This is a genomic window from Streptomyces sp. NPDC001832 (assembly GCF_040297265.1).
GTDB lineage: Bacteria > Actinomycetota > Actinomycetes > Streptomycetales > Streptomycetaceae > Streptomyces.
Genome location: NZ_JBEOYU010000004.1, coordinates 156,580 through 210,176, shown reverse-complemented (window position 1 = coordinate 210,176; position 53,597 = coordinate 156,580). Strand labels below are relative to the sequence as shown.

Here is a 53,597-nt window from a genome sequence, read left to right as displayed (position 1 = left end):
AGGCATGCATTTTCGGGCAGCCGTTCGCCGCTGCTGGTCACCCAGCCGTGTCTGATATCGACGGCCCCTTTGGGGAACCGGTAGTCGTTCCCCAAAGCCTTGAACGTGTCCGTCAGCGTGGGCCACAGATCGTTGCGCACGGCGTTCAGGGCCATCACCAACGCGCCGTATCCGATCACGGTCACGACCATCGCGGTGACGGTGCGCCGCAGCAGCAGCCCGGCGAGTGCGCCGAGGGCCAGCATGCACAGGGCGTAGCCGACGGGGACGGTGCCGATCGAGCCGTAGACCAGACGGTCGTACCACTCGCGCGGGTAGTGCGTCGTGTTTCCCCGGGCCCGTGCCCAGGCGCAGGCGGCCGAAAGCACGGAGACGGAGACCAGCGTCACGACGGCAGGCACGGCGAGCTTGGCGGCGAGCCAGCGGGCGGGTGTCACGGACTGGGACCACGCCACCTGGTAGGTGCCGCTCTCCAGCTCACGGGCGATCACCGGGCCTGCCACGAAGATCCCGGTGAACGCGGGGAGGAGCAGCATCAGCAGGCCGGACCAGCTGAGGACCTTCCCCATCCACAGCTCGCGGTCGAGGAAATCGCGCACCGTGTCGCCGCAGCCGGCCACGGTGTGCTCGACCGAGCAGCCCGTCGCGGCGAAGGCGTCCGCGACATGGTCGGTCCACAGCCAGGCACCGACCAGGACGGCGATGACCAGGACGGGGAGTGCGGCCATGACCTGCAGGGCCCGCCGGTGCTGGGTTACGACGACGCGGGCCGGTCCGCGCAGAGCGATCGTGCTCATACGGCAGCCACCTCCCGGCCGGCCTCGGCGCTCGGTGTCAGCAGAGCAGGCGCCTGTGGGGACCGCAGATGCGCCAGCAGCAGTTCCTCCAGCGAGAGCTCCGAGGCCTCCCATACGGTGGCGTCCACGGGGCCCTCCCTCCGCACCAGCGTCGTCTGCAGACGCCCTGTCGTGCGGGACTCGACGACGGTGTGCGGCGCGGTGTCCCGTACCGGACCGGTGAGCAGGGCGTGTGCGGTGAGCAGGTCGTCAGTCTCGCCGCCGAGGCGGACCCGGCCGCCGTCGACGAGCAGGAGGTAGTCGCAGGCGCCCTCCAGCTCGGTGAGGATGTGCGAGGACATCACAATGGTGGTGGAGTGCTCGGCGGCCTCGGCCATCAGCGCGCCCATCAGCTGGTGGCGGGCAAGCGGGTCGAGGTCGGCCATCGGCTCGTCCAGCAGGAGCAGCTCGGGCCGCTTGCCGAGGGCGAGAGCCAGCGCGAGCCGGGTGCGCTGGCCGCCGGAGAGGGCCCGGACCGCAGCGTCGCGCGGGAGCTCCCCGGCGATGCGCTCGGCGGTGTCCTGGTCCCAGGTGGCGGGGTTCAGCTCGCTGCCCACCCAGAGGGTCTCGGCGACGGTCAATTGCGGGTACAGCGGCTTGTCCTGGCCCACGAAGGCCATCCGGGCCCGTGTCTTTCCGGGCGTCCCGCCCAGCACCCGTATCGTGCCCTCCGCCGGCTGCAGGAAGCCTGCCGCGAGGGCGAGCAGCGTGGACTTGCCCGCACCGTTGGGGCCGACAAGAGCGCACACGCGCCCGGCGGGCAGCCGGAACGAACAGTCGCGCAGCGCCCAGCCCCCGCCCCTGCTCCGGTACTTCATGCCGAGGCCGATGGCCTCGATCGCAGCGCCTGTCATCCGGTCTGCTCCCCCTCGAAAGTCTTGTCCAGTACGGCGGTGAAGAGCGCGCTCACGTCGTCCTTCTCCAGTCCCGCCGCGCGGGCCCGGCGGGCCCAGTCGGCGAGCTCGGCGCGCAACGGCGCGTCGTCGGCGGCCGCAGCGCCGCCGAGGGTCCGCGTGACGAAGGTGCCGAGCCCGCGCCGGGCCTCGACGAGGCCCTCGCGCTCCAGCTCCCGGTAGGCCTTGAGCACGGTGTTCGGGTTGATGGCGGTGGCCTCGACGACCTCGCGTGCGGTGGGCAGCCGGTCGCCGGGCTCCAGCAGGCCGAGGCGGAGGGCCTGTTTGGTCTGCTGGACGATCTGGAGGTACGTGGCGACACCGCTGCGCCGGTCGATCCGGTACTCGACTGCCGCGGACTCCGCCATGTTCAACCCCCTTTCACTAATTAAGTAGTGGAAGCATGGCTTAGAGAAGGGGCGGCGTCAAGCGACACCGCCCCCGGGGGAGTTGTAATTGTTCAGGACTCCGTGCGGTACATCAGGTCCATCTCGTGCGTCGCGAAGCCCAGCCGCTCGTAGAGGGTCAGTGCCGCCTTGTTGTCCGCATCGACGTAGAGCATCGCGGTCGGCAGCCCCTCGGCGGCCAGGTGGCGCAGTCCGATCGCGGTAAGCGCCTTGCCGAGCCCGCCGCCCTGCGCGTCGGGCCGGATACCGACGACGTACACCTCGCCGAGTTGCTCATCGGCGTGCACCTTCGTCCAGTGAAAGCCGATGAGCTCGCCCTCACGCTCGGCCAGGAAGAACCCCTTCGGGTCGAACCAGGGCTCCGCCTTGCGGTCATCCAGGTCCCGCTGGGTCAGCGAACCCTGTTCGGGGTGATGGGCGAAGGCGGCACGGTTCACCGCGAGCCAGGCGGCGTCGTCCTCGCCGGGCACAAAGGTGCGGATGGTGACGCCGGGCGGCAGCACCGGCTCCGCGATGTCCATCGGGCTCAACGGGCGGCGCAGTTGACGCAGCTCGCGGAAGAGGGAGAGGCCGAGGACCTGCGAGAGATGCCGGGCCGCGGACTTCCCGCCATGTGCCCACACCCGCAGCCGCTTCCCCGTCGCGGCGAGCAGCGCCGCACCCAGCGCCCGCCCGTGCCCCTGCCCGCGGTACGCCGGATGCACCACCAGCTCGGCGGCCGGTGCCTCGACGGGGTCGGTGTCCTCCAGCTGCGCATAGCCAACCAGGACCGACCCGCTGGTGAGCAGCAGATGCCGCACCCCCTCGCGCCGCCCGCCCCGCAGCTGCAGCCGCCCCTGCTCGGACACGGCCTGCCTGCCGTCGGAGCGGGCCGCCTCGGCGAGCAGATCGGACACCGCCTGGGCCTGTTCGGCGGAGAGTGCGTCGAGCGTCTGGATCTCCCGCCCGGGGGCGGGCAGAGGTACGTCAGTCGTCATGTGTACGAGCGTACGGGGGCGAGGCGGCGGTTGGCGGGTGTCACGAGGCCGGGGCGGTCCCGGCGTGGGTCCTCGGTGCCGGAGCGCCTGCCGGGCGATGGCAACCAGTTCGTAACCATGCGCATCTGTCGCGCTACGCGCGTTGACCCTAGGCTGCGCACGAAGTCTCCAGACTCCTCAACACTCTTTGACCCTCTGCTGAACTCACAAGGGGACAGATGTCAGCGACACCGCAGAAGAACCGCGCGTCCCGGCGGATGCTCGCCGCCGCGGCCGGACTCGCCACCGTCGGCGCACTCGTCGCCGCGATGCCGGCCGACGCCCAGGACCGCGGTCACGGCCACCACAAGCCGGCCCGTACCGTCGACGTACAGCTGCTGTCCTTCAACGACCTGCACGGGAATCTGGAGCCGCCGGCCGGATCGGCCGGCATGGTCATCGAGACGCAGCCCGACGGCGCGGCCAAGGAGGTTCGGGCCGGTGGCGTCGAGTACCTCGCGTCCTCGCTGCGCACCGCGCGCAAGGGTCACCCGTACTCGATCACCGCGGCCGGTGGTGACATGGTGGGCGCGAGCCCGCTGCTGTCCGGCCTCTTCCACGACGAGCCGACCGTCGAGGCGCTCAACAAGCTCGACCTCGACGTGACCAGCGTCGGCAACCACGAGTTCGACGAGGGCGCCACCGAGCTGGCCCGCCTCCAGAACGGCGGCTGCCACCCGGTCGAAGGGTGCTACGAGAAGGACAAGAAGTTCGAGGGCGCCGACTTCCCCTACCTCGCCGCCAATGTGACGAACGAGAAGACCAGCAAGCCGATCCTCAAGCCGTACACGGTGTGGAAGAAGAACGGCGTCAAGATCGGCTTCATCGGGGTGACCCTGGAGGGCACGCCGAACGTCGTCACTGCGGCCGGTGTCAAGGGCCTGAAGTTCCACGACGAGATCGAGACGATCAACAAGTACGCCAAGGAGCTGGACCGCCAGGGCGTCAAGTCCATCGTCACGCTGATCCACGAGGGCGGGGCACCCGCCTCCGCCTCGTACAACTACGACTGCGACAGCTCCGGCGCAGGCGACGGCATCTCCGGGCCGATCGTCGACATCGCCAAGGGCATCACGCCGAAGGTCGACGCGCTGGTCACGGGCCACACCCACCAGGCGTACGTGTGCACGATCCCGGACCCGGCCGGCAACCCGCGCCTGGTCACCTCTGCGTCGTCGTTCGGCAAGGTCTACACGGACACGACCCTCACCTACGACCGCCGCACCAAGGACATCATCCGTACGTCGGTGAAGTCGGCCGGTGCCTCGAACCCGAAGTCGGCGAACCACATCGTCAGCCGGGACCAGCGCAGGGCCTCCGACATGAAGGCCTTGATCGCCCGCTGGAACGCCCTCGCGGCACCTATCGCGAACAAGCCGCAGGGCCACATCAGCGCCGACATCGACGGCCGCGGCTCCAAGGCCCTGGAGAAGCCGCTCGGCAACCTGATCGCGGACGCCCAGCTGGAGGGCCTGGCCCCGGCGGACAAGGGCGGGGCGGTCGTCGCCCTCATGAACCCGGGCGGTATCCGGGCGGACCTGGTGTACGCGTCGGCCGACGGCAAGTCCGACGGAGTGGTGACGTACGGGGAGGCCTTCACCGTGCAGCCGTTCACCAACATGATGAACGTCGTCGACCTGACCGGCGCCCAGCTGATCACCGCGCTCCAGCAGCAGGTCAGCGGCTCCAACGAGGCCGGCCCGAAGATCCTCCAGGTCTCGAAGGGCCTCACGTACACCCTGGACATGACGAAGACGGGCGCGGCCCGCGTGGTCACCGACACCATCAAGCTGAACGGCGAGGCGATCGACCCGGCGAAGACGTACCGAGTGGCGATGAACGAGTTCCTGGCGGGCGGCGGCGACGGCTTCGCGGCCCTCGGTCAGGGCACCAACAAGCTGGTCGGCGCGTCGGACCTGGACCTGTTCAACGCTTACCTGGCGGCCCACTCCTCGGCCGCCGCGCCGCTGGCCCCGCCGGCGACGGACCGGATCACGATCATCCAGTAGCTCACGTACGCGTGGTTCGGGGCGGTGGGCCGGTCGGGCCCACCGCCCCTTTTGGTTGCCCGGTCAGGCGTCCCGGTCAGGCGTCCCGGGCCACGCGTTCCAGCCGGTTCCGGTGGTTCTCCCACCACTGGGCGTCGCCCGGCGGCATGTTGTCGTTGCCCTTGTTCATACCGACGGCACCGTCCGTTAGTTCGCGGAGGATGTCGGCATACCCGGCGTGCCGGTGGGTGTCCGCGATCACGCGCACCGCGGCATGGTGCAACGTCACCTCGTCCCGCCCGTCGGGCCACCACGGCACCCTGCCGACCCTGTCCAGCGGAAGCGCGTCGATGGTCGCGTCCGCGTGTGTCCATGCCCGGCGATAGAGGTCCACGATGTGTTCACGCGGCGACGAATGAGCCGCCCTGTCCGGCTCCGCGGCTTCCCCAACGCCTGGTGGCGCGTCTTTAGGAGCCCTGGAGCCGGCGGCCCGTTGCGGAGGCGAAGCCCAGCCAGGTGTGCCGGTTGCCCGCCCAGCACCAGCCGATCTTGGGGGCGTTGCGGCGCTCGCGGCCGTCCCGCCCGGTGCCGTTGCTGATCCAGATCGCCGGGGTGCGGGCGTCCAGGGTGCCGTTGGCTTTGCGCAGCCGGGAGCCGATGGTCATGAAGCAGTGGTTGCGCTCCAGGACGGCGGGCTGCTGCAGCACCCAGTGGATGCCCTCGGTGAGCAGGAACGGCGTACGGGCCTCGGCCGTCAGGGCGGGCAGTGCCTCGTTCGGGCTCCAGTTGGCCATCCGGTCGCCGCGATCGACGCCGGTGAGGAGGTAGAGCGGGGCGTCGGGCAGCTCGACCGTGTCGAGCGGAGCGAAGAGGTCGACATCGGGCATGTCGACAACGACAAACCCCGGCTTGCCCTCGCGGCGCAGCAGCGGCGCGAGAACGGAGGCCGGGGCCCGGTCCGGGTGAACGGCGAGCAGGCCGCCGTCGCAGTCCGCAGCGTCCTTGGCGGCTTCGGCGAAGCCCCGAAGCTCGGCGGCGGGCAGTCCGGCGATCTCGTGCACTCCCAGCTCGATCAGCCGCTCGGCCTGGGTGCTCAAGGCGGGGAGCGAGGAGGGAAGGGTGGGGATGACAGGCGTGGCTTCTGGCACGATGCTCCCTGGGATAGCGACGCGGACGGGCCCAGAGGGAACGCGATGGTTCGCGGAAATGTTCCCGTAGCTGCCGCTGCCGCTGCCGCTGCCGCTGCCGCTGCCGCTGCCGCCCACCCTGATCTCCAGCCTTGTTCCTGAATGTGGGTCCGTCAGCGTGCTGGCGGACCCTTCCTGGGTCTCAGGAAGCTGTCCCGAGCGTGAACCAGACCGCCTTCCGGCTCGGAACGCCGCCGCCAAGGATGGTCGCACCCCAGGCCAGGGCCAGCCGTTCCACGAGCAACAGCCCCTGGCCACCGACCCGTTCTGGTTCAACGCGGAAGTCCGTCGGCTTTGGCAGCGCCCAATGGGCGTCGTCCGTGACCGCGACCGTGACCCGCGAGCGTAGGACCATCGCCTCAACGCCGATCACTGACGTACGCGTATGACGGTGCGCGTTGGTGACCACTTCGGTGACGCACAGGCGTGCGTCGTCGACGAGATCGTGCGGACTGCTGAGGCTGAGCAGCGATGCGATGAAGTCCCGTGCGAGCTTCGCGGCGCATGCGGTGCTGGGCAGGGCGAGCCGATAGGTCTCGTTGTCGAGTGGGCCCGGTGGCAGAGGAGTTGCGGTGGCGGTGCTCATGTCGTACTCCCAACGCGGTGCGGTCTGAACGGGTGCGTCGCTCGTTGTCCGTGGCGATGGCCGCGAGGAAGGCGCGGTTCAATATGCCTCCACACAGCTGCACTTCGGATGTACCGGTGTGCGGCGCGGGTGTTGTGGCCACGCTAGCGTGGATGTATCAACTGTTGTTTGGGATCCAATAACTAGTGCTGTAAGTGGACCCTTTCGGGGGATGTGGCCACACTGGGATTCGACAAGAGGAGAGGTTGATGCCACCGAGGAAGCCCCCTACCGCGCGGCAGCGTCGACTGGGTGCGGAGCTGCGCAAGATGCGGGAGCACGCCGGTCTGACACCGACCGAGGCAGCGGCTCTGTTGGGCACGGATCGCACCACCATCAGCAACACCGAATCGGGTCGGTTCGGGGTGAGTGGCGCGCGGGTGCGCGCCTGGTCCGACCACTACGCGTGCCACGACACGGCGTATGTCGATGCGCTGACCGAAATGGCAGAGGAGCGGATAAGGGGGTGGTGGGAGGAATATCGGGGCGAACTTTCGGGGAGTGCACTCGATTTGGCGGAACTGGAGCATCACGCGGTCGGGTTCCGGTCGGTTCAGATCATGCATATGCCCGGCTTGCTTCAGACAGAGGACTACGCGCGCGCCGTCTACGCCGAAGCCTTGCCCGCGCCGACTCCTGCGAGCCTTCGACGTAGGCTCTCGCACCGGTTGAGGCGCAGAGACGTCCTTGACCGACCGAATCCGCCCACTTGTACGTTCCTGATCCACGAAGCGGCTCTGCGGATGCAGTACGGCGGGCGCAAGGTGGCGGCCGGGCAGCTCGAACACCTTCTGAAGGAGTCGGAGCGCGACAATGTCACCGTGCGAGTGATCCCGTTCGCGGCGGGCGGCTTCCCGAACGCCGGTAGTTCGACTCACTATGTCTATGGTCCGGTTCCGCAGCTCGACACCGTACAGACGGATGCCCTGTTGGGTTCTGGATTCGTCGACGCCGAGGCTCGGCTCCGGGTCTTTCGGGCGGTGCTCGACCGTACGGAAGGGCGGTCGCTCGATCCGCAGAGTTCGAAAGACTTCATCAAAGAAGTCGCAGAGCAAGTATGAAGGCGTGAGAACCATGGAAATTCAGTGGCGAAAGTCGTCCAAGTCGGCAGATGCCGACGGCGACAACTGTCTGGAACTCGCCGAGTACGGAGGGGAGATCCTCATGCGTGAGAGTGACAACCCCGACGTGGTCATCCGTACGACCCGGGCCAAGCTGCGTGCCTTTCTCGGCGGTGCGAAGGAAGGAGAGTTCGACGATCTGGCCTGATCTCTAGCTCTCTCGCTCCAGGCGGCTCCCATCGGTGCAGGTGGGGGCCGCTCGTTGCGTTTGGTCACGGTTTGAATCGATCGAGACGTAGCATTCACAAGGTATCTACGCATCACTCGTTAGATATGCAACGCTTGATACGGGTCGCTCAACGGGCTAGCTTGCCGTGTGCCGTCCACCGGTATCGCTCGGGGTGAGGCCGGTTCCGTCGGCATAACTCCTCGACGTACTGAGCCCGTTGAGGAGCCCGCAGGGGCTGCTCCTTGCCCGCGCTCGTCACGCCGGTGACGGGCAAGGGGCGGCCGCGACACCGCACCGGAAGGCCGGCCGTGGATGACATGGATGACTCGGAACATGCCATCACTTCCGTGGCATGGGAGTTCCGGGTGCGAACGAGTCGTATACCGGTCGATGGAGGCCGGCGAGGTCGCCGAGATGTCCGTCGGTACGGTCGACGATTGCGCCGAGGCGATCCGTCGCATCCGCGTAGAGGCACGCGACCTGGCATCGGCGTTGCCGCCCATCGAGCGGCACCGCGAGCTGAGTTGGGTGGACGGCGGCGGCTGCACGGCGCGCTCGCCGCGCTCCACCGGGGTGAATCGTGCGGCTTCGCGCTGAGCCACCGGGGCTGCTGGATCGAGTGGACCGCACGTCCGCGCCCCGCGTACGCGGCCGGTGACGGCGACCGCAACAGCGGTCCGCCCTGTTCCGATTTTGACGTGCGCTCGTCATAATTCGAGGGCTCTTCCCCCACCGCAGACGGAGGCGCCCCGCATGAGCAGCCCGTACGCCGGTTCGCGTCGCACGTTCCTGGCAGGCGCACTCGCCGCAACCGCCACTGTCCTCCTGGGCACGGGCTCCGCCGAGGCCGACGCCCGGCAGGCCCTCACCACTCAGGACTGGATGGGTGCCCTCCCCGACGCCACCGCCCTGCAACGTCTCACGATTCCCGGTTCGCACGACTCCGGAGCCCGGTATGGCGGTCCCTGGGCGGAGTGTCAGAACACCACGATCGCGGACCAGTTAGCCAGTGGGATCCGTTTCCTCGACGTGCGGTGCCGGGTCACCGGCGGCTCCTTCGCGATCCACCATGGGGCCTCGTACCAGAACATGATGTTCGGCGATGTCCTCGGTGCCTGCTGGGACTTCTTGGCCGCACACCCCACCGAGACCGTGCTGATGCGGGTGAAGCAGGAGTACTCGGAGGAGAGCGACGCGACCTTTCGGGTCATCTTCGACGACTACCTCGACGTACGGGGCTGGCGCCCGCTGTTCCGCATCGACCCGGCGCTCCCGTCACTGGGCCAGGCCCGTGGCAAGGTCGTACTGCTCGCGGACAACGGCGGACTGCCCGGCGTTCGCTACGCCGACCCTGCGGTCTTTGACATCCAGGACGAATACATGGCGGAGCCGTTCGCCAAGTACCCCAAGATCGAGGCCCAGTTCCGCAAGGCTGCCCAGCAGCCGGGGAAGCTGTACATGAACTACGTCAGCACCGCCGCGCTGATGCCGCCGCGCTGGAACGCGGACCGGCTCAACCCGCAGGTGCAGTCGTTCCTCGACGGCTCCGAGGCGGCCGGGTGGACCGGCCTCGGCATCGTCCCACTGGACTTCCCCGCCACCCGGCCAGGCCTCGTGGAGTCACTGATCCGGCACAACCCGGGGCTCTGAGGAGCACGGAGCGATGTTCTGGCCGGCCGCCGCGGCCGGGGCCCAGACGTCCGTGGACGCCGGATCGGAGACCGAACCCGGTTGCGAGCCGGCTCAGAGATCCGGCGGCGGCTGCGGCGCACCCGGCAGCCTGATCGACGCCACCGTGCCGTCGCCCTCCGCCGGGCGCAGGGTGATGGTGCCGCCCGACTGCTGGATCGTGCGCGCGACGATCGACAGGCCCAGGCCCGAGCCGGGGAGCTGGCGGGCGGACGGGGAGCGCCAGAAGCGTTCGAAGACGTGGGGGAGTTCCTCGGCGGGGATGCCGGGGCCGTGGTCCCGTACCGTCAGTTCGCCGTTGCGCAGTGCGACCTCGATCGTGCCGTGGGGCGGGCTGAACTTGACCGCGTTGTCCAGGACGTTGACCACCGCCCGCTCCAGCGCGGCCGGCTCGGCCCGTACGTACCAGGAGGTCAGGTCCGCCCTGATCGTCAGCTCCGGGCCACGCAGCCGGGCCCGTTCCAGGGCCGTGTTCGCGATGTCGTGCAGGCCCACGACCTGGAGCGGGCCGGGGTTCGCCGCGTCGGGGCGGGCCAGTTCCTGGAGGTCGCCGATGAGCGAGGCCAGCTCGGTCATCTGCGCCTTCACCGACTTCATCAGCGCCTTGCGGTCGTCCGGCGGGATGGCCCGGCCGGTGTCGTCGCTGCGGGCGAGGAGTTCGATGTTGGTACGGAGGGACGTCAGCGGTGTCCGCAGCTCGTGGCCCGCGTCCGCGATCAGCTGGGCCTGGCGGTCGCGGGAGCTGGCGAGGGAAGCGGTCATCGAGTTGAAGGAGCGGGACAGCCGGGCGATCTCGTCCTCGCCCTCGACCGGGATGCGGACGGTGAGGTCCTCGGTCCGGGCGACGTGCTCGACCGCCTCGGTGAGCTCGTCGACGGGGCGCAGGCCGGTACGGGCGACCCAGAGACCGGCCGCGCCCGCCCCGACGACGCCGACGCCGGAGACGACCATGAGGACCCAGGCGAGGGTGGAGAGCGGCTTGTTGACCTCGCTCGACGGGCGGGCGATGGAGACGGCGATGTTGCCCGACGTCCCACCGGGAGCGGAACCGGTCCGCAACAGCGGGTAGGTGTAGACACGCATCCTCGTCCCGGCCTCGGTCTTCGCCGAGTGCAGGGCGTCGGGCCGATCTCCTGCGGCCACCGCGATGTCGGCGGTGCTCACGGAGAGCGGCGGCGCGTCGGGGGCGATGCATACCGTGCCCTGGGAGTCGACGAGCTGAACGGTGTACCCGGTGAACGACGAGGGCGGCACCGCGGTGCCGCGGCAGTAGGCGTACAGGTTCGTCAGGTACTTCGTGTCGACCTTGGAATGGCGCAGCGAGTTGTCCATCTGCTGGTTCAGCTGCGCCCTCGTCACGACCCAGCAGGACGCTGCTACCGCCGCCACCGCGACCGCCACCGCCGTCGCCACCAGCAGCGCGAGCCGGGAGCGCAGCGGCAGGGCACGGAGTCGGCGCAGAGGCCCGGTCATCCGTCACCGCCGCCGGAGCGGAGCGCGTAACCGACCCCGCGAACCGTGTGCACGAGCCGTGGTTCGCCGCCCGCCTCAGTCTTGCGGCGCAGGTACATCACGTACACGTCCAGGGAGTTGGAGCTGGGTTCGAAGTCGAAGCCCCACACCGCCTTGAGGATCTGCTCGCGGGTCAGCACCTGTCGCGGGTGTGCCAGGAACATCTCCAGCAGGGTGAATTCGGTACGGGTCAGCTCCACCCGGCGCGTGCCCCGGGTGACCTCGCGGGTGGCCAGGTTCATCCGCAGATCGGCGAAGGCCAGCACATTGTCGTCGGGGACGCTGCCTGCCGCGGCCGCGTACGAGCTGCGGCGCAGCAGGGCCCGGATGCGGGCGAGGAGCTCGTCCAGCTCGAACGGCTTGACCAGGTAGTCGTCGGCGCCCGCGTCGAGACCGGTGACACGGTCGCCGACGGTGTCACGGGCGGTGAGCATCAGGATGGGTGTGGTGGTGCCTGCGGAGCGGAGTCGGCGGGCCGCCGTCAGCCCGTCCATCCGCGGCATCTGGATGTCGAGGACGATGAGGTCGGGGGTGTACGACTCGGTTCTGGCGAGGGCGTCGAGACCGTCGACGGCGACCTCGGTTTCGTACCCCTCGAACGCGAGGCTGCGCTGCAGGGCCTCACGCACGGCGGGCTCGTCGTCGACGATCAGGATGCGCTGCGGATCGTCTTCGGCGGGGCTCATCGCTCCATGTCCTCTTCTCGTTGCGGGCTGCCGGGGCGGGCCTTCGGGCCTCCCCTGCTATCAGCCTCGCACGGCCGCGGCACGTCGTCGCGCGGCCCGGCGCTTGCGGCCCGCGGCGGTACGGACCTCCGGGGCGCGGAGCCTCTCGGCATTCCCGTGCGTGGCCAGTTCCGTCGCGAGGGCGAGGGGCAGGGCCAGGTCGGCCGGGCCGGTGGGGGTGTGCGTGGGGTGGTGCATGGCTGTCTCCTCAGGAGGTGTTGCCGGCCCGCAGGGTGTCGAGGTCGGTCTTGACTGTGTTCACCGGGATCGCGAAGCCGAGGCCGACGCTGCCCGCCGCGGAACTGCTGGATCGGCCGGACGAACTCGCCGAGTACATCGCGGAGTTGATGCCGATGACCTCGCCGTCCATGTTGATGAGCGCGCCACCGGAGTTGCCGGGGTTGAGGGAGGCGTCGGTCTGGATGGCCTTGTACGTGGTGGTGGAGTCGCCGGTGTCGCCGTTGAACTGCTGACCGCCGAACTCGAACGGCCACTGCTCGCCGCCGCCCTGCCAGCTCTGTCCCTGGCCGTTGCTGTCGTCCTTGGCGACCGTGACATCCCGGTCGACGGCGGAGACGATGCCGCTGGTGACGGTGCCGGTCAGGCCCTCGGGTGAGCCGATCGCGACGACCTCGTCGCCGACCGAGACCTTCGAGGAGTCGCCCAGCGTGGCCGTTTTCAGCCCGCTCGCACCCTGGAGCTTGATGAGTGCGAGGTCCTTGTCGGGGTCGGTGCCGACGACCTCCGCGCTGTACGTCTTGCCCGTGCTGAGCGTCACCTCGATCGACGAGGCGCCGGAGATGACGTGGTTGTTGGTGATGACCTCGCCGTCGGACGTGATGACCACGCCGGAGCCGGTGGACTTACCTGCGGGCGAGGTCGCGTTGACCTCGACGATCATCGGTGAGACGGCCTCGGCGACGCCGGCGACGCTGCCCTTGCTGCTCTGCGAGACGGGGCTGCCGGGTATGACACCGCTGCCCGTGTTGTTCGCGGCGATCTGATTGATGACGGTGGCGGTGCCGCCGCCGACTGCCGCCGCAGCGATCGCCACGGCCACCAGGAGGGCCACCGGCCGCCGGGCCCGGCGGGGCTCGGCCGACTCGGGTGCGGACTGCGGGAAGCCGGAGCCGTAGCTGCCGTCCCCGCCACCCTGGCCGGGCCACATGGTGGTTCCGGGGCCCGTCGAGATCGGCTGGGTGGGCTCGTAGGACGGCGGCGGGTAGGACGCGTCGCCGTTGCCGTACGAGGGGTACTTCGGGTACTCGCCGCTCGGGCGCTGGCTCTCTGTCATGTCTATGAGCGTGTTCCGCGAAGATGAGAGAAACCTGAGCGCCCGCTGAGAAGCCCGACAGAACCCCGTATGTCCGATATAAAGGCTGGCGTGCCGGGGGTATGGGGTAACGGCCTGGTGCACGATAGGGAGCCCGCTCGCTATCGTGCACCAGGCCGTAGGGCCGACAGGCCCCTATCGCGCCCCGAGCACAGGCTTCCCGCAGCCGCACGACCGCCGCACCACCAGCGCAGACGGGAACTGCTTCAGCCGCTCCCGCCGCGACCCCGACACCCGCAACGAGTCGTCGAGCACCAGGTCCACGGCCGCCCGTGCCATGGCCGGGCGGTCCGAGAAGACCGTCGTCAGCGGCGGATCGGTCAGACCGGCTTCCTTCACGTCGTCGAAACCCGCCACCGCGAGATCCCCGGGTACATCGATCCGCAGCTCGCGCGCGGCCCGCAGCACCCCGATGGCCTGGTCGTCCGTCGAGCAGAAGATCGCCGGCGGCCTGTCCGGTCCCGCGAGCAGCTTCAGCGACACCTGATAGGCGTCGTAGCGGTTGAACGGGGCCTGGAAGAGCCGGCCCTCCGTCGAGCGCCCCGACTCGTGCATCGCACGGCGCCAGCCCTCGACGTGGTCGGCGACCGGGTCGCCGACCGACGGGGTCGACTCCATGCCGCCGAGGCACGCCACGTACTCGTTGCCGTGTTCCAGCAGATGCCGGGTGGCGAGCTGGGCGCCGCCGATGTCGTCCGTGACGACCGCGACGTCGTCGATCGCCTCGGGCCGCTCGTGCAGCAGCACGACCCGCGCGTCCCACGCCTCGATCTCGGCAGCGGCCCGCTCGCTGGGGCCCTGGCTGACCAGGATCAGCCCGGAGACCCGCATGCCGAGGAAGGCCCGCAGATAGTGGACCTCGCGCTCGTCGCGGTAGTCGGAGTTGCCGACGAGCACCATCTTTCCGCGCTCGGCGGCAGCCTGTTCGACCGCGTGCGCCATCTCCGCGAAGAACGGCTGCCGGGCGTCCGGCACGATCATCCCTATGAGGTCGGTCCGTCGCGACGCCATCGCCTGGGCAACCCGGTCCGGCCGGTAGCCCAGCTCCTTGATCGCGGCGAGTACCCGCTCGCGCGTGGCCGGGGCGACCGGCCTGGGTCCGTTGTTGATGACATAGCTGACGACCGCGGTCGACGTACCCGCCAGTCTCGCCACATCGTCCCGCGTCACCTTGGCCACGCGCGGCAGTCTACGCGGATGGACCAGGCGGGTGACAGGTGGATCAGGCCGGATCAGGGAGCGGGGTCCGGCCCTATCCGCCTGTCACCCGCTACCGGTTGGCAGGCCGGACCGAGGCTCTTTCCGCGACCTCGACCACCGCCGACCGCTCCGGACGGAGCACGGGTTCGGCGGCCGGCTCCGCCGCGGCCTGCGCCTTGGCCTCCTCGGCGGCTCGCTCCACTTTCTCCGGTGCGACGAAGCGGTAGCCGACGTTGCGGACCGTACCGATCAGTGACTCGTGTTCGGGTCCGAGCTTGGCGCGCAGCCGCCGCACATGGACGTCGACCGTCCGCGTACCGCCGAAGTAGTCGTAGCCCCAGACCTCCTGGAGCAACTGGGCGCGGGTGAAGACCCGGCCCGGGTGCTGCGCCAGGTATTTGAGCAATTCGAATTCCTTGAAGGTCAGGTCCAGGACCTGGCCCTTCAGCTTCGCGCTGTACGTCGCCTCGTCGACCGACAGATCGCCGTTGCGGATCTCCGTCGGGGAGTTGTCGGAGCTGATCTGCTGCCGGCCGGTGGCCAGCCGCAGCCGGGCCTCGACCTCGGCCGGCCCCGCTGTGTCCAGCAGTACGTCGTCGATGCCCCAGTCGGCGGTGACGGCCGCGAGACCGCCCTCCGTCACGACGAGGATCAGTGGACAGCCCGGTCCGGTGGACCGCAGCAGCTGGCACAGCGACCGCACCTGCGGCAGATCGCGACGGCCGTCGATCAGGATGACATCGGCACCGGGGGTGTCGACGAGAGCGGGGCCTTCGGCCGGCGCCACCCGCACGTTGTGCAGCAGGAGACCGAGGGCCGGAAGCACCTCCGTCGACGGTTGAAGGGCATTCGTCAGGAGCAGCAGTGAACTCATCTCCGCCCACCTGCCTGGGTCGTCGGTCGATGTCGGTGCACGGTTCGCTCGCCCATTACGTCGATCCTCCTCGTTCCCTGCGAGAGGGGCACTCCCGGGCTCGGGCCCGGGGGAGTATGCGGCACTTCTTCGTACGTTTCGTGCTGGCTTTCGCACTGGTTGCCGTACGACGTCTGTCATACGGGTTTTACGGGTGCGGGCCCGTGCCCTGGGTCCGCTGAGCTTGTGAAACGTCGTCGTAACAATGCTTGGAAAGCACAAAAGGACCCGGGGGCTGCTTTGCCCGGATCCTTCTCAGCAGAATAGCCCAGTTCAGCGTCCGAGGGGCGATTTCGGATTCCCTTTGTTCCCTTGATCACGCCGGGGCGTCTGCGCGGCACATTGCGGACCGATGACGGTCCGTATCGAGGCGGTGTACGAACCGTGCACGGCAGATGCCCGCCGCATCGGCGACTGGGCGGTGGCGGGGTGATTCATTATGGACAGCTGACGCGAGACGAGAGGAGCGCCACCATGCCTGCGGGAACGATCCGCTACTGGGCCGCCGCCAAGGCCGCCGCTGGGACCGCGGAGGAGCCGTACACAGCCGCGACCCTCGCCGAGGCGCTCGACGCGGTGCGTGAGCGGCACAGCGGTGAGCTCACCCGAGTGCTGCAAAGGTGCTCGTTCCTCATCGACGGCGCCCCCGTGGGGACCCGCAGTCATGAGACCGTACGCCTTGCTGAGGGCGGCACGGTCGAGGTGCTCCCGCCGTTCGCAGGAGGGTGAACCGCAGACATGAGCAGTAACGATCAGCAGCAGCCGTACGGACAGGACCCGGGCTACGGGTACGGGCCGGGGCACGACCCGCTGGACAGCCAGGAGCCGCAGCCCGCGCAGCCTTACGGACAGCGGCAGCCCTCGCAGCCGTACGGGGGGCAGGTGTACGGCGAGCAGTCCCATGGCCCGCAGTCGTACGGGGACCGGTCCCACGGTCAGCAGTCGTACGGGGGCGAGCCCTATGGCGCGCAGGCGTACGGCGCGCAGTCGTACGGTCAGCAGGCCCAGCACGGAGCCCAGTACCAGGCCCAGCACGGAGCCCAGTACCAGGCACACGGCCCGTACGGCCCGAATCAGGCGCCGCAGGCGAACCCTGGGCCCGCGTGGCCGGACGCCCACATGCAGGAGCCCGTCTCACCTGCCGCCCACGGCCCGCAGGATCCCGGTGTCACGCAGACCTGGGAGGGCCAGACCTGGGACACCCAGTACCAGCCGCCCATCCAGCCCATCCAGCCCGCGCAGCAGCCTGCCCAGCCCGCCCAGCCTGCGCAGCCGCCCATCCAGCCCGCCCAGCAGCCCGTTCCGGCCGCCGCCGAGACCAGTTGTCCGCCGCCTCATCCGCAGCCGCAGGGCGCCTCCCGCTCCTACCCGCTGCCTCCCGAGGTCCCGGTCGCGCCCGTCGCCGCCGAGCCGGCCCGGGCGGCCGCCCCGGCCGCCGCACCGTCCGCGCACGACGCCGCCGGATACAGCGCGCCCACCACCCTGGGCAACACTCGCATCACCGACGCCCAGCGCGCCCGCGCCGAGGGCCGCTCGCCGATCATCGCGCCGGGTATCCAGCCCGCCGGGATCACCGCGGGACTAGGGCTGCTGCTCGCCCTCGGCGCCGCGATCGGGCCGTACGCCCTGGTCGTGCCCTTGGTGCTGCTCCAGGCCGTGACCGCGGCCGGCTGGTTCCGGCTCAACGGCATGTGGCCGGCCCGGCAGGGCATCGTGCTCGCGTTCGCCGGTGGCTTCGTCGCCGACATCGCGCTGCTCGCCGCGGGTCGCGAGAACGGACCGGCCGCCATCCTCGGCACCCTCGGCATCTGGGTGCTGCTCACCGTGGTCCTCCAGTTGCGCAGCCACGCGAGCGCCGACGAGCGGATGCAAGGGCTGATGGCCACCGTCGCGTCGGCCGCCCTCGCCGTCCTGGCCGCCGGACATCTCGCGGCGGTCCCGGACGCGGTGACGGTGGGCGGGGTGGCCGTCGCGGCCGCCGTCCTCGTCCGCGCGCTGCCGCTGCCCGGAGCCGCGTCGGTAGTGGTGGCGCTGCTCGCCGCCGCGGGCGCCGGTGCGGTGGCGGGGGCGTTCACCGACTTCGGTACGAAGGGCGCGCTGCTCGGCCTTGCCGCGGGCGGTTGCGCACTGATCGGGCTGCGGGTGGCGAGCTACGACTACCCGTCACGGTTCGTCCACATGACGGCTGGTGTGGCACTGCCGCTCACTGCCGCGGCGCCCGCCGTCTATCTGATCGGCGGCGCGATCTCGTAGCGTGGACCGGTGCCACCCCCGGGAACCGAAGGGGGGCGCCCGCACGTCGATCACCCCGGGCGCTGTGGATCCGTAGTGGACCGCATGGGCGCCGGGGGTCCGGCCGGATTGATGCAGGGTGGGGGAGGAACGGGCATGCGTGCACTGCGAATACTGCTGGTCATAGTGGTGGTTCTGGGCGGGATCTTCGTCGCCGTCGACCGGGCGGCGGTGTACTTCGCCGAGTCGGAGGTCGAGGGGCGGGTCCAGGTCACCGGCGCCACGACCGGCTCGACGGACGTTTCCATCAAGGGATTTCCGTTCCTGACTCAGGTCGCCGGAAAGCAGCTCGACAAGGTCGACGTCAAGATCAATGGCATCGAGGCCGACGCCGACGGCCAAAGGGTCCGGATCAGCCGAATGAACGCCGCGCTGCACGAGGTGAAGCTCGCCGACGGCTACTCCAGCGCCACCGCCACCCGGGCCACCGGCACCGCCGTCATCTCGTACGAGGACCTGACCCAGGCCGCCAGCGACGGCGCCGTCGTCGAGTACGGCGGCAACGGCAAGGTGAAGGTGACCGGCACGGTCGACGTCCTCGGCAAACCGCTCTCGCGCAGTGTGCTCTCCACCGTCTCCCTGGTCGACGGCCACACGATCAAGCTGCACGCGGACGAGGTGCCGGGCGAGGACATCCCCGGGATTGAGGGTCTGGTGCGCGGGAAGACCGACTTCGAGCGGGAGATCGGCGGCCTGCCCAGCGGTCTGAAGCTGCAGAAGATCCAGGCGACCGCCGACGGCCTGGTCATCTCGGTGACGGGTACGGACGTACAGCTCGCCGGATAACGGCCTTCCCCCTACTTGCCTTTGCCGGTCGGTCCGAGTCCTGCCGAGACCATGCAGGGGCGCCAATGCCCCTGCGCACCACATATTGAGACGGCTGCATCCGATCTGCGGATAGTCAACGGGTGTCGACGGCGAGAGGGCGACGCGCGGGACGCCGTACCGCTACTCCTGTCCCATATTACGGACGACTGCGTCTCGCAATACGACACAGCGGTGACATGCCCGTCCGTACCTCCCTACGATCGGTCCCATGCAGTGCTGTAATGGCGGTCTCCCGCAGCGGGGACGGGCGGATCTCACGAAGCGGCGGGCAGTGGACCTGTGCCGCGTCGCCGCCATGCTCTGTCGCACTGTCTGAGCGGGAGCCTTCGGCACCCCGCATTCCCCCCGGCCCTTCGACCGATGTCAGGGCCTGTCCCCATGGCCTGTGCAGGTGTGCCGCACACTGCGCCGCCGTACATCCGCATCACGCACCGTCTCGCACCATCTCGCCGCAAACTGCCCCGGAGGAGAACAGAATGAGCCGCAGTGACGTCCTGGTAGACGCCGACTGGGTCGAGGCCCGCATCGACGACCCGAAGATCGCTCTCGTCGAGGTCGACGAGGACACCTCGGCGTACGAGAAGAACCACATCAAGAACGCGATCCGGATCGACTGGACCAAGGACTTCCAGGACCCGGTCCGCCGCGACGTCATCGACCAGGCCGCCTTCGAGAAGCTGCTGTCCGAGAAGGGCATCGGCAACGACACCACCGTCGTTCTCTACGGCGGCAACAACAACTGGTTCGCGTCCTACGCGTTCTGGTACTTCAAGCTCTACGGTCACCAGGACGTCCGCCTGCTCGACGGCGGCCGCAAGAAGTGGGAGCTCGACTCCCGCGACCTGGTCGACGGCGACCAGGTCCCGTCCCGCCCGGCCACCGAGTACAAGGCCCAGCCGCAGGACGAGTCGATCCGCGCCTACCGCGACGACGTCGTGAAGGCGATCGGCGGCCAGAACCTGATCGACGTGCGTTCGCCCGACGAGTTCAGCGGCAAGCTGCTCGCACCGGCGCACCTCCCGCAGGAGCAGTCCCAGCGCCCCGGCCACGTGCCGACCGCCCGCAACATCCCGTGGTCGAAGAACGCCAACGACGACGGCACCTTCAAGTCGGACGACGAGCTCAAGGCCCTCTACGAGGACGAGCAGGTCGACCTGGCGAAGGACACCATCGCGTACTGCCGTATCGGCGAGCGTTCCGCGCTCACCTGGTTCGTGCTGCATGAGCTGCTCGGCCAGGAGAACGTCAAGAACTACGACGGTTCGTGGACCGAGTACGGCTCCCTCGTGGGTGTGCCGATCGAGCTCGGCGCCAACAAGTAACTCCGCACGACCCGGACCAGCACGACCCTCGACCCAGAAGGACAGAACACCATGTGTGGAGCAAAGGCCGGCGGCCCCGACGCCTCGACCATCAAGCCCGGTGAGACCACTATCCAGGGCAGCGTGACCCGCGACGGCGAGCCCGTCGCCGGTTACGTGCGCCTGCTGGACTCGACCGGCGAATTCACCGCGGAGGTCCCGACCTCGGCGACCGGACAGTTCCGCTTCTACGCGGCCGAGGGCACGTGGACGCTGCGCGCCCTCGTCCCGGGCGGCAGCGCCGACCGCACGGTCGTGGCGCAGACCGGTGGCATCTTTGAGGTCGCGATCGCCGTCTAGCCTTTACGGCCTGATCCACTCTCTATCGTGCACCAGGCCGTTACCGCCCGAAGGGCCGTACCCCGGGGGTTTGGACGCCTTCGGTACGGCCCTTCGCGCCGTTCACGTGGGCGGGAACGGGCCTACGCTTGATATATGTACGCGCGGCGCCGTCGCGGCTATTTCCTGATGATGGGCGGCTGCATCGTCCTCTTCGTATCCGCCTGGGCCTTTGTCAGGCTGTGGTCGATGCCCGCCGCGATAGCGATGGTTCTCGTGGCCATGGTCATCCCGCCGATCGCAGCCATGATCGCCAACCGGCGGGGCCCGGAGGACCGCTGGTGGGACGATCCGTCCGGCGACCCACAGTCCGACGAGTGGTGGGACGAGCTCGACGGCAAGAAGCGGCGTTGACATCCTCGCCGCCCTGAGGGACGGCGATTCCCGTCTACCGTGCCGTTGAAGGCTGTGGTGTCGGGTGGGTTCCCGCTTCGCTGCGCGGTGCCGGGACGAGTCCCGGTCTTACCAGCGCTCCACGGGCTGACACGGCCAGTCCGGCCGCCCTGGCGACGTTGGCCGCCGCGTTGATGTCCCGGTCCAGGACGGCCCCGCACGCCGCGCACGTCCAGGTGCGGACGTGCAGGGGCTTGGGGCCGTCCTTCATGCCGCACTGCGAGCACACCTGGCTGGTGGGCTCGAACCGGCCGATCCGGATGAAGATCCGCCCGTACCGGGCGGCCTTGTATTCCAGCATGCTCACGAACGCCGACCATCCGGCGTCGTGGACGGACTTGGCCAGGCGCGTGCGGGCGAGCCCCTTCACCGCCAGGTCCTCCACGGCGACCGCTTGGTTCTCGCGGATCAGCCTCGGTACGGCGACCCGTCAGTAGACGAGCGCCTGGACGCCGTCGGCCATGATCTCGCTGACGAAGATCTGGGCGCCCGCGATCCGTACGCCCTCCAGGACATCCTGCTCGGTGATGTCGCGACGGGCCGCGCACTGCGTGCAGAGGGTGATCTGCCCGCCTGCCTGGATCGACTCGATCAGATCCGGCAGTGGCGCGGCATGCGGCAGTTCGAACTCCGCGGCGCGCCCCGGCAGAGCAAACCATGAGGATTCACCGGTCAGCCAGAGCGAGACCTCCACGCCGCTGGCGACGGCGACCGCGGCCACCGTGAACGCCTGCGAGCAGCGCTCGGCTGAGTCGGCACCGGCAGTCACCTTGATCACGAGCTTCTTCGGCATATGCCGAACTGTAATCGTCGGGTGGGCAACCTCATGGCCTTGACGGAAGTCAGGTGTGTGCGCGGATAACGGAATCCGCGCCTCAGGTCTCGTGGGGGCCCCCTTTTGGAACCGAAAGACACCATTCCTGACCGGCAGGCCGAGCCGTTCGTCGGGGAAGCGGCGCTGACCGGCGCCGCAGAGCCATCCGTGCCGGTGGCCGCGCCAACGCCCGAGTCCGCGCCCGTACTTGAGCAGGAACCGGTGCCGGCGCTTGAGGCCGGACCCGAGCCCCAGCCCGAGCCCCAGCCCCAGCCCGTGCCCGAGCCGGCGCCCGTGGCTGAGCCCGAAACCGCACTGGTCGCCGCGCCCGCCTCGACGCGCCCGCGCGGGCGTACGGCGCTGCTGATCGCCGCTGCCGCGGTGCTCGGCATCGCAGGCGGCACCGCCGTGGGCTACGACATTCAGGCCGGACGCGCCCCGACCCCGCTGCCCGCCTTGTCGCAGCCCGATCTGGCGTACCCGGCGAAGGCACTGCCCGCGGGCAAGGCCGCCGACCCGCTGCCCGCTTCCCAGGACCGTCGAGTCAGGACGGACGGCGACCTGCGCAAGCTGCTCGCCGACAGGCCCGCGGGCTGGAGCGACGACGAGGAGTCGGCGCTGAGCTTCGGCGACGGCTGGCTGGCCGTGGACGAGTACGCCCGCTCCTTCGAGGAGGAGGGCCCCATGTACGAGTACTTCCTGGAGTACGACATACGCCGGATCGCGGGCGCTGCCTGGAAGCGCGGGCAGTACCGCACCGCCGAGACATATCTCGTGCAGTTCGGCTCGGGAACCGTCCAGGGGGCCCAGGACTTCGCCGAGGGTCAGCTTTCGTACATGTCCGGAACCGAGATCGGTGCGGGCAACGACGGCGATGCGATCAAGGGCAGCGGCAACGGCCGCTACTACCTCTACGAGGTCGAACAGAAGCCGGGCTATCTGCCGTCCTACCACGCCAGGGCCACCGTGTACCGCGGCGACATCGCGGCCGACATCCACATCTACGACACCGTACCGATCAGCAAGAAGGACATCCGGACGCTGGCCGAGCGACAGCTGGAGCGCCTGTGAACGACGTGACCACGACGCAGACCACACCGGACGAGAACGCCGACGCGTCCGGGGCCGTCACCCCGCTCCCCCCGGCCCCCTCCGGCCCGGCGCGCCAGGTGATCCTCACGGCGCTCCCCGTCCTGCTGGTGGCCGCCGCGGTCGCGGGCGCGGCCGCGTACACCAAGAACACGGTGGACGATGCCGACCGCACCGCCAGGACCGGTCTGTGGGAGGAGCCCGCGCACAAGCCGGGCAAGGACCCGGCCGGTGACGTGGCCCGGGGCAGGGCCTCCACCGAGCTCAGCAAGCTGCTGCTACCGGTCCCGAGCGGCTACCGGCTCGGCCCCGACAACGGGGAGCTGGGCAACGACGGCGAGCAGAGCGGCAAGAAGGCGACCGCCGCCATGAAAGAGATCGCCCATGGCCTCGCGGGCAAGGAGCGCCGGGCCTACGAGAAGCGGATCGACAAGCTCCGCATCGAGGGCATCGCCGTCCGCTCCTATGTCGACAGCGGCAACAGCCTGGTGATCAACACCGAGATCGTGCGGATGAAGGACAAGAAGGCCGTCCGGGGCCTCTACACCTTCAGGACGGGCCTCGGGGAGTCCCTCGGCATCTTCCGCGAGGCGCCGAAGATCGAGGGGCACACGAGGAACGCCAAGTGCTACGTCCTGCGTAAGAGCAGTAAGGACGCCATCGAGTCGATGAACTGCCTGGCGTACGACGGCGAGCTGAGCATCAGCGTCTCGGCGTCCGGCACCAAGCCGTTCGACCGGACGGCCGTCGCCGAACTCCTGAAGGACCAGCTCAACCACATCACGTCTCCGGGGGAGTACGTATGACCGAGCAGACGACGGAAACACCCGACGCACCCGGCGCGCGGCCCACCGACACCGCGCCGCTCACCGAAACCGCGCCCGCGACCGCACCGGAGGCGCCGCTCACCGAAACCGTGCCCGCGACCGCGCCGGAGGCACCGCCCACCGACACCGCGCCCGCCGAAGCGGCCCCCGCACCGCTGATACCCGCGCCTCCGCTGCCCCTGTCCCCGCCCTTGCCGCTGCCGCCCAAGCCGCCGCGGCGTGTCCTGCGGGCCGTCGCCCGGTGGACGGCGGCCGTGCTGGTGTGCGGGGGCCTCGGTGCCGGTGCGGCCGCCGGCATCACCTCGATGGAGCGCACCGACGTGCCCGGTCTGGCCACCGAGAGCGACGGCCGCTGGGACTATCCCGAGCTCAGCCTGCCCGTGCTCCCGGCCGGCTCGCCCCGCCCGTACAGCGACGGCAATGTCGGCGAGGTCCACCACGCCGACCTGCGGCGCCTGCTGCTGCCCGCCCCGGCCGGAGCGACCGTGGACAAGAAGCTCGACGGCGGCTGGGTGAGCACGGAGCAGTACCTCTCCGAGTATGCGAAGGGCGAGCGCTCCGACATCACGCTGATACTGAAGGACTCCGCTCCGCGGCACGTCGCAGCCCGCGGCTGGACCATGCCGGACGGCACGTCGACCCGGATCTATCTCGTCCAGTTCAACTCGACGGCCTTCGCCCAGTACTTCATGGACTCGATCAACGACAGTGGATCCGGGGTGCCGCTCGTCGGTGCGCCCGAGGCGGTTCTCGACGAACGCTGGAGCGGCGGCGGCAAGGTGGAGGGCACCTCGTCGTACGCGTACGAGGAGGCGAAGCCGTACGGCGCGGCGCAGGTCCGCCACGGGTACCTGGTCGCCGGCGACACGCTCGCTCTCGTCGTCCAGTCCCGCGAGGGCAGGGAGGGCACCAAGAGCGTTCCGTTCCACCAGACGCTGATCGTGCAGAACCAGATGCTGGGCTGACCTGCCCCTCGGCGGTCCCCCGGGCAAACCCCGAACCGGCGGGCCGGGCCCCAACCCATTAGGCTGGGGCCCGGCCCCGTACTGCTGCCATACCGCTCGTTCCAAGGAGTTCCCGTGCTTGAGGCATTCTTCTCCGCCCTGCTGGTCCTGGTCTGCGTCGGCGTTCTCGCCTTCGCCGGCGTGACCGTGAAGAAGCTTTACCAGGGTCAGCGCTGACCCGCGCTGCCCTCGCCTCCGTTCGCGCGGGTACCCCCGTCACGAACGTGACACTCGTGCCCGATGTGTCACGTTCGCAGTCACCCGCTCCCACCTCACAGATCGTCTGAGCCGCTCATGATCGAGATCCCGTCCGACCTCCACCCGGACCTCGTCCCTCTGGCCTTCCTCCTCGGCAACTGGGCGGGCGCGGGTGTCTCCGACTTCCCCGGTGCCGAACAGTGCAACTTCGGCCAGGAAGTCTCCTTCAGCCACGACGGCCGGGACTTCCTGGAGTACGTCTCGCACACCTGGGTGCTCGACTCCGAGGGCAAGAAGGTCAAGCCGCTGGAGTCCGAGTCCGGCTACTGGCGCATCGACAAGGACCGCAAGGTCGAGGTCGTCATGGTCCGCGACCAGGGCGTCGTCGAGATCTGGTACGGCGAGCTGGCCGACCAGAAGCCGCAGATCGACCTGGCCACCGACGCGGTGGCCCGGACCGCGGCCTCCGGCCCGTACAGCGGTGGCAAGCGTCTCTACGGTTATGTGAAGAGCGACCTGATGTGGGTCGGTGAGAAAGCCACCCCCGAGGTGGAGCTTCGCCCGTACATGTCGGCGCATCTGAAGAAGGTCGTCACCCCGGAAGAGGTCGAGGCGATGGCGAAGAGCCTCGGCGACCTGCCGGACGACGGCATCGCCTTCTTCAAGTAGTCCGGTCCGTCCACGGTTTCCTCGGATACAAAGCTGCGGACCGGTTCTTGCCCGGTCCTACACTGGGCCTGTGGTGAGCACCGACTGGAAGACCGATCTCCGGCAGCGCGGCTATCGGCTGACGCCGCAGCGGCAGCTTGTCCTGGAAGCCGTCGACACGCTGGAGCACGCGACGCCCGACGACATCCTCTCCGAGGTGCGCAAGACCGCGTCCGGCGTGAACATCTCCACCGTCTACCGGACGCTGGAGCTCCTGGAGGAGCTGGGGCTGGTCAGCCACGCCCATCTGGGGCACGGGGCACCCACGTACCATCTGGCCGACCGCCACCACCACATCCATCTGGTCTGCCGCGACTGTACGACCGTGATCGAGGCCGATGTCGATGTCGTCACCGAGTTCACCGCGAAGCTGCGGGGCAGCTTCGGTTTCGAGACGGACATGAAGCACTTCGCGATCTTCGGCCGCTGCGCCGACTGCACGGCGAAGGCGGCGTCCAAGGGTGCGGCCCGGACAGCCGATGCGGCCGATCCCCAGCCGTAAATCGCGTCGTACGCTGGTCACATGAAGAGTCCCTTGCTGTCTCTGCCCGGCGCCGTCCCCGCCGAAGGCCGCGACGAAGGCGTCGCCGCGCACTACGGTGACCTGTTCCGCGAGCAGCGCGCCCTCGCCGACGGCTCCGGCCTCGTCGACCTCTCGCACCGCGCCGTCGTCACCGTCACCGGCAGCGACCGGCTGGCCTGGCTGCATCTCCTGCTCACCCAGCATGTCAGCGACCTCGCTCCGGGACAGGCCACCGAAGCCCTGATCCTCACCGCGCACGGGCACATCGAGCACGCCCTCTATCTCGTCGATGACGGCGAGACCGTGTGGATGCATGCCGAACCGGGCACGCAGGGCGAGCTCATCGCCTATCTGGAGTCCATGAAGTTCTTCTACCGGGTCGAAGTCGCCGACCGTACCGAGGACTTCGCCGTGGTGTACCTGCCGGCCGGCTCCATCGCGGAGGTCCCGGACGGTGTGACGGTACGGGAGACGGCGTACGGCCGGGATCTGTTCCTGCCCCGCGCCGACCTGGAGAAGTTCGCGGCCGGGCACGGCCCCGTGGCCGGCATCCTGGCGTACGAGGCGCTGCGCGTCGAGGCGCACCGCCCCCGCCTCGGCTTCGAGACCGACCACCGCACCATTCCGCACGAGCTGGGCTGGATCGGCACCGCCGTCCACCTCCAGAAGGGCTGCTACCGCGGTCAGGAGACCGTGGCCCGGGTGCAGAACCTCGGCAAGCCGCCGCGGCGGCTGGTCTTCCTGCACCTCGACGGCAGCGAGGTCGTCCTGCCCGGACACGGCACACCGGTACGGCTCGCCGCGGACGGCGCCGAGAGCCGTCAGCTGGGCTTCATCACCACGTCCGCCCGCCACCACGAGCTGGGGCCGATCGCACTGGCCCTGGTCAAGCGGAACGTCGCGGTGGACGCCGAGCTGCTCGCGGGGGACACGGCCGCCGCCCAGGAGACGGTCGTGGAGCCGTAGCCGCTCGCCGGCACAGGGGGGCGGGGCGCGGCAGACGCGCGGGGTCAGTGCCGCGACGCCGACCCGGCCTCAGACCTCGATGATGACGGTGAACGGGCCGTGGTTCGTGAGCGAGACCCGCATCTGGGCCCCGAACCGGCCCGTCTCCACCTGCGCCCCCAGCGCCCGCAGCTGTGCCACCACCTCGTCGACCAGCGGTTCGGCGATCTCGCCGGGCGCCGCGGCGTTCCAGGTGGGCCTGCGCCCCTTCCGGGCGTCCCCGTAGAGGGTGAACTGCGAAATCACCAGAAGTGGTGCATTCACATCGGAGCAGGACTTCTCGCCCTCCAGAATGCGGACTGACCAAAGCTTGCGGGCGAGCTGAGCAGCCTTCTCCGCGGTGTCCCCGTGGGTGACTCCCACCAGCACACACAGCCCCTCGCCGACGATTTCGCCGACTACCTCCGGCCCGCCCGACGCGCCCGCGCCATCGGCCACCGTGACGCTCGCACCATCCACCCTCTGTACCACTGCACGCATACAGACCAACCTATCTTGGGCTGAACGGGTACAGAGCATCCACACATCCCCAAGGGAGTGGCACGATGCTCGGCAGGCGGTGTGCCGACGCACCGGTCGAGGGGATGGACACAAGCATGAGTACCTATGGAACCGGGCAGTCCGCCGGCGCCGTGCCGGGCGGGTGCACCAGTACCAGCATCATGCGCCCACCCGTGCAGCGAACCGGCCACGGCCTTGTGGACGGTCCGTCCGCGGGACCGCAGCCCGGGCTGGGCGGCCTGCGGCTGCCGGAGCTGCGCACCCTGCGCCGCGAGTCGCAGCGCGACGAGGCCGACCTCAGCTATGTGCGACGGCTGGTCCAGGGGCGGATCGACATCCTCCGGGCCGAGCTGGCCCGAAGGACGGATCCGGAGACACCGGTGGTGGACCGGCTCTCGGAGATCCTCGCCGACACCCCGTCCCAGCACCGCTCCTCCGCCAGGCACGTCACGCTCACCACACCACGCAGCGACGAGTACCGCCGGCTGGCGGCCGAGACGCTGGCCGAGGTCGAACTCTCCGACCTCGACGCCCGTACCGACGAAGAACTGCACACCGCGATGGGGCGCCTGGTCCGCTATGAACAGCAGGTCTCCCTGCGCCGTCACCAGCTGCAACGGACCACCGACGATTGCAGTGCGGAGATCGCCCGCAGGTACCGTGACGGCGAAGCACAAGTAGACGACCTGCTCGCCTGAAGCGATCCTTCCGGGGGCGGGTCCGCCCGTCCCCGGAAGGCCACCATGACCTCCAGCGCCGCCCCCGCTGCTCCCTCCGCCATATCCCCCGCCCACCCGGTCCTGGCCGAGGTCGTACGCTCCGGCTTCGTGGAGGGCCGGCACCGGGGCTCGCTGGTCGTCCTGGCCGCCGACGGCAGCGTGGAGCGGGTTCTGGGCGACCCGGCGGCGCCGGTCTTCCCGCGCTCGTCCAACAAGCCGATGCAGGCCGCTGCGGTGCTGCGGGCCGGGCTCGATCTGTCCGGGGAACGGCTGGCACTGGCCGCCGCGAGCCACTCGGGGGAGGGCTTCCACCTCGAACTCGTGCGCACCATGCTTGCCGAGCACGGGCTGACGCCCGGCGATCTGCAGACCCCGCCCGACCTGCCGCTGGACCCGGTGGAGGCGGAGGCATATCTCGCCGCGGGCCATGTCCGGGAGCGGATCACGATGAACTGCTCCGGCAAGCACGCGGCGATGCTCGCGGTGTGCGCGGTGAACGGCTGGGACCGGGCGTCCTACCTTGCCCCTTCGCACCCGCTCCAGCAGCTCGTCCACCAAGTGGTCGAGGACGCGGCGGGCGAGCCGGTCACGGCGGTCGGTACGGACGGGTGCGGGGCGCCGCTGATGGCGGTCAGCCTGGTGGGTCTGGCTCGAGCCTTCCGTTCGTTCGTGCTGGCGGAGCCGGGGTCGGCGGAGCGCCGGGTCGGGGACGCGATGCGGGCACACCCCGAGTACGTGGCCGGAACGCGCCGCCCCGACACCTGGCTGATGCAGGAAGTGCCGGGAACGCTGTCCAAGATGGGCGCTGAGGCAGTGCAGGCGGTGGCGCTGGCGGACGGCCGGGCACTGGCCTTCAAGATCGACGACGGTGCGACGCGGGCACTCGGCCCGGTGCTGGCACAGTCGCTGCGCCTGCTCGGCATCGACGCCCCGGTGGTCTCCCGGATCGGACGGGCGCCTCTGCTGGGCGGCGGCGGTGAAGTCGGCGAGATCCGGGCAGCGTTCTGACCGGATTCAGACCGCAAACCGGATTCAGACCGCAAAGGGGATGCGACGCCGGCCGGGGCCGAAAAACCGCGCGACATTCCTCAAGCGCGTGCCTAGCGTGAGGTCCATGCGCCTCGATGTCCGTGCGATCAACGAGTCCGATTACCCCGACTGGCTGCGGGCCGTGCACACCGGTTTTCTGCGCCCGCCGGTGGTGACGGAACAGGAGGTCGCCAGCCGGCGACCACACACCGACCTGGCCCGTACACAGGGCGCGTTCGACGGCGGGCGGTGCGTGGCCACGTACCGTTCGTTCGCACAGGAGCTCACGGTCGTCGGCGGTGCCACGGTGCCGGCTGACGCGATCTCCAACGTCACTGTGTCGCCCACGCACCGCCGCCGCGGACTGCTGAGCCGGATGATGGCCACGGACCTGGCGGCGGCGAAGGAGCGCGGCGATGTGGTCGCCACGCTGATCGCCTCCGAGTACCCGATCTACGGCCGGTACGGCTTCGGCCCGGCGGCGTGGACCACCGAATGGGAGATCGACGTACCGAGGTCGGGTCTTGACCCGCGGTGGTCGGGCCCCGGTGCGGAGGACGGCGGCCGGATCGACCTGGTGTCCGGCGCGGACGTACGCAAGCTGGGCCCGGCCCTCCATGACCGGCTGCGCGCCCGGCAGCACGGGGCGATCGACCGCGCCGCGCGCTGGTGGGACATGACCACCGGCGAGAACCGGCCCGGCATCGACACCTGGACGGAACCCTTCTACGCGGTCTACTGCAACGCGGACGGTGAGGCCGACGGCCTGGTCGTCTACCGCGCCGACGGCCACTGGGGCGACGCCAAGCAGCCGCTGAACCGGGCCACGGTGGTCGATCACATCGCTGTCACCCCCGCCGCGGAACGCGCGCTGTGGCACTTCGTCTGCTCGATCGACTGGATCACCACGGTCCGCACCGGCTACCGCGCCCCCGACGACCTGCTGCCCCTCCTCCTTCCGGACCCGCGCGCGGCCCGCGTCGTGACCCAGGCGGACTGGCTGTGGGTGCGCGTCCTGGACGTCGTACGCGCCCTGGAGGCCCGCACCTACGCGGTACCCGGCGCACTGACCCTGGACATCCACGACACCACAGGCCTGACCCCCGGCCGCTACCACCTCGACGCCTCCCCGTCCGGCGCGACCTGCACCCCCACCACGGCCACCCCTGATCTCGCCCTGGACGTAAGGGAGTTGGGGACGCTCTACCTGGGCGACGAGTCCCCGGCCCGACTGGCAGCCCTGGGCCGCATCGAGGAACTCACGCCGGGTGCGGTGGCACTGGCGGAGAGGATGTTCCGGGCGGCGCGGCGGGCTTGGTGCCCGGACGTGTTCTGAGAGTTGCTCACGCCAACATCCTTACGTGGACGCCGTGGTGGCGGTGGCGACGGGCTCGTCCGGCGCCCGTGCGGCCACTCTCGGACGTCAAGTCCGGTTGAGGTCAGGGCGTACGCTTCGTGGTCATGAGCGGAGAGAAACCCGGGCCCGGGACGGCGGTGCACGCATCTGCGGGGGCCGCCGCAGCCCCGGCAGACGCTGGAGCCCCTGGAGCCCCTGGAGCCCCTGGAGCCCCTGCGGCCCCTGCGCCGATGAGCCTGCGAGAGCGGAAGAAGCGGCTGACGTACCAGGCGGTCTCCGATGCCGCGATCGCGATGTTCCTGGAGCGGGGCTTCGACAAGGTCTCGGTGGCGGAGGTGGCGGCCGCCGCGGACATCTCCAAGCCGACGCTGTTCCGGTACTTCCCGACCAAGGAGGACCTGGTCCTGCACCGGTTCGCGGACCACGAGGACGAAGCGGCCCGCGTCGTCGCCGGCCGCGCGGAGACCGAGTCCCCCCTGGCCGCCCTGCGCCGCCACTTCCTGGACGGCCTGGAGCGACGCGACCCGGTGACCGGGCTCTGCGATGCTCCGGAGGTGCTGGCGTTCCTGCGGCTGCTGTACGGGACGCCGTCCCTGGTGGCCCGCATGTACGCCTACCAGGGCCGTTCGGAGGCGGCGCTCGCCCGTGCGCTGGGCGACCGGATGCGGGACAGGCTGGCCGCGGGCCAGATCATCGCCGTACAGCGCATCCTGGCCCTGGAGAACTGGCGGCGGATCGACGCGGGGGAGAGCGCGGACCAGGCGTACGGCAGTGCGGTCGAGAACGCCGAACTCGCTTTCGCGCAGTTGCGGGCGGGGCTCGGGGAGGAGTAACGCACGACAGCGGCGTCCGGGCCGCGCGGACGGGCGGCGGCCCTCGGCGCACCCGGCGGTGGCGCTCAGGCACGGACGTTTCCGCTCAATGAAGCGGCAGTCCCGTGTCCCGCGGCAGACAGGGACCACGCCGGGGCCGTCTGCACCGGCCGACAGCAGTCTCTCCGCCAGCGCGCGACGGCGCCTCCCGAGCTCCGGAGGGTCGAGTACCTCGAAGTCGTGCCCCAGCAGACGTACGTGCATGAGCACGGCGTCGATCAGCGCTATTGCGACGGCCGATTGAGTCCGAGCTGTGCGCCGTGATCTCTGTGGAAGACGGTGCCCGCCAGGGTGCCGCGGGTTACCGCGGGGTCCTGGCGGGCACCGTCGACATGCCCGGTGCGCATGTGGTCGGCGATCGACCAGCCGACCACCCGGCGGCTGAACTCGGCCCCGCTCGCAGCTGATCACCGCGGTCGCCATGTCGTCGGCCACCTGGGCTTCATCATCCTCGATGAAGCCCTCGTCAGCGTCCTGTCGCCGATGATTCCCGCTGGTCTTCCAGCCCCTTATTGCTCTGAGGGCGCCGGGTGAGCACGAGAGGGCCGGTCTCGGTGATGGCGACCGTGTGCTCGGAATGAGCGGTGCGCGAGCCGTCGGCCGAGCGGATCGTCCAGCCGTCCGGGTCAAAGATGATCTTGTTGGTGCCGGCGGCGAACCACGGCTCGATCGCGATCGTCAGGCCGGGGCGCAGCTTCCAACCGCGGCCAGGGCGACCATCGTTGGGGATGTGGAGGTCCTCGTGCATCGTGCGGCCGATGCCGTGACCGCCGAACTCCAGGTTGACCGGGTAGCCGTACTCGGCGGCGACCGCGCCGATGGCCGCCGAGATGTCCCCGAGCCTGTTGCCCGGCTGGGCGACCTTGATCGCGGCTTCCAGGGCGACCTCGGTGGCCTCGATCAGCCGCAGGTCCTCCTCGGCCGGGGTGCCGACGATGACGGAGTGGGCCGAGTCCGCGGCCCAGCCATCGATGCTCACCGCCATATCCATGGTCAGCAGGTCCCCGTCGCGCAGCTTGTAGCTGTGCGGCAATCCGTGCAGCACGGCATCATTGACCGAGAGGCACACCACGTTGCGGAACGGGCCCTTGCCGAACGAGGGCGCGTAGTCCCAGTAGCAGGACTCCGCACCGCGCTCCTTGATCCGGCGGCGAGCGTGATGCTCCAGGTCCAGCAGGTTGACCCCTACTGCGGCGAGGTCACCGAGCTCGGCCAGCACCTGGCCGACGAACTTTCCAGTGACATGCATACGCTCGATGTCTTTGGGTGATTTGTGCTCGATCACTGCGATCCTCGATTCCCCAGGGCACTGACAGGTATATTAATACCAGAGGGTGGAGTGGTTGCCGCCGGATACCTGCGGCCGTAGCATGTGCGCATGGTTCGCCATCCGCTCGCCCCCGAACAGATCGAGGCGGGCCGACGCCTCGGGGCCGCGTTGCGCTCCGCCCGGGCCGGACGCAGCCCCGTCGAAGTGGCCTTGGCGGCAGAGATCTCGCCGGAGACCCTCCGCAAGATCGAGACCGGTCGGCTGCCGACGCCCGCGTTCGGCACCATCGTCCGGCTCAGCGAGGTACTTGGCGTACCACTGTCCGAGCTCGCCATCGTCTGGCGCGCCGACCCTGCCCTGAGCAAGGCCTCCTAGCAACACCCAGGCCCGAGGATGTCCGCCAGACGCCGATGTTCGCGAGTTTTGACAGCACCTGAGTGCTTGACCGGCCAACATCACGATGGTCCAGGGGAAAGGTGCTGGTCATGCCGCTGAAAGCTTTTGCGCGTGCTGCCGTCCGGATGATGAGGCGGCACGGTGATCCACCACGATGAGGCGGCGGCCGTCCGGCCGTTGATACTGGCTTGGGTGCGTCAGCATCTGGAGGTCGGCGAACGGATCGTCAGAACCGAGGCACTGCACGGCGGCATCACTGCCGAAATGCGGAGGCTGACCATCAGCACGCGGGACGGAGGCACCCGTGACCTGGTGCTGCGGACCTTCGTCGACCCGTTCTACGTGGAGCGCGCCGAGGACTGGCTGAACCGGGAGGCCAGCGCCCTGACACTGCTCACGGGGACCGACGTGCCGGCTCCTGGACTGGTCGCGGTTGATCCGACCGCCGCGCATTGCGAGTATCCGTCGCTCCTTATGACACATCTGGCGGGCCGGACGGTCCTCGACGATGAGGGATTAGAGACGCGCGTCCCTCTGCTGGCCCGTCAACTTGTGGCGATCCACGCATTGCGACCCGCCGAGCGGCCCCAGGTGTATGAGGCGTTGACGACCGCCGACACCGTCGCCGTTCCGAAGGGCGCTGACGCAGCGGCATGGGCCGCGGCGATCGACGTGATCCGCAGGCCCGCGCCGCCCTATGAAGGGCGATTCCTGCACCGGGACTTCCAACCCGGCAATGTGCTGTTCGACGTGCTGCCCCCAAGGTCAGCGGGTGCGCGGATCACCGGCGTCGTCGACTGGGCGGTTACCTCCTGGGGCCCGGCGGATCTCGATGTGGCGCACTGCTCCACCAATCTCGCGCTGCTGCACGGCCCGGCGTGGGGTCAGCGGTTCGCCGAGGCATATGAGGAGGCCGGCGGGGTGCTGGCCGCGGCCGCGAGCGAGCGGCTGTACTGGCGGGTGCGGGACGGACTGGCGTTCTCTGAAGAAGTGCAGTCGGTGGTGCAGGCATGGCGGGAGGCAGGGAGGGCAGAGCTGACGACGCGAGCCGTGGAGGAGCGGCTGGATGCCTATGTCACTTCCCTGATGGACGCGCTGGGCTGAGCCAAGGTGGTCCGGGGCGCGGGCCCGGCTTCCACTCACAACCGCCATCACCGTCGGCTGGCTTCGACGTCTTGCTACCAGTGCATCCCACTGGCCCGCCCGGCACCGGGTCGGGTATCACGGAAAGTGCCGAAGATCCAATCTGACGTGCACCGCGAAAGCAGTAGCGAGACAGGTTCAGTGAGATAACCACCCGAACGAGGCATCTTCTTTGAGACGGAGAAACGGGGTCTGATTCTGGCGAGCTCGCTCCCTGGAGATGCCCGCCCCGTCGTCGCGGACGCTCTCGGCTACCACAACGAGACCACCACCTGCCTGCGCAACTGGTAGGACGTGACAGTTGAATGCGAGAGCCCACAGGTGGGCCGTCGCGCACTATCGTTGGCTGATGTGCGCACACCATATTGACCGCCCAGCCGATCTCGACGTGGTACGTGAGTCCTACGACCGGGTGGCCGACAACTACGCCCACATGGTGGTGACGACGGGAATCGGCGACATCCGTAGCCATCCATGGCTCAAGGCATCAATCGACGCCTTCGCCGACACCGTGAGCGAGCTTGGGCCTGTCCTCGACGTCGGCTGCGGACCCGGAACGGTGACTGCCTACCTCTCCGAACGCGGACTCGATGTGTCCGGGGTCGATCTCTCCCCCCCCGCATGATCGAGAACGCGCGCCGTCTTCATCCGCAATGCCGCTTCAGCGTCGCCTCTGCCACCGACCGCGACCTTGGTGAAGCGTCCCTTGGCGGCGTGCTCGGGTGGTGGTCACTGTTCAACCTCCCCCGTGACGTCCTTCCCCAGGTTCTCGCCCTGTTCGCGCGCGCCCTGAAGCCAGGCGGACACTTCATCACCGCAACACACGTCGGCGACGAAGACGCAGTGCGCACCGAGGCCTACGGAGGTGTACCCGTTCGTTGGACGACACACAAATGGCAGCCGGAACAACTCGTGGACCTTATCGAGCAGGCCGGTCTGCACCCGGTCGCCGAACTCCGGCTCCCCCCGGAGGAGTACAGCGGGCCGGGTCTGGTCGTCATGGCCAAGCAACCCGGACGCTGAGAGCAGAGGGAAGGCTGCCCGCGCCAGCTGAAACCGAAGCCCGCCAACGACGCTGAGGCAGCCTCCCTCGCCCTTTGGCCGGCCTGGCTGATCGAGTCAAGCGCCGTCGTGTGTCAAGTCGAGTTCGACACCGCTGGGCAGCCGGTTCCACCAGTGGAAGCCGTGCTGGTCCCGATCAAGATGGACTTCGCCGACCATGAGATCACCGCCGAAAATGTCATGGACGATCAACGCGGTGATGTCGCAGTGGCCCCAGGCAGGGTTGTCGGCCGTCCAGGCAATCCCACTCAGATCGCTCGGTGAGCAGGTGTCGGCAGCCCAACTGGCTCTCAGGGCTTTGTCGAGGTTGAGCAGGCTCCAAGGAATCACGCCGGCAGCATCGCAGCCACCTCTGACATCCCCGGCGCAACGGCCCATCCCTCAACCCTCACACGCCCCCATCTGTCCGGTCCCGGTTAAGTGTGGGTAGTGCGAGGCCGTGACCTGGGGTGCTTCGTCTTGTCTGGGACACGCTCGCTGAGAATGTCCCGCTTATATGTGGGCAGTTCGTCGCGTGGCGCGTGTATGAGAGCCGGTGTTTTCGACGGATTTCGGGGCCTGGCTCGCGTGGAGTCGATGTGGCGGTAGCGTGATCGTCATGACGGCTGAGGGCGAGGCGCTGGTCGGCGGCATGGTGAACGCAGGAGCGGTCTTCCGCCGTGGTGCGCTGGTGGAGCGCCCGGCGCCGCGCAACGCGCGGGCCCTGCATGCGTACCTCCTTGCCCTGAAGGAGCACGGCTTCGACGCAGCGCCAGCCCCTGTCAATCTTGCCGAGGATGGCCGTGAACAGCTCACCTTCATCCCTGGAGATGTGGCTCTGCCGCCGTTCGCGGACTGGGCGATGACGAAGACCGCCCTGGAATCGGTGGGGAGTCTGCTGCGGCGCCTGCATGAGACCAGCGCGGCCGTCGAGGTCGACACCCGTGCTGGGTGGCCAGGGGACCTGGCCGACCCGGAGGGAGGAACGATGCTGTGCCACAACGACGTGTGCCCGGACAACGTCGTCTTCCGCGACGGCCGTGCCGCTGCCCTGATCGATTTCGATCTGGCAGCTCCGGGCCGTCCCCTCTGGGATGTCGCCATGACCGCCCGCTACTGGGTGCCCCTGGTCGATCCCGCATCCGCAGCCGCCTTCTACCCCTCCGGGCTGGATGCGCCCGCGCGGCTGCGGATCCTGGCCGACAGCTACGGCCTTTCGCCGCGGGACCGCGCCGAGTTGTTCGGCGTCATTGAGCAGGCCACGGAGGTCTGCCGGGCCTTCGTCGCCCGCCGCGTGGCTGACGGCGACCCTGTCTATCTCCAGGCGCTGGCCGAGCGCGGTGGATGGGAACGCTGGGACCGCATGCAGACCTGGCTGGCGGAGCGCCGCGAGATGTTCACGGCCGCCCTGCTGAACTGACCGCCCGGAGCGGGCCGTTGACCAGGGACGCTCAGAGCTGAGTGGGACGAGGAAGGCGAGGTTCGTTCGTCTCGGTTGGCGATGAGTGTGGCCACGCCCTCGGGGTTGCCGAGCCGATACTCGATCTCCGCGGCCGATGACCTGACGGTTTTCGTGAGGCAGACGCGGCTGGTGCCGCGAATCGGGCTCTTGGTGGGGAAGCGCTGGTGGGACTGGGTGATGCTGCTGAGGGAGACGTAGAAGTCGTCGCTCATCACCAGCTTCCTCCAGTGGGGAGACGTGAACATGCGGATCAGCGCGACGCGTTCGGGGAACCCGGCTGCTGTCAGCCAGGGTGCCTTCCTGTCCGGCTCGACTTCGGGCCCTTTGACTCGCACCAGGTTGTGAAGGGTCTCGGCTCGGCGGACGAGCCCGTAGTGGCGGTGGGCGAGGCCGGACCAGAGCCCTGCGGTGAGTTCCTCGCAGAGGTCGATGAGGGCCAGGCCGTGATGTCGGCGAAGACGCCTACAGAAGAGCGGGACTGCCTACACATCGCAGAGACAGGACAGGAAGTCACAGAGGGCCGTACGAGTGGTGTGGCGCACTTTTGCAAGCGGGTGCTTGCAAAAGTTAGCAAAGGTGGCGCACCATCGAGATATGGCATCACTCAACGTCGGCAATCTCGGTGAATACCTGCGCGAGCAACGGCGCAATGCGCAGCTGTCGCTGCGGCAGCTCGCCGATGCCGCCGGGGTGTCCAATCCCTACCTCAGCCAGATCGAGCGCGGGCTGCGCAAGCCGAGCGCCGAGGTGTTGCAGCAGGTCGCCAAGGCGCTGCGGATCTCCGCCGAGACCCTTTACGTACGGGCCGGGATTCTGGACGAGCGGGAGCGGGAGGAGCTGGAGACGCGGGCGGTGATCCTGGCCGATCCGTCCATAAACGAGCGGCAGAAGAATGTTCTGCTGCAGGTCTACGACTCCTTCCGTAAGGAGAACGGGTTCGAGCCCGGAGCGGAAACCGGCGCCGAAGCCGGATCGGAAACCGGCAGTGAGTCCGGACCGGGGGCCGGTGCGGACGGCCACCCCGGTGCCGACGGTCTCCGCAGGGCCGGCGGCAGCGATGCCGACGCAGTTTCAAAGCCTTCAACCCCCTCACACTGAGTCTGATGATCCGGGAGGACCACAGTCATGGCCATCACCGATGACCTGCGCAAGACCCTCACCGACCCGACCCCCCTCTACTTCGCCGCCGGTACGGCCGATATCGCCGTCGAGCATGCGCGCAAGGTCCCGGCGCTGATCGAGCAGTTGCGTACTGAGGCGCCGGAGCGTATCGAGGCCGTGCGCAACACCGACCCCAAGGCCATGCAGGAGAAGGTGACCTCGCAGGCCAAGGAGGCGCAGGCCGCCGTGCAGGCCAAGGTCACCGAGGTGATCGGGTCGTTCGACAGCGATCTGCGGAAGCTGGGCGAGAGCGCCCAGGACCTGGCGCTGCGCAGTCTGGGCGTGGCCGCGGAGTACGCGGTGCGGGCCCGGGAGACGTACGAGAAGGTCGCCGAGCGCGGTGAGCAGACCGTGAGGAACTGGCGTGGCGAGACAGCCGACGAGATCGTCGAGATCGCCGTCGTCGTCGAGCCGCGCAAGGAGTCCAGGCCGACGGGCACCGCGAAGACGGGCCCGTCCGGCAAGCCGGGCCCGTCTGCCAAGCCGGGTCCGTCCGCGAAGACGGGTCCGTCTGCCAAGCCGGGTCCGTCCGCGAAGACGGGTCCGGCCGCCAAGCCGGGGCCGGTAAAGGCTTCGCCCGCTCCGAAGACCGTCAAGCCGGAGAGCAAGGCCCCGGCCGCGCCCGCCAAGAAGACGCCCGCGAGCAAGCCCGTCGCGAAGAAGACCACTCCGCCTACCGCGAAGTAGGGTCTCGGCGCCACAGCCGGAGGGTGTACCGGGGCGCGGGACGGGCATTTTTGGGGTGCCCGGCGCGTTGTCCCGGTACCTTGGCCGCGAGGCGCTCATTCACTTATTAGGCGGTGCACACCATGTTGCTCACAGGATTCAGCACATTCGTCTCGCTGCTGTACATGGTCTTGCTCGTCCTGGCCGTGGTCGCACTGGTCATGGCCGCGATGGCCCGTGAGGATGCCTACCGGGCCGCGGACAAGCAGAAGAAGTCCTTCTGGCTGATCATTCTTGGTATCACCGTCGCCGTGAATCTCTTCGTGCCGATGCTGTTCCTGCAGCTTGCGGGCGCGGTCGCGTCCATCGTCTTCCTGGTGGACGTACGGCCCGCGCTGAAGGCGGTCTCGGGTGGCCGCGGCCGGCGCGGTGGTTCCAGCAGCGACGGGCCGTACGGCCCCTACAACGGCGGGCGTTGAGCGTCTACAACGGCGGGCGTTGAGCGTTCGCAGGACTTGCGGTGTCTGCGGGGACCGTGGGTGATGCCGACTCGGGGCTGGGGCACGGGATGCTCCGGCCCCGGTCGCCGTTCGGGCCCCGTTGGCGGATGTATCCCTGGTCGCGGTCGAGCAGCAGGACCGCGACGTCGTCGGTCAGTTCGCCGCCGTTCAGCTCCCGCACCCGGGTGACCGCGGCCTCCAGGAGTTCCTCGCCGGCGAGTCCCTGAGCCAGTTGGCGGTTGATCATCGCGACCATGCCGTCCTCGCCGAGCCGCTGAGTGCAGCCCGGCCCCACGCGTCCCTCGATCAGCCCGTCCGTGTACATCATCAGGCTCCAGGAGCCGCCGAGCTCCACCTGTCGGCGTGGCCATGGGCCCTCCCCTGCTCGAACAGCCTGGGGAAGGGCGTTGCGCGGCAGCAGACCCAGGGCTGGGCCGCCGTACTCGTACGGGAGGAGGTGTGCGGTCCGTCCGTGCCGGGCGATCAGCGGGGCGGGGTGGCCCGCCAGGAAGAGGCCGGCGTGCCGGCCGTCGGGGGCGATGTCGACGGTGCAGAGCGTCGCGAAGATCTCCTCGCTCTCCCGCTCGTGCTCCAGGACCTGCTGGAGCGTGGTGAGCAGTTCGTCGCCGCAGAGTCCGGCCAGGGTCAACGCCCGCCACGCTATGCGCAGTTCGACGCCGAGTGCCGCCTCGTCCGGGCCGTGTCCGCAGACGTCGCCGATCATCGCGTGGATGGTGCCGTCGGGCGTACGGACCGTGTCGTAGAAGTCCCCGCCGAGCAGCGCGCGGCTGCGGCCGGGGCGGTAGCGGGCCGCGAAGCGCAGATCGGAGCCTTCGAGGAGCGGGGTGGGGAGCAGGCCGCGTTCGAGGCGGGCGTTCTCCTGGGCGCGCAGCCGGGACTCGGTGAGCTGGTGCTGGGCGACGTCGGCGCGCTTGCGTTCGACGGCGTAACGGATGGCGCGGCTGAGCAGCCGCCCGTCGAGTTCGCCGCGGAAGAGGTAGTCCTGGGCGCCGACCCGTACCGCCTCGGCAGCGAGCTCGGCGTCGTCCTCCGCCGTGAGGGCGAGGACGGCGTGGCGCGGGGCGATCCGCAGGACGTGCTTGAGGGTGGCGAGCTCGTCGGATCCCTCGGTGGGGGCGGAGCGGGTCTCGCTGTCGGTCGGCAGGGCCAGGTCCAGCAGAATGCAGTCCACGTCGTCCGTGAGGAGCCGGCCCGCTTCCGTCAGGTTGCGGGCGGTGCGGACACGGACCCGCGTGCCGGCTGTGGCCGGGAGCTCGGGGACGGTGAAGGTGCCCGCCGGGTCGTCCTCGACCACCAGGAGGGTGAGGTCGGCGCCGTGGGAGGCCTCCGCAGCGGGCATGGCGCGCCGCTGCGGTACGGGTACGGGCATCGGTTCGGGTTTCCTTCCCTCCCCCCGAGGGCGCGGCGGAACGACGATCGACGACCCGCCAGACGGGGACATTAGCGGTCCGCGGTGGGGGCACGGAACGGCGTACCGCGGTCGCTCGTTGTCATATGCGCCGCCATAAGCCGCTCAGGTCACGGATCCGGCGAGATGTGTGGGGGCGGGGCCGAGGGCCGGGGCATGACCAAGGTCACGCGGGGCGGCGGGGGGTGAGTGATGCGGGTCACTCCCGCGGGGCGTCCCAGATAGGCTCTTTGTCCCCAATTGCCGGGCGAGATTGATTTTTGCCGTTTGGGCTTGATCTGTTCGTCCGGGCAGCGCTCACTACTTGTCCGGGCGGACCACGCCGAGGATCTGCATCGAGCCCGCGCCCGCCACCGTGACGTTCCGGCCGGGGCGGGGGGCGTGGATGATGGCGCCGTCCCCGATGTACATGCCCACGTGGCTGGCGTCGCCGTGGTAGATGATCAGGTCGCCGGGGCGCATGTCCTTGATCGCGATGCGGGGCAGCAGCCGCCACTGCTCCTGCGAGGTGCGGGGGATCGGCTGGCCCGCCGCCGCCCAGGCCTGTGACGTCAGCCCCGAGCAGTCGTACGAACCGGGGCCCTCGGCCCCCCAGACGTACGGCTTGCCGATCTGCGCGGTCGCGAAGGCCACCGCCTTCTTGCCGCTCGCGCTCGCCTTGCGGTTGATGTCCTTCAAGGCGCCGGAGCCGAGCCAGGCCGTCTGCAGTTTGTACTCGGCCTCCTGCTCCAGCTTGAGCAGGCGGGCCCGCTCCTCCTTCTCCAGCTGGGATTCCAGCTTCTTCGCCGCGGCGATCTGCGCGTTGATCTTCTTCTTGGCCTCGGCCTGCTTGAGACGATTGGCTTCGAGCTTCTTCCAGTTGGCGCTCGCGTCCTGGGTATACGTCTCCAGGTCCTGCTGGGTCCTGGTCAGTTCACCGAGGACGCCCTGGGCGGCCTGCTGGCCCTCCCTGACCCGGCTCACCCCGTCGAGGAACAGCTGCGGGTCGTCGCTGAGCATCAGCTGGGCGCCGGGCGGCAGTCCGCCGGTGCGGTACTGCTCGCGGGCCTGGGCGCCCGCCTGGTTCTTGAGCTCGGCGATCTTCGACTGGCCCTCGACGATGGCCTTGGCCAGTCTGACGATCTCACCGGACTGCTTCTTGGTTCGTTCCTCGGCGAGGTTGTACGCGTCGGTGGCCGCCCCGGCCTTGCGGTAGAGGGCGTCGATCTCCTGGCGTACCTCTTCGAGGCTCTTCGGCTTCTTTGACTCCGATCGGGGCTGCGTCACGGAGGGAGAGGGGGGTGCGGGCGCGGCGAAAGCCTGAACCGGCGCCGTGAGTGCGGTCAGTGCGCAGGCCAGAGTGATCGCGGCTGCGGCAACGTGACGTCGGTTCACGGGATCCCCCTCCGAATGAAACTGATTGACCGTCAGTAACTTCTGTCGATGACGAGATCGTGCCATGCCGTACCCAAAAGCAACAGAGCCACACACCTGCCGCCCTGACGGTCACACAGCTCGACCAACGCCCCGAGGATCGCTCCCCGCGTCCGGGAATCGCTTCCCATCGTCCTGACGAACGATGCCCAGCCCGCGTTCCCGCGCGCCTGACCGGACAGGTGTGCGCCGGGTCTGTTCAGCGCGTGTGTCGGGCTATCCGTTGGGCCGGAGGGCGGACCACTTCACCGTGACTTCGCCCTGGCGCCACCGGCGTACCCCGTCCGCCAGCGGCCAGTCGCTCGACAGCGCCCGCACCGCCGTGATCCAGCGCTGCCGGGCACCCAGTGAGGCGTACGGGGCGGCCGCGGCCCACGCCCGGTCGAAGTCCCGCAGGAACGCGTGGACCGGTTCGCCCGGCACATTGCGGTGGATCAGCGCCTTGGGCAGGCGTTCCGCGAGGTCGGAGGGGCGGTCCAGGGAGGCGAGCCGGGTCGCGAACGTCACCGTGCGCGGGCCTTCCGGACCGAGCGCCACCCATACGTGCCGGCGCCCGATCTCGTCGCAGGTGCCCTCGACCAGCAACCCGCCCGGCGCGAGGCGCGCGCACAGCCGCTGCCAGACCGCGATGACCTCGCCCTCGTCGTACTGGCGCAGCACATTCGCGGCCCTGATGAGGTCGGGGCGCTCGGGGAGCGGTATCTCGAAGCCGCCGTGCAGGAAGGTGAGGCCCTCACGTTCGTACGGCTTCGCCGCCGCGACCCGCTCCGGCGCGATCTCGATGCCGACCACCGCCGTGCGCGGCTCGGCAGTGCGCAGGCGCTGCAGCAGCTCGACGGCGGTCCAGGGGGCGGCGCCGTACCCGAGGTCGACGGCGACGGGGGTGTCGGCGCGGCGTAGGACCGGGCCGTGGGTGGCGGCGATCCAGCGGTCCATGCGGCGGAGCCGGTTCGGGTTGGTGGTCCCGCGGGTCGCGGTGCCGATGGGGCGCATGAAGCGAGCGTAACGATCTCGCGGGCGGCGGAAGGCGGCGCGGGGTGCCCGGTCCAGGTCCGGCCCGGTGGGCGGCACGGGGTGCTCCGGCCCCCGGCCCTTTCACTGCAACGTTTTGGTAAAGCGGAAATGAAAGGAGAGATTCCGCTGTTGCAGACCTCGAAGGGGCCAGGTCCCCTCGGCGTCGTGCCCTGAGTGAGGAGGACCGGACGACGTGAGTCAGTACGTCTCCCGGCTCGGCAGCAGCCGTGTCGCGCCGCGCCTCAGGTTTCCCACCGCTTTCCCCGGCGGGCACCGCAAACCCCGCCGCATCGCGATGCTCTCCGTGCATACCTCGCCCCTGCATCAGCCGGGCACGGGTGACGCGGGCGGCATGAACGTCTACATCGTGGAGCTGGCCAAGCGCCTCGCAGCGATCAACATCGAGGTCGAGATCTTCACCCGGTCCACCACCGGCGCGCTGCCCCCGACGGTCGAGCTGGCGCCCGGTGTCCTGGTCCGGCATGTCGACGCGGGGCCGTACGAAGGTCTGGCCAAGGAGGAACTGCCCGCCCAGCTCTGTGCCTTCACACACGGAGTCATGCAGGCGTGGGCCGGCCAGCGCCCCGGCTACTACGATCTGGTCCACTCCCACTACTGGCTCTCCGGCCATGTCGGCTGGCTCGCCGCCCAGCGCTGGGGTGTCCCGCTCGTCCACGCCATGCACACCATGGCAAAGGTCAAGAACGCGGCGCTCGCGGAGGGCGACACCCCCGAGCCTGCCGCCCGCGTCATCGGCGAGACCCAGATCGTCAGCGCGGCGGACCGGCTGATCGCGAACACCGCCGAGGAAGCGGATGAGCTCATCCGCTTCTACGAGGCCGATCCCGGGTCCGTCGCCGTCGTCCACCCCGGGGTCAACCTCGACTGCTTCCGCCCCGCCGACGGGCGCGCCGCGGCCCGGGCGCGCCTGGGGCTGCCGAAGGACGCCCTGATTCCGCTCTTCGCGGGCCGCATCCAGCCGCTCAAGGCCCCGGACGTGCTGCTGCGGGCCGTCGCCGCCCTGCTGGACCGCGACCCCTCGCTGCGTGGCCGGATGGTCGTACCGGTCGTCGGCGGCCCCAGTGGCAGCGGGCTCGCCAAGCCGGAAGGCCTGCAGAAGCTGGCGGCGCGGCTGGGCATCGCCGATGTCGTACGGTTCCAGCCGCCGGTCGTGCAGGACCAGCTCGCCGACTGGTTCCGGGCCGCTTCGGTGCTGGTCATGCCCTCGTACAGCGAGTCCTTCGGCCTGGTGGCCATCGAGGCCCAGGCGGCGGGTACCCCGGTCGTCGCGGCGGCGGTGGGCGGTCTTCCGGTGGCGGTACGGGACGGGGTCAGCGGCTTCCTGATACCCGGGCACGACCCGCAGGCGTACGCACAGGCGCTGGGCCGGTTCGCCGAGGCGCCGGAACTGGTCGCCCGAATGGGCGCGGCGGCCGCCGCGCACGCGCGGGGCTTCGGCTGGGACACCGCCGCGTCCGCGACCGCTGGCGTGTACACGGCCGCGATGCACGAACACCGCCGTCGCGTACGCTCGCACCATGGCTGACGTACCCGACGAAGCGGTGACGACGACGCAGGTTGCGCAGATCATCGAGGCGACCCTGAAGGACGCCGAGCTCGAATGGGAGAGCCCCGAACCCGGCAGCTACGTCGTCAAGCTGCCCGGCACGCGGAAGCTGTCCACCACCTGCTCGCTGCGCGTCGGCAAGCACTCGCTCTCCCTCAACGCCTTCGTCGTCCGCCACCCGGACGAGAACGACGCGGCGGTGCACCGCTGGCTGCTGGAGCGCAACCTCCGCCTTTTCGGCGTGAGTTACGCGATCGACCCGCTCGGCGACATCTATCTGGTCGGCAAGCTGCCGCTCTCCGTGATCACCCCACAGGAGCTGGACCGGCTGCTCGGCACGGTCCTCGAAGCGGCCGACGGCGCGTTCAACACCTTGCTGGAGCTGGGCTTCGCGAGCGCGATCCGCAAGGAGTACGAGTGGCGGGTGTCGCGCGGTGAGTCCACGCGGAACCTGGACGCGTTCACGCATCTGACCCAACGCCCTGCCGGCTGACCTTCGACTCGGCTTTCGGCCGACCGGGCCGAGAACGGGCACTGCGGGTCGCTGGTCGGTCCCGTACCCGCAATGCCGCGATCCGGTCCTCCGTCACGCCAACGGACCGGAGAACGGCTGCGGTTGTGTCATCTGGCTGCATGGGGCGAATTGCCCCTCTGTGGCGATATTTGATCCGACTCGCGGCGGCAGACGGCGCCTTCACAGGTTGATCACGGCGCCGTCACGATCACATCCCATGCCCGATTTGATTGATCGTCAAACCAAATCCCGCCCATAGAGTGAGCAAATTCCGAAGCCCCAGTTCAGAGAGACGGACCGGACCATGCGATCTACCGCCATACGCCGTACCGCTGTTGCCGCCACCGCGGTGTCCCTGGCCCTGCTCGTCACCGCATGCGGTGGCGGTTCGGACTCCGGTTCCGGTGACAAGGGGTCGGATGCCAAGGGCAAGGAGTCCGCCGCCGCGAAGCCGGCCGCCAAGGCACTGACCGCCGTCGAACTGGAGAAGGCCGCGCTGGCCCAGGGTGACGTCAAGGGGCACAAAATCACCAAGGTTGCGGCCAAGGACGATATCTCCGCCGATGACATCAAGATCGAGAAGGAGGTATGCGCCCCGTTCGCCGACGCGCTGATGGGGGCGCAGATCGGTGAGCCCGCGGCGTTCACCAAGCGGACGGTCGTCAGCGAGCCCAAGAAGGGCAGCATGGACAAGCAGGACGGCGCGAACGCCGAAGAAGCGTTCAAGGCCGCGTTCGACATCACGAAGACCCAGCTGGCCCTCGGCTCGTACGACAGCAAGGGCGCGGAGGAGTCGGTCGCCTCGCTGCGCACCGCCGCCACCGACTGTGCAGGCGGGTTCGACTTCACGGCAGACGGTGAGAAGCAGAAGGTCATCAAGATCACCGAGGAGCAGGTCAAGGGCGGCGAGGAAGCGGTCGCCTGGACGGTTCAGCTGGAACAGGGCGGCGAGAAGGGCAAGTTGAAGCTGGTGGCCCTGCGCCAGGGTCCCACGTTCGCCTCGTTCTCCTCGATGAACCTGGCCGCGATGGGCGGGGGTGGGGACTTCGAGCTGCCGACCGCGGTGGTCGAGGCCCAGGCCGCGAAACTGGCATAGGGGGCGGCCGCCGCTTGGTGCGTCTCCCGTCGGGCGGCTGAGGTATCCCCTCGGTCCGGCGCCGGTTCAGGGGAGCGGGACGAGTCTCACCACGGTGACGATCAGAACCGATCCGGAGACGTAATAGAGCACGATCGACCCGGCGACCGTCGCCTCGCGACGGTCGCGCTCGCTCTTGACGGCGGATGATCCGTGTCCGTAGGGGTCCAGGCCCAGGGTGCGGGCCATCTCGTCCCGGAAGGCCTTGCCGTCGCGCATCTTGGCCAGGGAGTCGTCGGCGGGCGGGGCGTAGGAGATGCGGAAGCTCAAGCGACGCTCCGCCTCTCGGCCTCGTCCTGCGCCAGCCGGTCCAGGATCTTCTCGGCTTCCGGATCGGGTACGGCCTCCAGCATCCAGTGCCGCATGACCGCCTGGATCTCGCCCACACCGGCGTCGTTGATGGCGCGGTCGAACTCCTCGCGTCTCTCTTCGGGCAGGGTGGCCCGGATGTCCGGAATGCTGTTGGGTACGTCGACTTCGGCGCCGCCGACGAAGGTCTTCAGGGGCTCGCCCATGGTTGCTCTCCCCGCTCTCCTTGCTCTCCGCACGGCCCGTCAGATCGGCTCCGCCCATGTGCGGGCCGGTGCTTGGGGTCACGGTAGCGCCAGAGGGCGCGGCCGACGCAGAGCCCACGCGATACGTTCGCCCGTGGCAGGAGCATCGTGGGACATATTGCGGCTCGGTGGAGCGTCCGGCGTCGGCAAGAGCCGCATCGCCGCGCAACTGGCCGATGAGGCCAGGGGGTTCATGGTGGAGTTCGACGACGTGGTGAGTGCCGTGAGGCCGTGAGACGGCTGAACACCATCCGGCTCTCCACCACTTCGACGACATCCCCGACACCGCGCAACTCACCACCGGCCAGGTGCTGGACCGTCAGATCGCCACCGCCCGGGCCCTGGAGCCCGCGGTGCTGGGCGTGATCCGCAATCGCCTGACCGTCGACGTACTCGCCGTGGGAGCGCCGACTCCGGCCTGTCCCGCACCTGACGGCAGACGGCCCCGGCGCAGCAACAAGCCCCCTACTCACGGGAAAACCACGGGTAGGGGGCCTATTCGTGCGGGCTTACTTCTTCTTGCCCTGGTTCTTCACGGCCTCGATGGCTGCCTTCGCCGCGTCCGGGTCGAGGTACGTGCCGCCCGGCTTGATCGGGCGGAAGTCGGCGTCCAGCTCGTAGGCGAGCGGGATGCCGGTCGGGATGTTCAGGCCCGCGATGTCGCCGTCGGAGATGCCGTCGAGGTGCTTGACCAGGGCGCGGAGGCTGTTGCCGTGGGCGGCGACCAGGACCGTGCGGCCGGCCAGGAGGTCCGGGACGATGCCGTCGTACCAGTACGGCAGCATGCGGACGACGACGTCCTTGAGGCACTCGGTGCGCGGGCGCAGCTCCGGCGGGATCGTCGCGTAGCGCGGGTCGTCGCTCTGGGAGAACTCGGTGCCGTCCTCGAGGGCGGGCGGCGGGGTGTCGTACGAGCGGCGCCAGAGCATGAACTGCTCCTCGCCGAACTCGGCGAGCGTCTGCGCCTTGTCCTTGCCCTGGAGGGCGCCGTAGTGGCGCTCGTTCAGCCGCCAGGAGCGGTGGACGGGGATCCAGTGGCGGTCCGCGGCTTCCAGCGCGAGCTGCGCGGTGCGGATGGCGCGCTTCTGGAGGGAGGTGTGCAGGACATCGGGGAGCAGGCCGGCGTCCTTGAGCAGCTCACCGCCGCGGACTGCCTCCTTCTCGCCCTTCTCCGTGAGGTTGACGTCCACCCAGCCGGTGAACAGGTTCTTCGCGTTCCATTCGCTCTCGCCGTGGCGGAGGAGGATCAGCTTGTACGGTGCGTCGGCCATGGGTCCGAGCGTAATCGAAGCCGTTCGGGCGCTGCGCGGCCGGTCACAGGGCGGGCAGGCGGGGCGGGAGCGGTGCGCGACGGGGCCCGTGGCTGCAACGATTGGCAGTCGGCGTCAATTGACTGGCGGACCGGAATCCGGGATTCGTAATGTTCGGACAGTCGGCGGGCCTCTTACCGTCGGTGTCCGTTCCGTGCTTCCCTGGGGGGATTCCGTATGTCTGTCGCCGGTATCAGACGGGCCGCACGCGAGTCCGTGTCGGGTCTCCCCAGGGAGTTCTGGTGGCTGTGGACCAGCACGCTGGTCAACCGCCTCGGGGCGTTCGTCGCCACGTTCATGGCGCTCTACCTGACCCTGGACCGGGGCTACTCCGCCTCGTACGCCGGTCTGGTCGCCGCGCTGCACGGGCTCGGCGGGGTCGTCTCCTCGCTCGGTGCGGGGGTGATGACCGACCGGCTGGGCCGCCGGCCCACCATGCTCATCGCGCAGACCTCGACCGCCGTGTCCGTGGCCGTGCTCGGGTTCATGGTCCATCCGGCGGCGATCGCGGCCGTCGCCTTCGTCGTCGGCATGGCCAGCAACGCCTCGCGGCCCGCCGTGCAGGCCATGATGGCCGACATAGTCCGGCCCGAGGACCGGGTGCGGGCCTTCTCGCTCAACTACTGGGCGATCAATCTCGGCTTCGCCGTCTCGTCGGCCGGGGCCGGTTTCGTCGCTGAGTACAGCTATCTCGCCGGGTTCCTCGGCGAGGCCGCGATGACGCTCGTCTGTGCCTTCGTCGTGTTCATGAAGGTGCCCGAGTCACGGCCGGAGAAGTCGGCGGTGTCCGGGCGTGCGGTCACCGGCGCGGACGAGGTCCGGCTCTCCACCGTGCTGCGCGACGGTCGGTTCATGAGCGTTGTCGGGCTGTCCTTCGTCATCGCGCTGATCTTCCAGCAGGGGTATGTGGCGCTGCCGGTGGCCATGGGGGCGGACGGGTTCTCCAGCTCCGACTTCGGCACCGCCATCGCCGTGAACGGTGTGCTGATCGTGGCGCTGCAGATTCCGGTCACCCGCTTCATCCAGCACCGCGATCCGCGCCGGCTGCTCATTGTGTCGTCGTTGCTGGCGGGGTACGGATTCGGGCTCACCGCGTTCGCCGGTTCGGTCGCTGTGTACGCACTGACCATCTGCGTCTGGACGGTCGCCGAAATCGTCAACTCGCCCGTCCAGACCGGTCTGGTGGTCCGGCTCTCGCCCGTCCGGGGCCGCGGCCGCTACCAGGGCATGTACACGATGTCCTGGGCCGCGGCGGCGCTGGTCGCGCCGCTGATGTCGGGTGTGGTGATCGACCGTTTCGGGGCGCAATGGCTGTGGGGGACGTGTGCGGTACTGGGGACCGGGGCCGCGCTCGGCTACTGGCTGCTGATGCGGAACCTGCCGGGGGAGGACGGGGCGGCCTCCGAGGGCAGCCGGGTGGCGGAGAGCAGCCGGGGCGCGGAGAGCGCCGGCCCGGTGGGGCCGGGTGCCGACGCCGATGCCGGTCGCGGTCACCACGCCGGACCCGAGCCCTCTGTCGAGCGGACGGGCTGAGGCCGCCGCCCCGGCGGCGCCCGCACAACGCGGGCGCCCCGCGTGGAGCAGCCTGCTCCACGCGGGGCGCCTCCCAGCTCCGTACAGGCCGGTCGGTCAGCCGGAGCAGCCACCGCACTGGCACGGGGCCCCGGACTGGCAGCCGCATCCGCAGCCCGAGCCGCAGCCGCAGGCGCCGAGCACGGTCAGGTGCACCACCTCAGCGGGCGTCTCCTGCTGTGGGTCGGTCATGGGGGAATCGGCCATGGTTCCTCCTCATTGCGCACGACAAGGCCGTACGCCACAACGATGCGCGCACGACCGGGGCGTACGGACAAGGCGTGCCGCCCCACCCCATTGCATGCCCAACTGGGCGGGCGCATCAACGGCGCACATGCGCAGAGACACCTGCGCGGAGACACATGTGCGACCGGACACGACGATGTACGCCGTTACGCGCCCTCCACCGGTGACTGCTGGTGGATCTCGTCGGCGTGCTCGCCCGTCACCAGGTAGACCACCCGCTTGGCGACCGACACCGCATGGTCGGCGAAGCGCTCGTAGTAGCGGCCGAGCAGCGTCACGTCGACGGCGGTCTCGATGCCGTGCTTCCAGCGGTCGTCCATCAGGTGCTGGAACAGCGTGCGGTGCAGCAGGTCCATCTCGTCGTCGTCCTGCTCCAGCTGGAGCGCCAGATCGACGTCCTTGGTGATGATCACCTGGGCGGCCTTGGCCATCAGGCGCTGCGCCAGCTGCCCCATCTCCAGAATGGTGGCGTGCAGGTCGTGCGGCACAGCCGACTGCGGGAACCGCAGCCGGGCCAGCTTGGCGACATGCTGGGCGAGGTCGCCCGAGCGCTCCAGGTCGGCGCTCATCCGCAGCGACGTGACCACGATCCGCAGATCGGTCGCCACAGGCTGCTGGCGCGCGAGCAGGGCGATGGCCCGCGCCTCCAGGTCGTGCTGGAGGTCGTCGACCTTCTGGTCCGCGGCGATCACGCTCTCCGCGAGCTTGAGATCGGCATCGAGCATGGACGTCGTCGCCCGGCCGATCGCCGACCCGACGAGCCGGGCCATCTCGACCAGCCCCTCGCCGATCGAGTCGAGTTCCTCGTGGTACGCGTCACGCATGGAAGTCCCTCTCCAGTCCTCTGTGTAAGGCCGGGGCCAGGTATGAACCCCACGCTGCCACCCTGGGAGGCGTACGCGTCGGCTTCCGGCCGCACAAGTGAACCAACCCTTGCTCCTCAGTGAACTCTGGGCGACGAGTGTTCGGATACGTACTCGGATGGCTGGGAGCGTCCTCCCGGACCCGCATAACCTTGACGTATGGACGTGAACGCGGCTGTCGCCGCAGCTGCGGCGATCGGCGGTGCGTGCACCGGTGTGATCGCCATGCTGGCGTTCCGCTGGAGCGAGCGCGACCAGAAGAAGCCGACACGAACCTCCATGCGGCCTGACAGCAACGCCCCCCTGCCCCCCGGGGTGGACACGGTCCTGTCCGTGCTCAGCTCCTCGGCGGTCGTGCTCGACGAGAGCGACAGCGTGGTCAAGGCCAGCTCCGCCGCCTATGCGCTGGGACTGGTCAGGGGTGGGCGGCTCGCTGTCGACGCGATGCTGCACATGGCCAGGGACACCCGCCGCGACGGTGAGATACGGCAGGTCGAACTGGACCTTCCCAGGCGCGGTACGGGCCGTGGCGAGGCCCTCGCGGTCTCCGCCCGGGTCGCCCCGCTGGGCTCCCGGCTGGTGCTCCTGCTGGTCGAGGACCTCACCGAGGCACGCCGTATAGAAGCGGTACGACGCGACTTCGTCGCCAACGTCAGCCATGAGCTCAAGACCCCGGTCGGCGCGCTGTCGCTGCTCTCCGAGGCCGTGATGGACGCCTCCGACGATCCGGAGGCGGTGGAGCGGTTCGCGGGGCGGATGCAGATCGAAGCGACCCGGCTGACCAACCTCGTACAGGAGATCATCGACCTCTCCAGGGTGCAGAACGACGACCCGCTGGAGGACGCCGAGCCGGTCCGGGTGGACGAGCTGGTGGCCGAGGCCATCGACCGTTGCCGCCAGCAGGCCGGCTCGAAGCAGATCACCATGGCAGCCGGCGGAACCGCGGAGCTCCGTATCTGGGGCAATCGCGGCCAGCTCGCGGCGGCGCTCGGCAACCTCGTCGAGAACGCCGTCAACTACAGCCCGGCCCGTACCCGAGTGGGTATCGCCGCCAGGCGACTGTCCGTACCCGGCGGGGACCAGATCGAGATCGCCGTGACCGACCAGGGCATCGGCATCTCGGAGAAGGACCGCGAGCGGGTCTTCGAACGTTTCTACCGCGTCGACCCGGCCCGCTCACGGGCCACCGGTGGCACCGGCCTCGGCCTCGCCATCGTCAAGCACGTGGCCGCCTCGCACGGCGGGGAGGTCACGGTCTGGAGCTCGGAGGGCCAGGGCTCCACCTTCACCCTGCGGCTGCCCGAAGCGGGCTCCGTACGGGAACGGGACCGCAGATCGGGCGGACCGCTCATCGTCAACGACGACGAGGGCCCCTGCGGACCCGCTCACCCCGACACCCTTGAACCATTTCCTGCCCCGGAGGTCCTTCCGTGACCCGAGTGCTCGTCGTCGAGGATGAGGAATCCTTCAGCGACGCCCTGTCCTACATGCTCCGTAAGGAAGGCTTCGAAGTCGCCATCGCGCCCACGGGCCCGGAGGGGCTCGACGAGTTCGAGCGCAACGGCGCCGACCTGGTGCTGCTCGACCTGATGCTGCCGGGCCTGCCCGGCACGGAGGTCTGCCGCCAGCTGCGCAGCAGGTCCAACGTCCCCGTGATCATGGTCACGGCCAAGGACAGTGAGATCGACAAGGTCGTCGGCCTGGAGATAGGAGCCGACGACTACGTCACCAAGCCGTTCTCCTCGCGGGAGCTCGTCGCCCGCATCCGCGCGGTGCTGCGCCGGCGCGGTGAGCCGGAGGAGGTCACGCCGGCCGCCCTGGAGGCGGGCCCGGTCCGGATGGACGTGGACCGCCACGTCGTCACGGTCTCCGGCGGCAAGATCGACCTCCCGCTCAAGGAGTTCGACCTGCTGGAGATGCTGCTGCGCAACGCCGGCCGGGTCCTGACCCGCATGCAGCTGATCGACCGGGTCTGGGGCGCGGACTACGTGGGCGACACCAAGACCCTCGATGTCCACGTCAAGCGCCTGCGCGCCAAGATCGAGCCCGACCCGGGCGCACCGCGCTTCCTGGTGACGGTGCGGGGCCTGGGATACAAGTTCGAGCCGTAAACCGGCCCGTACGCGGACGGCGGAGGACGCCCCCCCCGAAAGGGAGTGCGCCCTCCGCTGTCCGCGTACCTGCGTACGGTGTACCCGCGTCCGGTCAGCCGGTCAGCCGGTCAGCCGGTCTGCGACGAGGCGGATGCGGCGTCGCTCGGGGTGCCCTTGTCGCTGTCGGACTCCGACCCGGCCGCCGGAGCCCCCGGCGTTCCGGAGGCGGAAGCGGACGGCGTGCCCGTCGGCGCCACCGGCAGCGAGCTCGGACCGAAGCCCGTGAAGTAGCTGGTCGCGGGAACGACGGACGCGCCGAGCGAGATCTCACCGGTCGAGCTGAGCTTGAAGACGACGGGCTGCACATTGCCGGCCTGCGCGGCCTCGCGGCCGTTCGCGATCACGGCGGACGCGTTGCCCTTGCCGCCGAGGACCACGCTGCCGCCGGCCGGGACCACGACGGGGCCGGAACCCTTGGCGGCGTGCAGCTCCACCGCGGCGCTCGTACCCGGCAGGGTGACGGCGTCCAGGGTCTGCGGCTTGACGCCGTTGTTGAACAGCGTCGCACTGACGACGGCAGGGCCCTCGGCGTTGCGCTCGGGCTGGGTGATGACGTTCGCGTTCTGGATGCTGATGTCACCGGAGGTGGTGGCAGCAGCATCCGGCCTGACGTTGAGCGACGCGGCGTCATTGCCCGCACCGCACGCGGTGAGCGAGGCGATCGAGAACACGATGGCTGTGGCGGCGAGGGCGCCGTGTCGAAGGCTGCGGCTCA

At 69.5% G+C, this 53,597-nt stretch carries 61 protein-coding genes and 3 pseudogenes (2 of these 64 only partly in view); 37 read left to right on the top strand and 27 right to left on the bottom strand.

What is annotated here, in order from left to right; all coding sequences use genetic code 11:
• The 4 genes from ABT115_RS05840 to mshD all read right to left on the bottom strand — a co-directional run.
• On the bottom strand, positions 1-797 hold the 5' portion of the coding sequence (locus ABT115_RS05840) for an ABC-2 membrane transporter-related protein (protein ID WP_351784442.1). Its footprint begins 181 nt before the window's first position; only the first 797 of its 978 coding nucleotides appear in the window; it begins with the start codon at positions 795-797; its stop codon lies beyond the left edge, outside the window.
• Positions 794-1,690, bottom strand: a complete 897-nt coding sequence (locus tag ABT115_RS05835; protein WP_351784440.1) for an ABC transporter ATP-binding protein — start codon at positions 1,688-1,690, stop codon at positions 794-796. The genes ABT115_RS05840 and ABT115_RS05835 overlap by 4 nt, the downstream gene beginning before the upstream one ends.
• Positions 1,687-2,097 carry a GntR family transcriptional regulator gene (locus ABT115_RS05830; RefSeq protein WP_351784438.1) on the bottom strand — a complete coding sequence of 137 codons (411 nt, stop codon included), beginning with the start codon at positions 2,095-2,097 and terminating at the stop codon, positions 1,687-1,689. The genes ABT115_RS05835 and ABT115_RS05830 overlap by 4 nt, the downstream gene beginning before the upstream one ends.
• Positions 2,098-2,189: 92 nt before the next feature.
• On the bottom strand, positions 2,190-3,113 hold the full coding sequence (mshD, locus tag ABT115_RS05825; protein WP_351784436.1) for a mycothiol synthase: 924 nt from the start codon (positions 3,111-3,113) through the stop codon (positions 2,190-2,192).
• 218 nt (positions 3,114-3,331) lie between these two features.
• Here mshD and ABT115_RS05820 point away from each other — a divergent pair, with 218 nt between their 5' ends.
• Complete coding sequence (locus ABT115_RS05820; protein WP_351784434.1) at positions 3,332-5,161, top strand: bifunctional metallophosphatase/5'-nucleotidase; 1,830 nt, start codon at positions 3,332-3,334, stop codon at positions 5,159-5,161.
• A gap of 76 nt (positions 5,162-5,237) precedes the next feature.
• Here ABT115_RS05820 and ABT115_RS05815 read toward each other — a convergent pair.
• The 3 genes and pseudogenes from ABT115_RS05815 to ABT115_RS05805 all read right to left on the bottom strand — a co-directional run.
• A pseudogene (locus ABT115_RS05815) lies at positions 5,238-5,582 on the bottom strand (mycothiol transferase); the annotation flags it as partial.
• A 25-nt stretch (positions 5,583-5,607) separates the two neighbouring features.
• A complete protein-coding gene (locus tag ABT115_RS05810) occupies positions 5,608-6,288 on the bottom strand; it encodes a DUF5701 family protein (protein WP_351784432.1) in 681 nt (226 codons plus the stop codon).
• Between the two features lie 181 nt (positions 6,289-6,469).
• Positions 6,470-6,913: an ATP-binding protein gene (locus ABT115_RS05805; RefSeq protein ID WP_351784430.1), complete on the bottom strand. Its 444-nt coding sequence runs from the start codon at positions 6,911-6,913 to the stop codon at positions 6,470-6,472.
• Positions 6,914-7,161: 248 nt separating this feature from the next.
• Here ABT115_RS05805 and ABT115_RS05800 point away from each other — a divergent pair, with 248 nt between their 5' ends.
• The 4 genes from ABT115_RS05800 (at position 7,162) to ABT115_RS05785 (ending at position 9,892) form a co-directional block, all read left to right on the top strand.
• Positions 7,162-8,013: a helix-turn-helix domain-containing protein gene (locus ABT115_RS05800; protein WP_351784428.1), complete on the top strand. Its 852-nt coding sequence runs from the start codon at positions 7,162-7,164 to the stop codon at positions 8,011-8,013.
• A 13-nt stretch (positions 8,014-8,026) separates the two neighbouring features.
• A complete protein-coding gene (locus tag ABT115_RS05795; protein WP_351784426.1) occupies positions 8,027-8,221 on the top strand; it encodes a DUF397 domain-containing protein in 195 nt (64 codons plus the stop codon).
• Positions 8,222-8,632: 411 nt separating this feature from the next.
• Positions 8,633-8,839: a hypothetical protein gene (locus ABT115_RS05790; protein ID WP_351784424.1), complete on the top strand. Its 207-nt coding sequence runs from the start codon at positions 8,633-8,635 to the stop codon at positions 8,837-8,839.
• Positions 8,840-8,995: 156 nt separating this feature from the next.
• Positions 8,996-9,892, top strand: a complete 897-nt coding sequence (locus tag ABT115_RS05785) for a phosphatidylinositol-specific phospholipase C (protein ID WP_351784422.1) — start codon at positions 8,996-8,998, stop codon at positions 9,890-9,892.
• Positions 9,893-9,985: 93 nt separating this feature from the next.
• Here the strand turns inward: ABT115_RS05785 and ABT115_RS05780 are convergent, their stop codons facing one another.
• The 6 genes from ABT115_RS05780 to ABT115_RS05755 all read right to left on the bottom strand — a co-directional run bounded on the left by ABT115_RS05780 (position 9,986) and on the right by ABT115_RS05755 (position 15,575).
• Entirely contained in the window at positions 9,986-11,404 is a 1,419-nt protein-coding gene (locus ABT115_RS05780; protein ID WP_351784421.1) for a sensor histidine kinase, read from the bottom strand.
• Positions 11,401-12,129, bottom strand: coding sequence for a response regulator transcription factor (locus ABT115_RS05775; RefSeq protein WP_351784419.1), 729 nt, complete (start codon positions 12,127-12,129; stop codon positions 11,401-11,403). The genes ABT115_RS05780 and ABT115_RS05775 overlap by 4 nt, the downstream gene beginning before the upstream one ends.
• 60 nt (positions 12,130-12,189) lie before the next feature.
• A complete protein-coding gene (locus ABT115_RS05770; protein WP_351784417.1) occupies positions 12,190-12,366 on the bottom strand; it encodes a hypothetical protein in 177 nt (58 codons plus the stop codon).
• A gap of 10 nt (positions 12,367-12,376) precedes the next feature.
• Complete coding sequence (locus ABT115_RS05765) at positions 12,377-13,462, bottom strand: S1C family serine protease (protein ID WP_351784415.1); 1,086 nt, start codon at positions 13,460-13,462, stop codon at positions 12,377-12,379.
• A 174-nt stretch (positions 13,463-13,636) separates the two neighbouring features.
• Positions 13,637-14,680: a LacI family DNA-binding transcriptional regulator gene (locus ABT115_RS05760; RefSeq protein WP_351784413.1), complete on the bottom strand. Its 1,044-nt coding sequence runs from the start codon at positions 14,678-14,680 to the stop codon at positions 13,637-13,639.
• Positions 14,681-14,771: 91 nt separating this feature from the next.
• Positions 14,772-15,575: a response regulator transcription factor gene (locus ABT115_RS05755; protein ID WP_351784411.1), complete on the bottom strand. Its 804-nt coding sequence runs from the start codon at positions 15,573-15,575 to the stop codon at positions 14,772-14,774.
• 513 nt (positions 15,576-16,088) lie between these two features.
• Between ABT115_RS05755 and ABT115_RS05750 the strand changes: the two genes are divergently transcribed.
• The 7 genes from ABT115_RS05750 (at position 16,089) to ABT115_RS05720 (ending at position 20,788) form a co-directional block, all read left to right on the top strand.
• A complete protein-coding gene (locus ABT115_RS05750; RefSeq protein ID WP_351784409.1) occupies positions 16,089-16,343 on the top strand; it encodes a MoaD/ThiS family protein in 255 nt (84 codons plus the stop codon).
• A 9-nt stretch (positions 16,344-16,352) separates the two neighbouring features.
• Complete coding sequence (locus ABT115_RS05745) at positions 16,353-17,867, top strand: hypothetical protein (RefSeq protein WP_351784407.1); 1,515 nt, start codon at positions 16,353-16,355, stop codon at positions 17,865-17,867.
• A 135-nt stretch (positions 17,868-18,002) separates the two neighbouring features.
• Positions 18,003-18,692, top strand: coding sequence for an LmeA family phospholipid-binding protein (locus ABT115_RS05740; RefSeq protein WP_351784405.1), 690 nt, complete (start codon positions 18,003-18,005; stop codon positions 18,690-18,692).
• Between the two features lie 250 nt (positions 18,693-18,942).
• Complete coding sequence (locus ABT115_RS05735) at positions 18,943-19,050, top strand: putative leader peptide (RefSeq protein WP_351784403.1); 108 nt, start codon at positions 18,943-18,945, stop codon at positions 19,048-19,050.
• Positions 19,051-19,210: 160 nt separating this feature from the next.
• Complete coding sequence (locus ABT115_RS05730) at positions 19,211-20,056, top strand: sulfurtransferase (RefSeq protein WP_351784401.1); 846 nt, start codon at positions 19,211-19,213, stop codon at positions 20,054-20,056.
• A gap of 51 nt (positions 20,057-20,107) precedes the next feature.
• Positions 20,108-20,395: a DUF1416 domain-containing protein gene (locus ABT115_RS05725; protein ID WP_351784399.1), complete on the top strand. Its 288-nt coding sequence runs from the start codon at positions 20,108-20,110 to the stop codon at positions 20,393-20,395.
• Between the two features lie 135 nt (positions 20,396-20,530).
• Positions 20,531-20,788, top strand: coding sequence for a DUF3099 domain-containing protein (locus ABT115_RS05720; protein WP_351784397.1), 258 nt, complete (start codon positions 20,531-20,533; stop codon positions 20,786-20,788).
• A 34-nt stretch (positions 20,789-20,822) separates the two neighbouring features.
• Here the strand turns inward: ABT115_RS05720 and ABT115_RS05715 are convergent.
• Both ABT115_RS05715 and ABT115_RS05710 read right to left on the bottom strand, forming a co-directional pair.
• Positions 20,823-21,242: pseudogene (locus ABT115_RS05715) on the bottom strand (RNA-guided endonuclease InsQ/TnpB family protein); the annotation flags it as partial.
• A 15-nt stretch (positions 21,243-21,257) separates the two neighbouring features.
• Positions 21,258-21,620: a DsrE family protein gene (locus tag ABT115_RS05710; protein ID WP_351784395.1), complete on the bottom strand. Its 363-nt coding sequence runs from the start codon at positions 21,618-21,620 to the stop codon at positions 21,258-21,260.
• A 105-nt stretch (positions 21,621-21,725) separates the two neighbouring features.
• On the opposite strand from ABT115_RS05710, the gene ABT115_RS05705 reads away from it, so the two are divergent.
• The 6 genes from ABT115_RS05705 to ygfZ all read left to right on the top strand — a co-directional run bounded on the left by ABT115_RS05705 (position 21,726) and on the right by ygfZ (position 26,956).
• Positions 21,726-22,712 carry a hypothetical protein gene (locus tag ABT115_RS05705; RefSeq protein WP_351784394.1) on the top strand — a complete coding sequence of 329 codons (987 nt, stop codon included), beginning with the start codon at positions 21,726-21,728 and terminating at the stop codon, positions 22,710-22,712.
• Positions 22,709-23,536, top strand: a complete 828-nt coding sequence (locus ABT115_RS05700; RefSeq protein WP_351784392.1) for a hypothetical protein — start codon at positions 22,709-22,711, stop codon at positions 23,534-23,536. Before ABT115_RS05705 ends, ABT115_RS05700 begins: the two co-directional genes overlap by 4 nt.
• Positions 23,533-24,522, top strand: a complete 990-nt coding sequence (locus ABT115_RS05695) for a hypothetical protein (protein WP_351784390.1) — start codon at positions 23,533-23,535, stop codon at positions 24,520-24,522. Before ABT115_RS05700 ends, ABT115_RS05695 begins: the two co-directional genes overlap by 4 nt.
• Positions 24,523-24,855: 333 nt before the next feature.
• Positions 24,856-25,428: a heme-binding beta-barrel domain-containing protein gene (locus ABT115_RS05690; protein WP_351784388.1), complete on the top strand. Its 573-nt coding sequence runs from the start codon at positions 24,856-24,858 to the stop codon at positions 25,426-25,428.
• Between the two features lie 70 nt (positions 25,429-25,498).
• Complete coding sequence (locus ABT115_RS05685) at positions 25,499-25,969, top strand: Fur family transcriptional regulator (protein WP_351784387.1); 471 nt, start codon at positions 25,499-25,501, stop codon at positions 25,967-25,969.
• Between the two features lie 21 nt (positions 25,970-25,990).
• Positions 25,991-26,956, top strand: a complete 966-nt coding sequence (gene ygfZ, locus ABT115_RS05680; RefSeq protein WP_351784385.1) for a CAF17-like 4Fe-4S cluster assembly/insertion protein YgfZ — start codon at positions 25,991-25,993, stop codon at positions 26,954-26,956.
• Between the two features lie 69 nt (positions 26,957-27,025).
• On the opposite strand, the gene dtd is transcribed toward ygfZ, so the two are convergent.
• Positions 27,026-27,475 (bottom strand): D-aminoacyl-tRNA deacylase, encoded by a 450-nt coding sequence (gene dtd, locus ABT115_RS05675; RefSeq protein ID WP_351784383.1) that lies wholly within the window; start codon positions 27,473-27,475, stop codon positions 27,026-27,028.
• 116 nt (positions 27,476-27,591) lie between these two features.
• Here dtd and ABT115_RS05670 point away from each other — a divergent pair, with 116 nt between their 5' ends.
• The 5 genes from ABT115_RS05670 (at position 27,592) to ABT115_RS05650 (ending at position 31,880) form a co-directional block, all read left to right on the top strand.
• The gene (locus ABT115_RS05670) at positions 27,592-28,194 is read left to right on the top strand and encodes an RsiG family protein (RefSeq protein WP_351784381.1); all 603 of its coding nucleotides are present in this window, start codon (positions 27,592-27,594) and stop codon (positions 28,192-28,194) included.
• A 45-nt stretch (positions 28,195-28,239) separates the two neighbouring features.
• Positions 28,240-29,223: an asparaginase gene (locus ABT115_RS05665; RefSeq protein WP_351784379.1), complete on the top strand. Its 984-nt coding sequence runs from the start codon at positions 28,240-28,242 to the stop codon at positions 29,221-29,223.
• A gap of 106 nt (positions 29,224-29,329) precedes the next feature.
• The gene (locus ABT115_RS05660) at positions 29,330-30,580 is read left to right on the top strand and encodes a GNAT family N-acetyltransferase (RefSeq protein WP_351784377.1); all 1,251 of its coding nucleotides are present in this window, start codon (positions 29,330-29,332) and stop codon (positions 30,578-30,580) included.
• A 251-nt stretch (positions 30,581-30,831) separates the two neighbouring features.
• A complete protein-coding gene (locus ABT115_RS05655) occupies positions 30,832-31,434 on the top strand; it encodes a TetR/AcrR family transcriptional regulator (RefSeq protein ID WP_351784375.1) in 603 nt (200 codons plus the stop codon).
• 299 nt (positions 31,435-31,733) lie between these two features.
• Positions 31,734-31,880, top strand: a complete 147-nt coding sequence (locus ABT115_RS05650) for a hypothetical protein (protein WP_351784373.1) — start codon at positions 31,734-31,736, stop codon at positions 31,878-31,880.
• Between the two features lie 59 nt (positions 31,881-31,939).
• Here ABT115_RS05650 and map read toward each other — a convergent pair whose 3' ends face one another.
• Positions 31,940-32,758 carry a type I methionyl aminopeptidase gene (map, locus tag ABT115_RS05645; protein ID WP_351784371.1) on the bottom strand — a complete coding sequence of 273 codons (819 nt, stop codon included), beginning with the start codon at positions 32,756-32,758 and terminating at the stop codon, positions 31,940-31,942.
• A gap of 93 nt (positions 32,759-32,851) precedes the next feature.
• Here map and ABT115_RS05640 point away from each other — a divergent pair, with 93 nt between their 5' ends.
• From ABT115_RS05640 to ABT115_RS05630, 3 genes and pseudogenes are all read left to right on the top strand, one after another.
• The gene (locus ABT115_RS05640; protein ID WP_351784369.1) at positions 32,852-33,118 is read left to right on the top strand and encodes a helix-turn-helix domain-containing protein; all 267 of its coding nucleotides are present in this window, start codon (positions 32,852-32,854) and stop codon (positions 33,116-33,118) included.
• Between the two features lie 213 nt (positions 33,119-33,331).
• Positions 33,332-34,243: a phosphotransferase family protein gene (locus ABT115_RS05635; protein WP_351784368.1), complete on the top strand. Its 912-nt coding sequence runs from the start codon at positions 33,332-33,334 to the stop codon at positions 34,241-34,243.
• A 388-nt stretch (positions 34,244-34,631) separates the two neighbouring features.
• Positions 34,632-35,305, top strand: a pseudogene (locus ABT115_RS05630) (class I SAM-dependent methyltransferase).
• Positions 35,306-35,401: 96 nt separating this feature from the next.
• Here ABT115_RS05630 and ABT115_RS05625 read toward each other — a convergent pair.
• Entirely contained in the window at positions 35,402-35,674 is a 273-nt protein-coding gene (locus ABT115_RS05625) for a YunG family protein (protein WP_502969031.1), read from the bottom strand.
• Between the two features lie 268 nt (positions 35,675-35,942).
• On the opposite strand from ABT115_RS05625, the gene ABT115_RS05620 reads away from it, so the two are divergent.
• From ABT115_RS05620 to ABT115_RS05605, 4 genes are all read left to right on the top strand, one after another.
• Positions 35,943-36,743, top strand: coding sequence for an aminoglycoside phosphotransferase family protein (locus ABT115_RS05620; RefSeq protein WP_351784367.1), 801 nt, complete (start codon positions 35,943-35,945; stop codon positions 36,741-36,743).
• Between the two features lie 636 nt (positions 36,744-37,379).
• Complete coding sequence (locus ABT115_RS05615) at positions 37,380-37,883, top strand: helix-turn-helix domain-containing protein (protein WP_351784365.1); 504 nt, start codon at positions 37,380-37,382, stop codon at positions 37,881-37,883.
• Positions 37,884-37,910: 27 nt separating this feature from the next.
• A complete protein-coding gene (locus ABT115_RS05610; RefSeq protein WP_351784363.1) occupies positions 37,911-38,633 on the top strand; it encodes a hypothetical protein in 723 nt (240 codons plus the stop codon).
• Between the two features lie 122 nt (positions 38,634-38,755).
• Positions 38,756-39,091 carry a DUF2516 family protein gene (locus ABT115_RS05605; RefSeq protein WP_351784361.1) on the top strand — a complete coding sequence of 112 codons (336 nt, stop codon included), beginning with the start codon at positions 38,756-38,758 and terminating at the stop codon, positions 39,089-39,091.
• A 4-nt stretch (positions 39,092-39,095) separates the two neighbouring features.
• On the opposite strand, the gene ABT115_RS05600 is transcribed toward ABT115_RS05605, so the two are convergent.
• From ABT115_RS05600 to ABT115_RS05590, 3 genes are all read right to left on the bottom strand, one after another.
• Positions 39,096-40,502: a PP2C family protein-serine/threonine phosphatase gene (locus tag ABT115_RS05600; RefSeq protein WP_351784359.1), complete on the bottom strand. Its 1,407-nt coding sequence runs from the start codon at positions 40,500-40,502 to the stop codon at positions 39,096-39,098.
• A 339-nt stretch (positions 40,503-40,841) separates the two neighbouring features.
• On the bottom strand, positions 40,842-41,915 hold the full coding sequence (locus tag ABT115_RS05595) for a C40 family peptidase (RefSeq protein ID WP_351784357.1): 1,074 nt from the start codon (positions 41,913-41,915) through the stop codon (positions 40,842-40,844).
• Between the two features lie 255 nt (positions 41,916-42,170).
• Positions 42,171-42,947 carry a class I SAM-dependent methyltransferase gene (locus ABT115_RS05590; RefSeq protein WP_351784355.1) on the bottom strand — a complete coding sequence of 259 codons (777 nt, stop codon included), beginning with the start codon at positions 42,945-42,947 and terminating at the stop codon, positions 42,171-42,173.
• 214 nt (positions 42,948-43,161) lie between these two features.
• On the opposite strand from ABT115_RS05590, the gene mshA reads away from it, so the two are divergent.
• The 3 genes from mshA to ABT115_RS05575 all read left to right on the top strand — a co-directional run bounded on the left by mshA (position 43,162) and on the right by ABT115_RS05575 (position 46,145).
• A complete protein-coding gene (gene mshA, locus ABT115_RS05585) occupies positions 43,162-44,514 on the top strand; it encodes a D-inositol-3-phosphate glycosyltransferase (protein ID WP_351784353.1) in 1,353 nt (450 codons plus the stop codon).
• Positions 44,507-45,028 (top strand): type III secretion system chaperone family protein, encoded by a 522-nt coding sequence (locus ABT115_RS05580; protein ID WP_351784351.1) that lies wholly within the window; start codon positions 44,507-44,509, stop codon positions 45,026-45,028. Before mshA ends, ABT115_RS05580 begins: the two co-directional genes overlap by 8 nt.
• Positions 45,029-45,353: 325 nt before the next feature.
• On the top strand, positions 45,354-46,145 hold the full coding sequence (locus ABT115_RS05575; protein ID WP_351784349.1) for a hypothetical protein: 792 nt from the start codon (positions 45,354-45,356) through the stop codon (positions 46,143-46,145).
• Positions 46,146-46,211: 66 nt separating this feature from the next.
• On the opposite strand, the gene ABT115_RS05570 is transcribed toward ABT115_RS05575, so the two are convergent.
• Both ABT115_RS05570 and ABT115_RS05565 read right to left on the bottom strand, forming a co-directional pair.
• Entirely contained in the window at positions 46,212-46,454 is a 243-nt protein-coding gene (locus tag ABT115_RS05570) for a hypothetical protein (RefSeq protein ID WP_351784347.1), read from the bottom strand.
• Positions 46,451-46,699, bottom strand: coding sequence for a hypothetical protein (locus ABT115_RS05565; protein WP_351784345.1), 249 nt, complete (start codon positions 46,697-46,699; stop codon positions 46,451-46,453). Before ABT115_RS05565 ends, ABT115_RS05570 begins: the two co-directional genes overlap by 4 nt.
• A gap of 133 nt (positions 46,700-46,832) precedes the next feature.
• On the opposite strand from ABT115_RS05565, the gene ABT115_RS05560 reads away from it, so the two are divergent.
• A complete protein-coding gene (locus tag ABT115_RS05560) occupies positions 46,833-46,973 on the top strand; it encodes a hypothetical protein (RefSeq protein WP_351784343.1) in 141 nt (46 codons plus the stop codon).
• Positions 46,974-47,247: 274 nt separating this feature from the next.
• On the opposite strand, the gene ABT115_RS05555 is transcribed toward ABT115_RS05560, so the two are convergent.
• Positions 47,248-48,009 (bottom strand): phosphoglyceromutase, encoded by a 762-nt coding sequence (locus ABT115_RS05555; RefSeq protein ID WP_351784341.1) that lies wholly within the window; start codon positions 48,007-48,009, stop codon positions 47,248-47,250.
• Between the two features lie 216 nt (positions 48,010-48,225).
• Here ABT115_RS05555 and ABT115_RS05550 point away from each other — a divergent pair, with 216 nt between their 5' ends.
• Positions 48,226-49,581 carry an MDR family MFS transporter gene (locus ABT115_RS05550; RefSeq protein ID WP_351784339.1) on the top strand — a complete coding sequence of 452 codons (1,356 nt, stop codon included), beginning with the start codon at positions 48,226-48,228 and terminating at the stop codon, positions 49,579-49,581.
• Between the two features lie 96 nt (positions 49,582-49,677).
• On the opposite strand, the gene ABT115_RS05545 is transcribed toward ABT115_RS05550, so the two are convergent.
• Positions 49,678-49,827, bottom strand: coding sequence for a hypothetical protein (locus ABT115_RS05545; protein WP_351784337.1), 150 nt, complete (start codon positions 49,825-49,827; stop codon positions 49,678-49,680).
• 185 nt (positions 49,828-50,012) lie between these two features.
• On the bottom strand, positions 50,013-50,690 hold the full coding sequence (gene phoU, locus ABT115_RS05540; RefSeq protein ID WP_351784335.1) for a phosphate signaling complex protein PhoU: 678 nt from the start codon (positions 50,688-50,690) through the stop codon (positions 50,013-50,015).
• A 198-nt stretch (positions 50,691-50,888) separates the two neighbouring features.
• Here phoU and phoR point away from each other — a divergent pair, with 198 nt between their 5' ends.
• Positions 50,889-52,163, top strand: coding sequence for a two-component system sensor histidine kinase PhoR (gene phoR, locus ABT115_RS05535; protein WP_351784333.1), 1,275 nt, complete (start codon positions 50,889-50,891; stop codon positions 52,161-52,163).
• 5 nt (positions 52,164-52,168) lie between these two features.
• Entirely contained in the window at positions 52,169-52,840 is a 672-nt protein-coding gene (gene phoP, locus ABT115_RS05530) for a two-component system response regulator PhoP (RefSeq protein ID WP_502969034.1), read from the top strand.
• Positions 52,841-52,950: 110 nt separating this feature from the next.
• Here the strand turns inward: phoP and ABT115_RS05525 are convergent, their stop codons facing one another.
• A protein-coding gene (locus ABT115_RS05525; protein WP_351784329.1) for a copper chaperone PCu(A)C crosses the window boundary here: on the bottom strand, positions 52,951-53,597 show its 3' portion. 1 nt of this gene lie beyond the right edge of the window; the window shows 647 of its 648 coding nt (coding positions 2-648); its start codon straddles the right edge of the window (only 2 of its three bases are visible, at positions 53,596-53,597); its stop codon occupies positions 52,951-52,953.

Excerpts from the sequence above, each read along its gene's own strand:
- ABT115_RS05835 (WP_351784440.1), bottom strand. The coding sequence starts at position 1,690 with ATGACAGGCGCTGCGATCGAGGCCATCGGCCTCGGCATGAAGTACCGG.
- ABT115_RS05830 (WP_351784438.1), bottom strand. The coding sequence starts at position 2,097 with ATGGCGGAGTCCGCGGCAGTCGAGTACCGGATCGACCGGCGCAGCGGT.
- mshD (WP_351784436.1), bottom strand. The coding sequence starts at position 3,113 with ATGACGACTGACGTACCTCTGCCCGCCCCCGGGCGGGAGATCCAGACG.
- ABT115_RS05820 (WP_351784434.1), top strand. The coding sequence starts at position 3,332 with ATGTCAGCGACACCGCAGAAGAACCGCGCGTCCCGGCGGATGCTCGCC.
- ABT115_RS05805 (WP_351784430.1), bottom strand. The coding sequence starts at position 6,913 with ATGAGCACCGCCACCGCAACTCCTCTGCCACCGGGCCCACTCGACAAC.
- ABT115_RS05800 (WP_351784428.1), top strand. The coding sequence starts at position 7,162 with ATGCCACCGAGGAAGCCCCCTACCGCGCGGCAGCGTCGACTGGGTGCG.
- ABT115_RS05795 (WP_351784426.1), top strand. The coding sequence starts at position 8,027 with ATGGAAATTCAGTGGCGAAAGTCGTCCAAGTCGGCAGATGCCGACGGC.
- ABT115_RS05790 (WP_351784424.1), top strand. The coding sequence starts at position 8,633 with ATGGAGGCCGGCGAGGTCGCCGAGATGTCCGTCGGTACGGTCGACGAT.
- ABT115_RS05785 (WP_351784422.1), top strand. The coding sequence starts at position 8,996 with ATGAGCAGCCCGTACGCCGGTTCGCGTCGCACGTTCCTGGCAGGCGCA.
- ABT115_RS05780 (WP_351784421.1), bottom strand. The coding sequence starts at position 11,404 with ATGACCGGGCCTCTGCGCCGACTCCGTGCCCTGCCGCTGCGCTCCCGG.
- ABT115_RS05775 (WP_351784419.1), bottom strand. The coding sequence starts at position 12,129 with ATGAGCCCCGCCGAAGACGATCCGCAGCGCATCCTGATCGTCGACGAC.
- ABT115_RS05770 (WP_351784417.1), bottom strand. The coding sequence starts at position 12,366 with ATGCACCACCCCACGCACACCCCCACCGGCCCGGCCGACCTGGCCCTG.
- ABT115_RS05765 (WP_351784415.1), bottom strand. The coding sequence starts at position 13,462 with ATGACAGAGAGCCAGCGCCCGAGCGGCGAGTACCCGAAGTACCCCTCG.
- ABT115_RS05755 (WP_351784411.1), bottom strand. The coding sequence starts at position 15,575 with ATGAGTTCACTGCTGCTCCTGACGAATGCCCTTCAACCGTCGACGGAG.
- ABT115_RS05750 (WP_351784409.1), top strand. The coding sequence starts at position 16,089 with ATGCCTGCGGGAACGATCCGCTACTGGGCCGCCGCCAAGGCCGCCGCT.
- ABT115_RS05745 (WP_351784407.1), top strand. The coding sequence starts at position 16,353 with ATGAGCAGTAACGATCAGCAGCAGCCGTACGGACAGGACCCGGGCTAC.
- ABT115_RS05740 (WP_351784405.1), top strand. The coding sequence starts at position 18,003 with ATGCGTGCACTGCGAATACTGCTGGTCATAGTGGTGGTTCTGGGCGGG.
- ABT115_RS05735 (WP_351784403.1), top strand. The coding sequence starts at position 18,943 with ATGCAGTGCTGTAATGGCGGTCTCCCGCAGCGGGGACGGGCGGATCTC.
- ABT115_RS05730 (WP_351784401.1), top strand. The coding sequence starts at position 19,211 with ATGAGCCGCAGTGACGTCCTGGTAGACGCCGACTGGGTCGAGGCCCGC.
- ABT115_RS05725 (WP_351784399.1), top strand. The coding sequence starts at position 20,108 with ATGTGTGGAGCAAAGGCCGGCGGCCCCGACGCCTCGACCATCAAGCCC.
- ABT115_RS05720 (WP_351784397.1), top strand. The coding sequence starts at position 20,531 with ATGTACGCGCGGCGCCGTCGCGGCTATTTCCTGATGATGGGCGGCTGC.
- ABT115_RS05710 (WP_351784395.1), bottom strand. The coding sequence starts at position 21,620 with ATGCCGAAGAAGCTCGTGATCAAGGTGACTGCCGGTGCCGACTCAGCC.
- ABT115_RS05695 (WP_351784390.1), top strand. The coding sequence starts at position 23,533 with ATGACCGAGCAGACGACGGAAACACCCGACGCACCCGGCGCGCGGCCC.
- ABT115_RS05690 (WP_351784388.1), top strand. The coding sequence starts at position 24,856 with ATGATCGAGATCCCGTCCGACCTCCACCCGGACCTCGTCCCTCTGGCC.
- ygfZ (WP_351784385.1), top strand. The coding sequence starts at position 25,991 with ATGAAGAGTCCCTTGCTGTCTCTGCCCGGCGCCGTCCCCGCCGAAGGC.
- dtd (WP_351784383.1), bottom strand. The coding sequence starts at position 27,475 with ATGCGTGCAGTGGTACAGAGGGTGGATGGTGCGAGCGTCACGGTGGCC.
- ABT115_RS05670 (WP_351784381.1), top strand. The coding sequence starts at position 27,592 with ATGAGTACCTATGGAACCGGGCAGTCCGCCGGCGCCGTGCCGGGCGGG.
- ABT115_RS05665 (WP_351784379.1), top strand. The coding sequence starts at position 28,240 with ATGACCTCCAGCGCCGCCCCCGCTGCTCCCTCCGCCATATCCCCCGCC.
- ABT115_RS05660 (WP_351784377.1), top strand. The coding sequence starts at position 29,330 with ATGCGCCTCGATGTCCGTGCGATCAACGAGTCCGATTACCCCGACTGG.
- ABT115_RS05655 (WP_351784375.1), top strand. The coding sequence starts at position 30,832 with ATGAGCCTGCGAGAGCGGAAGAAGCGGCTGACGTACCAGGCGGTCTCC.
- ABT115_RS05640 (WP_351784369.1), top strand. The coding sequence starts at position 32,852 with ATGGTTCGCCATCCGCTCGCCCCCGAACAGATCGAGGCGGGCCGACGC.
- ABT115_RS05620 (WP_351784367.1), top strand. The coding sequence starts at position 35,943 with ATGACGGCTGAGGGCGAGGCGCTGGTCGGCGGCATGGTGAACGCAGGA.
- ABT115_RS05615 (WP_351784365.1), top strand. The coding sequence starts at position 37,380 with ATGGCATCACTCAACGTCGGCAATCTCGGTGAATACCTGCGCGAGCAA.
- ABT115_RS05610 (WP_351784363.1), top strand. The coding sequence starts at position 37,911 with ATGGCCATCACCGATGACCTGCGCAAGACCCTCACCGACCCGACCCCC.
- ABT115_RS05605 (WP_351784361.1), top strand. The coding sequence starts at position 38,756 with ATGTTGCTCACAGGATTCAGCACATTCGTCTCGCTGCTGTACATGGTC.
- ABT115_RS05600 (WP_351784359.1), bottom strand. The coding sequence starts at position 40,502 with ATGCCCGTACCCGTACCGCAGCGGCGCGCCATGCCCGCTGCGGAGGCC.
- ABT115_RS05590 (WP_351784355.1), bottom strand. The coding sequence starts at position 42,947 with ATGCGCCCCATCGGCACCGCGACCCGCGGGACCACCAACCCGAACCGG.
- ABT115_RS05580 (WP_351784351.1), top strand. The coding sequence starts at position 44,507 with ATGGCTGACGTACCCGACGAAGCGGTGACGACGACGCAGGTTGCGCAG.
- ABT115_RS05575 (WP_351784349.1), top strand. The coding sequence starts at position 45,354 with ATGCGATCTACCGCCATACGCCGTACCGCTGTTGCCGCCACCGCGGTG.
- ABT115_RS05565 (WP_351784345.1), bottom strand. The coding sequence starts at position 46,699 with ATGGGCGAGCCCCTGAAGACCTTCGTCGGCGGCGCCGAAGTCGACGTA.
- ABT115_RS05555 (WP_351784341.1), bottom strand. The coding sequence starts at position 48,009 with ATGGCCGACGCACCGTACAAGCTGATCCTCCTCCGCCACGGCGAGAGC.
- ABT115_RS05550 (WP_351784339.1), top strand. The coding sequence starts at position 48,226 with ATGTCTGTCGCCGGTATCAGACGGGCCGCACGCGAGTCCGTGTCGGGT.
- ABT115_RS05545 (WP_351784337.1), bottom strand. The coding sequence starts at position 49,827 with ATGGCCGATTCCCCCATGACCGACCCACAGCAGGAGACGCCCGCTGAG.
- phoU (WP_351784335.1), bottom strand. The coding sequence starts at position 50,690 with ATGCGTGACGCGTACCACGAGGAACTCGACTCGATCGGCGAGGGGCTG.
- phoR (WP_351784333.1), top strand. The coding sequence starts at position 50,889 with ATGGACGTGAACGCGGCTGTCGCCGCAGCTGCGGCGATCGGCGGTGCG.